The 50278-nt window shown below is 57.0% G+C and carries 40 protein-coding genes, 1 tRNA gene and 1 pseudogene; 22 read left to right on the top strand and 20 right to left on the bottom strand.

Going from position 1 to position 50278, the window contains the following annotated elements:
• Positions 1-116: 116 nt before the first annotated feature.
• Genes ENN68_05035 through ENN68_05020 form a run of 4 tightly spaced genes read right to left on the bottom strand, consistent with a single transcriptional unit; the run spans position 117 to position 3788 of the window.
• Positions 117-395 carry a hypothetical protein gene (locus tag ENN68_05035; protein HDS45442.1) on the bottom strand — a complete coding sequence of 93 codons (279 nt, stop codon included), beginning with the start codon at positions 393-395 and terminating at the stop codon, positions 117-119.
• A 29-nt stretch (positions 396-424) separates the two neighbouring features.
• A complete protein-coding gene (locus ENN68_05030) occupies positions 425-1627 on the bottom strand; it encodes an aminotransferase class I/II-fold pyridoxal phosphate-dependent enzyme (GenBank protein ID HDS45441.1) in 1203 nt (400 codons plus the stop codon).
• The gene (gene guaA, locus ENN68_05025) at positions 1621-3207 is read right to left on the bottom strand and encodes a glutamine-hydrolyzing GMP synthase (GenBank protein ID HDS45440.1); all 1587 of its coding nucleotides are present in this window, start codon (positions 3205-3207) and stop codon (positions 1621-1623) included. The genes ENN68_05030 and guaA overlap by 7 nt, the downstream gene beginning before the upstream one ends.
• Before the next feature lie 23 nt (positions 3208-3230).
• Positions 3231-3788, bottom strand: a complete 558-nt coding sequence (locus ENN68_05020) for a CopG family transcriptional regulator (protein ID HDS45439.1) — start codon at positions 3786-3788, stop codon at positions 3231-3233.
• Between the two features lie 278 nt (positions 3789-4066).
• Between ENN68_05020 and ENN68_05015 the strand changes: the two genes are divergently transcribed.
• From ENN68_05015 to purF, 6 genes are all read left to right on the top strand, one after another.
• Positions 4067-5407 carry a glutamine synthetase gene (locus ENN68_05015; protein HDS45438.1) on the top strand — a complete coding sequence of 447 codons (1341 nt, stop codon included), beginning with the start codon at positions 4067-4069 and terminating at the stop codon, positions 5405-5407.
• Positions 5408-5475: 68 nt separating this feature from the next.
• The gene (locus tag ENN68_05010) at positions 5476-7302 is read left to right on the top strand and encodes an FAD-binding oxidoreductase (protein ID HDS45437.1); all 1827 of its coding nucleotides are present in this window, start codon (positions 5476-5478) and stop codon (positions 7300-7302) included.
• Complete coding sequence (locus tag ENN68_05005; GenBank protein ID HDS45436.1) at positions 7286-8704, top strand: hypothetical protein; 1419 nt, start codon at positions 7286-7288, stop codon at positions 8702-8704. The genes ENN68_05010 and ENN68_05005 overlap by 17 nt, the downstream gene beginning before the upstream one ends.
• A complete protein-coding gene (locus tag ENN68_05000) occupies positions 8691-10196 on the top strand; it encodes an FMN-binding glutamate synthase family protein (GenBank protein ID HDS45435.1) in 1506 nt (501 codons plus the stop codon). The genes ENN68_05005 and ENN68_05000 overlap by 14 nt, the downstream gene beginning before the upstream one ends.
• The gene (locus ENN68_04995) at positions 10180-12723 is read left to right on the top strand and encodes a glutamate synthase (GenBank protein ID HDS45434.1); all 2544 of its coding nucleotides are present in this window, start codon (positions 10180-10182) and stop codon (positions 12721-12723) included. The genes ENN68_05000 and ENN68_04995 overlap by 17 nt, the downstream gene beginning before the upstream one ends.
• 189 nt (positions 12724-12912) lie before the next feature.
• Positions 12913-14439 carry an amidophosphoribosyltransferase gene (purF, locus tag ENN68_04990; protein HDS45433.1) on the top strand — a complete coding sequence of 509 codons (1527 nt, stop codon included), beginning with the start codon at positions 12913-12915 and terminating at the stop codon, positions 14437-14439.
• A gap of 133 nt (positions 14440-14572) precedes the next feature.
• On the opposite strand, the gene ENN68_04985 is transcribed toward purF, so the two are convergent.
• Genes ENN68_04985 through ENN68_04955 form a run of 7 tightly spaced genes read right to left on the bottom strand, consistent with a single transcriptional unit; the run spans position 14573 to position 24168 of the window.
• On the bottom strand, positions 14573-16732 hold the full coding sequence (locus ENN68_04985; protein HDS45432.1) for a CoB--CoM heterodisulfide reductase iron-sulfur subunit A family protein: 2160 nt from the start codon (positions 16730-16732) through the stop codon (positions 14573-14575).
• Between the two features lie 51 nt (positions 16733-16783).
• Positions 16784-18430 (bottom strand): CoB--CoM heterodisulfide reductase iron-sulfur subunit A family protein, encoded by a 1647-nt coding sequence (locus ENN68_04980; GenBank protein HDS45431.1) that lies wholly within the window; start codon positions 18428-18430, stop codon positions 16784-16786.
• A gap of 25 nt (positions 18431-18455) precedes the next feature.
• Positions 18456-21179, bottom strand: a complete 2724-nt coding sequence (locus tag ENN68_04975; protein ID HDS45430.1) for a CoB--CoM heterodisulfide reductase iron-sulfur subunit A family protein — start codon at positions 21177-21179, stop codon at positions 18456-18458.
• 2 nt (positions 21180-21181) lie between these two features.
• Positions 21182-22075 (bottom strand): heterodisulfide reductase subunit B, encoded by an 894-nt coding sequence (locus ENN68_04970; GenBank protein ID HDS45429.1) that lies wholly within the window; start codon positions 22073-22075, stop codon positions 21182-21184.
• Positions 22045-22677, bottom strand: a complete 633-nt coding sequence (locus tag ENN68_04965; GenBank protein ID HDS45428.1) for a hypothetical protein — start codon at positions 22675-22677, stop codon at positions 22045-22047. Before ENN68_04965 ends, ENN68_04970 begins: the two co-directional genes overlap by 31 nt.
• A gap of 1 nt (position 22678) precedes the next feature.
• Positions 22679-23743, bottom strand: coding sequence for a hypothetical protein (locus tag ENN68_04960; protein HDS45427.1), 1065 nt, complete (start codon positions 23741-23743; stop codon positions 22679-22681).
• Positions 23740-24168 (bottom strand): hydrogenase iron-sulfur subunit, encoded by a 429-nt coding sequence (locus ENN68_04955; GenBank protein HDS45426.1) that lies wholly within the window; start codon positions 24166-24168, stop codon positions 23740-23742. The genes ENN68_04960 and ENN68_04955 overlap by 4 nt, the downstream gene beginning before the upstream one ends.
• 444 nt (positions 24169-24612) lie before the next feature.
• On the opposite strand from ENN68_04955, the gene ENN68_04950 reads away from it, so the two are divergent.
• Positions 24613-26373, top strand: a complete 1761-nt coding sequence (locus ENN68_04950) for a TIGR04190 family B12-binding domain/radical SAM domain protein (GenBank protein ID HDS45425.1) — start codon at positions 24613-24615, stop codon at positions 26371-26373.
• Between the two features lie 72 nt (positions 26374-26445).
• Here ENN68_04950 and tatC read toward each other — a convergent pair whose 3' ends face one another.
• Positions 26446-27195 carry a twin-arginine translocase subunit TatC gene (gene tatC, locus ENN68_04945; protein ID HDS45424.1) on the bottom strand — a complete coding sequence of 250 codons (750 nt, stop codon included), beginning with the start codon at positions 27193-27195 and terminating at the stop codon, positions 26446-26448.
• 128 nt (positions 27196-27323) lie between these two features.
• Here tatC and ENN68_04940 point away from each other — a divergent pair, with 128 nt between their 5' ends.
• Positions 27324-28106, top strand: coding sequence for a preprotein translocase subunit TatC (locus ENN68_04940; protein ID HDS45423.1), 783 nt, complete (start codon positions 27324-27326; stop codon positions 28104-28106).
• 136 nt (positions 28107-28242) lie between these two features.
• Entirely contained in the window at positions 28243-28578 is a 336-nt protein-coding gene (locus ENN68_04935) for a twin-arginine translocase TatA/TatE family subunit (protein ID HDS45422.1), read from the top strand.
• A gap of 674 nt (positions 28579-29252) precedes the next feature.
• Here ENN68_04935 and ENN68_04930 read toward each other — a convergent pair.
• The 4 genes from ENN68_04930 to ENN68_04915 all read right to left on the bottom strand — a co-directional run bounded on the left by ENN68_04930 (position 29253) and on the right by ENN68_04915 (position 34688).
• The gene (locus ENN68_04930; protein ID HDS45421.1) at positions 29253-30245 is read right to left on the bottom strand and encodes a hypothetical protein; all 993 of its coding nucleotides are present in this window, start codon (positions 30243-30245) and stop codon (positions 29253-29255) included.
• 17 nt (positions 30246-30262) lie between these two features.
• Positions 30263-30829: a 4Fe-4S dicluster domain-containing protein gene (locus tag ENN68_04925; protein HDS45420.1), complete on the bottom strand. Its 567-nt coding sequence runs from the start codon at positions 30827-30829 to the stop codon at positions 30263-30265.
• A 12-nt stretch (positions 30830-30841) separates the two neighbouring features.
• A complete protein-coding gene (locus ENN68_04920) occupies positions 30842-33742 on the bottom strand; it encodes a molybdopterin oxidoreductase (GenBank protein ID HDS45419.1) in 2901 nt (966 codons plus the stop codon).
• Positions 33743-34025: 283 nt separating this feature from the next.
• The gene (locus ENN68_04915; protein HDS45418.1) at positions 34026-34688 is read right to left on the bottom strand and encodes a hypothetical protein; all 663 of its coding nucleotides are present in this window, start codon (positions 34686-34688) and stop codon (positions 34026-34028) included.
• Positions 34689-34921: 233 nt separating this feature from the next.
• Between ENN68_04915 and ENN68_04910 the strand changes: the two genes are divergently transcribed.
• From ENN68_04910 to ENN68_04895, 4 genes are all read left to right on the top strand, one after another.
• Complete coding sequence (locus ENN68_04910; protein ID HDS45417.1) at positions 34922-35308, top strand: hypothetical protein; 387 nt, start codon at positions 34922-34924, stop codon at positions 35306-35308.
• Between the two features lie 157 nt (positions 35309-35465).
• Complete coding sequence (locus ENN68_04905; protein HDS45416.1) at positions 35466-36728, top strand: redoxin domain-containing protein; 1263 nt, start codon at positions 35466-35468, stop codon at positions 36726-36728.
• Positions 36729-36998: 270 nt separating this feature from the next.
• Positions 36999-37181 (top strand): hypothetical protein, encoded by a 183-nt coding sequence (locus ENN68_04900; GenBank protein HDS45415.1) that lies wholly within the window; start codon positions 36999-37001, stop codon positions 37179-37181.
• A gap of 10 nt (positions 37182-37191) precedes the next feature.
• Entirely contained in the window at positions 37192-38064 is an 873-nt protein-coding gene (locus ENN68_04895; protein ID HDS45414.1) for a redoxin domain-containing protein, read from the top strand.
• Between the two features lie 224 nt (positions 38065-38288).
• Here ENN68_04895 and ENN68_04890 read toward each other — a convergent pair.
• Positions 38289-38469: pseudogene (locus tag ENN68_04890) on the bottom strand (ZIP family metal transporter).
• Between the two features lie 41 nt (positions 38470-38510).
• Here ENN68_04890 and ENN68_04885 point away from each other — a divergent pair.
• The gene (locus ENN68_04885) at positions 38511-39494 is read left to right on the top strand and encodes a redoxin domain-containing protein (protein ID HDS45413.1); all 984 of its coding nucleotides are present in this window, start codon (positions 38511-38513) and stop codon (positions 39492-39494) included.
• 79 nt (positions 39495-39573) lie between these two features.
• Here the strand turns inward: ENN68_04885 and ENN68_04880 are convergent, their stop codons facing one another.
• The 3 genes from ENN68_04880 to ENN68_04870 form a co-directional block, all read right to left on the bottom strand.
• The gene (locus ENN68_04880; protein ID HDS45412.1) at positions 39574-40239 is read right to left on the bottom strand and encodes a hypothetical protein; all 666 of its coding nucleotides are present in this window, start codon (positions 40237-40239) and stop codon (positions 39574-39576) included.
• Entirely contained in the window at positions 40236-42281 is a 2046-nt protein-coding gene (locus ENN68_04875) for a 4Fe-4S dicluster domain-containing protein (GenBank protein ID HDS45411.1), read from the bottom strand. The genes ENN68_04880 and ENN68_04875 overlap by 4 nt, the downstream gene beginning before the upstream one ends.
• 122 nt (positions 42282-42403) lie before the next feature.
• Positions 42404-44509: a minichromosome maintenance protein MCM gene (locus ENN68_04870; protein HDS45410.1), complete on the bottom strand. Its 2106-nt coding sequence runs from the start codon at positions 44507-44509 to the stop codon at positions 42404-42406.
• Positions 44510-44653: 144 nt separating this feature from the next.
• Here ENN68_04870 and ENN68_04865 point away from each other — a divergent pair, with 144 nt between their 5' ends.
• The 8 genes from ENN68_04865 to ENN68_04830 all read left to right on the top strand — a co-directional run bounded on the left by ENN68_04865 (position 44654) and on the right by ENN68_04830 (position 50248).
• Positions 44654-45460 carry an HAD family hydrolase gene (locus ENN68_04865; protein ID HDS45409.1) on the top strand — a complete coding sequence of 269 codons (807 nt, stop codon included), beginning with the start codon at positions 44654-44656 and terminating at the stop codon, positions 45458-45460.
• 24 nt (positions 45461-45484) lie between these two features.
• A complete protein-coding gene (locus tag ENN68_04860; GenBank protein ID HDS45408.1) occupies positions 45485-46483 on the top strand; it encodes a methanogenesis marker 2 protein in 999 nt (332 codons plus the stop codon).
• Positions 46484-46508: 25 nt separating this feature from the next.
• The gene (cofH, locus tag ENN68_04855; protein HDS45407.1) at positions 46509-47570 is read left to right on the top strand and encodes a 7,8-didemethyl-8-hydroxy-5-deazariboflavin synthase subunit CofH; all 1062 of its coding nucleotides are present in this window, start codon (positions 46509-46511) and stop codon (positions 47568-47570) included.
• 15 nt (positions 47571-47585) lie between these two features.
• Positions 47586-48587, top strand: coding sequence for an RNA-guided pseudouridylation complex pseudouridine synthase subunit Cbf5 (locus ENN68_04850; GenBank protein HDS45406.1), 1002 nt, complete (start codon positions 47586-47588; stop codon positions 48585-48587).
• Positions 48567-48665: transfer RNA gene (locus ENN68_04845), tRNA-Ser, on the top strand. Before ENN68_04850 ends, ENN68_04845 begins: the two co-directional genes overlap by 21 nt.
• A gap of 39 nt (positions 48666-48704) precedes the next feature.
• Positions 48705-49277: a 30S ribosomal protein S13 gene (locus tag ENN68_04840; protein ID HDS45405.1), complete on the top strand. Its 573-nt coding sequence runs from the start codon at positions 48705-48707 to the stop codon at positions 49275-49277.
• 19 nt (positions 49278-49296) lie between these two features.
• A complete protein-coding gene (locus ENN68_04835) occupies positions 49297-49857 on the top strand; it encodes a 30S ribosomal protein S4 (GenBank protein ID HDS45404.1) in 561 nt (186 codons plus the stop codon).
• 1 nt (position 49858) lies between these two features.
• On the top strand, positions 49859-50248 hold the full coding sequence (locus tag ENN68_04830; GenBank protein ID HDS45403.1) for a 30S ribosomal protein S11: 390 nt from the start codon (positions 49859-49861) through the stop codon (positions 50246-50248).
• Positions 50249-50278: the final 30 nt, after the last annotated feature.

The following is a 50278-nucleotide window of genomic DNA, read 5'->3' as shown; positions in this document are numbered from 1 at the left end:
GAAAAAGACTGCTTCAATTAGTTATGAATCCAAATCAGGCACAACGCCAGATTTTACTAAACGAAAAAGGTGGATTTTTGTTAACCTGCGAGATCAAATTGAATTAACTGTCAAATTCAGGTTCCAATGCCAATACCACATCTGAATTCGACAGGTATACTGTACTGTAAAAGGACAAAAATGTCATAACTATTCTCGGGACTGTGTAAAACACCCTGGAACTCATCATCGAGTGTTATGGTAAAATTCCTCAATATGTCCGAACTATAGCTTTTGTTAATCTCTGCTAAAGCCGTTTTTATGTTGCGTTGAATTATACGCCACGCTTCAGGGTCAAAAGCTCTGGAACCCTTTATGTCACCGGTGATCACACAGTTAAGCGAAGGGTTATTCATGCTACACACCCGCCATGTTTAGATACTGTTCAAACGATATGAAGGTTCAGCTTCTGTATCCGCGTACACGCCTCTGCCAGGCGTTCGCCGCTGTTACAGAACGTGAATCGAACGAAGCCTTCACCGTGCGCTCCAAACCCCACTCCCGGAGTCACCACGATTCCTGCTTGTTCCAGGAGGATCATCGAGAACGTGATAGATGCCGACGTGGCAGATTCAAACCCTCGGGGAACCTTGACCCAGAGATAGAACGTGGCAAGTGGTTTCTCCGCCTCTAATCCCGCGGCGCGCAGCCCGTCAACCAGAATATCTCGCCGCTTTTCGTAAATCGCAACATTCTGGTAGACGCAATCCTGTGGCCCTGATAACGCTGCAATACCTGCTTCCTGAACTGCCTGAAAAGCGCCGGAATCGATATTCGTCTTGACCGTCCTTATCCCGTTCAGGATCTCCGCATTGCCCACGGCGTAGCCGATCCGCCAGCCGGTCATGTTATAGGTCTTGGAGAGCGAATTGAACTCGACACCAACCTCCTTCGCGTCTGTTACCGCCAGAAAACTCGGTGATTCGTAACCATCAAAGATCAGCTCCGAATAGGGGTTGTCAAAGAGCACAAGAATCTCATTATCCTGTGCGAAATCAATAACGGCTTTGAAGAATGCCCTGTCTGCGATCGCAGCCGTTGGGTTATTGGGATAGTTCAGGAACAGGATCTTCGCTTTCTTCGCTACGTTTTTATCCACGCGATCAAAATCCGGTTTAAAATCGTTATCCGCGGTTAACGGAACCGTGTGCGGCACCGCATTCGCCATGATCGTGGCATTGTGATACACGGGATACGCAGGATCGGGGACGAGGGCGAGATCCCCGGGCTCCAGGAAGGCGAACGCCGCGTGCGCCAGACCCTCCTTCGACCCTATTAGGGTCAATACCTCGTCCTCTGGGCTGACCGTAACCTGTTTCGTACGCTGATACCACGCCGCGACGGCCTCACGGAACGCGAACATGCCTTCATAGGAGGGATAGCGCTGATTCGCAGGGTCCTTCGCGGCATGGTATAAGGCCTCAACGATATGCGAGGGTGTGAACAAATCAGGATCACCGATACTCAGGTCGATGATATCCACGCCTCGTTTGCGTGCCCGCTCCTTCCTCAGATCGATCTCCGCGAAGAGATAGGGCGGAAGCGACCGTATACCCTTTGCGTACTGTACCGCTCGTTTAGCTAACATGGCTCGATCGTTGCGGGCGGTTTCGATGAGATCGCATAGGTCACCCAGGTCACGCCCTTGACCTCGTTTGTGATCCGATTACTCATGCGCTCCAGCAGCTCATAGGGCAGTTTCACGAAATCAGCCGTCATTGCCTCCTTCGACTCCACCACACGGATCGTTACAAGCCGGCCTTCCTTTCGCGCATCGCCGAGCACGCCCGTTGCGAAATCGTCACCCACGGTCGCAAAGGCCTGCCAGACCTTATCGTACCAGCCGCTGCGTTTCAACTCCTCCTCTACGATCCGCGAGGCATCCCGACAGATCCGTAGCTTCTCCTCCGTCACTGCACCCATGATCCGGGCCGCCAGACCTGGGCCGGGGAAGGGGTGCTGATTGCGTATCTGAGCCGGAATGCCGAGATCCTTCGCCACTTCACGCACCTCATCCTTGTACAGCTCCTCGATCGGCTCGATCAGGGTGAACCCCAACCGCTCGGGCAGTGCGCCGACGTTATGATGCGATTTGATGCGCGAGGATCTCGCTGAGCCCGCCTTCGCACTCTCGATCCGGTCGGGATAGATCGTGCCCTGAGCGAGGAACGCGACGTCGCCCAGCTTCTGCGCCGCCTCCTCGAAGATGGTGATGAAGAGCTCCCCGATCACCTTGCGCTTCGCCTCCGCATCCCTCACACCCTTGAGCGCTTCCAGGAAACGGGACTGCGCGTCCACCACGATCAGATTCATCTTGAAGCTCTTCCTGAACGTGTTCTCAACCTCTTCCCGCTCACCTTCCCGCAGCAGACCGTTATCCACGAAGATGCAGGTCAATCGATCGCCGATGGCCTTATATACGAGGACCGCTGTGGTGGAGGAGTCAATGCCCCCGCTGAGCCCACAAAGTACCTTACCGTCGGGGCCCACCTCCGCGCGAATCGTGGTGATCGCCTCTGCAACAAAGGCGGCGATCGTCCAGTTCCGTTCGCAGTCGCAAATGGAATACAGGAAATTCCAGAGGATTCTGTCACCCCTTTCCGTGTGGTGCACCTCGGGATGGAACTGCACCCCGTAGATCCGCTCGCGTATCCGAAAAGCAGCAACGGGCGCGTTTGCCGCCGAGCCCAGTATCTCCGCGCCCTCGAATCGCTCGATCACATCACCGTGCGACATCCAGACAGGGGTCGTGCCGGTCTCACTCACGCCCTCAAAGAGTGCTGAGTCGGTAAACATGAGCTCTGAACGCCCGAATTCGCCCTTACCGCCCGTGGTTACCACGCCGCCCAGCAGTGCTGCGAGCAGTTGCGCACCATAACAGATCCCCAGCAACGGCACGCCCAGATCCACGATCCGGGTACTGCAGCGGGGACTATCAGGCTCGTGAACGCCGAACGGGCTGCCGGAGAGTATGATCCCGCGGATCTTGCCTTCTCCTCTATTCCGCTGCACGCCGCGCTCAAGCTCCGTAATGGAGACGTCATAGGGCATAAGCTCGGTATAAACGCCCAATTCACGGCACCGCCGCACGATCAGGTGGCTGTACTGCCCACCAAAGTCCAGTACTACCACCTTGTCCTTCTCGCGCTCAGATCGCTCTTCCTGCATAGCTCGCGTCTCTGAATCCTCCGTTACTGCTTCTGACCTTCGTCCAGGACTTTCAAGCGCAACTTTGCCAGATCCTCTTTCAGCTCCACACGGAAGCCCATGCCCGTCAAGGTCTCCGCCAGCATCGTCTTCACAAAGTGCTTGAGGATGTCTGAACTCAAGATGAGCGTATACTCGTTCTTCGAGACCGGTGTGAGTGCAAAGAAGTTGCAGGCCTCCAGTCGCCTGAGCACCGCCTCGACCCGGAAGTACTGGTGCTTGAACTGCTCTGCATGCGCTGCACTGATCGTCTTGTTCAATTCCCAGAACTGCTCCTTATCCGGATGCGTGTCCACGAACTTCAAGAAGAGCAGCCAGTGGTCGATATCCATGATGACGTGCTCACCCAGCCGGAGCATCTCCGCGTGCGTGTACACCTTTCGATCCTCAATCGATTCGAAGAGCGTGCGGTGCTTGCCATAGAAGCGTAACGCCTCGCGGACAAGCTCGCTCTGCGAGATCCCCAGCTCAGCCTGCATCTTCTTAAACATCTTGAAGGTATCCTCATCCATGGCTACCGTGATCCGTTCTGGTGGTGGCATAGTCTTATTTCTACTATAGATCACTCATAATATTTAAATACGTATCACTGAGCAGGTTTACTATTTTACAAGTGCAGTAATGAAACATACCCATTCATATAATTTCATAACTGTTATGAATACCGCTCAATTGGCCTTAACTAGTTTCTATTACTACTACTATAGTATGATCCATTGGTGGCAACTAATATTCATATTCGTTCATACTTGTTGTGCTTATTTCTCAAATAGAATAAAAAGAGGATACTCTGAATAATAATTTAGAGGTGTACTATAGAATGGAAAAAGAAGGTAACGTAAAGACAAAGGACGGTGTGTTTGAAGCGCTCTCGAACGGAGGGATAAAGTTCGTACGCCTGTGGTTTACGGACATCCTGGGCCAGTTGAAGAGCTTCGCCATCACACCACGGGAATTGGAAGGCGCATTTGACGAGGGGATGGGGTTCGATGGATCTTCGATACAGGGATTTGCGCGGATTGATGAGAGTGATATGCTGGCGAAGCCTGATCCCGCTACCTTTCAGATCGTCCCTTGGCGGCCAAAGGAGCATGCGGTGGCACGGATGTTCTGCGATATCCTGCAACCGGATGGCAGCCCCTATGCGGGCGATCCAAGGTACGCGTTGAAAAGGAACCTGGACCAGTTGAAGCAGAAGGGTTTAACCTTCTATCTGGGGCCGGAGCTGGAGTATTTCTACTTCAAGCAGAATGGCAACACGGAAGTGCTTGATCACGGCGGATACTTCGATCTGACCACGCTGGATGCGGGCAGCGACCTCCGGCGGGATACGATCTTAACACTGGAAGCGATGGGGATCGAGGTGGAATACAGCCATCATGAGGTCGCGCCCTCGCAGCACGAGATCGACCTCAGGTATAAGGACGCACTGACGATGGCAGACCAGGTGATGACCTATCGGATCGTGGTGAAGGAGATAGCGCAGAAGTACGGGTACTATGCCTCGTTCATGCCGAAACCGATCTTCGGGGTGAACGGATCGGGAATGCACACGCACCAATCACTCTTTGCGGATGATAAGAACGCGTTCTTTGACCCTGAGGACGAGTATGGTCTCTCAGCGCTCTGCCGCGGCTATATCGCCGGGCTGCTCAGACATGCGCCCGAGATAACGGCAGTCACCAACCAATTTGTGAACTCGTATAAGCGCCTGGTGCCGGGCTATGAGGCCCCCGTATATATCTCATGGGCACGGCGCAATCGCTCGACACTCGTGCGGGTGCCGATGTACAAGCCGGGTAAAGAGAAAGCAACCCGGGTAGAATACCGCAGCCCAGATCCGGCGTGTAATCCGTATCTGGCGTTCTCGGTCATGCTCGCGGCCGGGTTAGCGGGGATCAAGAACAGGTATGAGTTGCCCGCACCGATGGAGAAGGATGTGTATGTGATGACCGCTGAGGAGAAGAAGCAGCACGGGATAACCGCGCTACCCGGAAGCTTGATCGAGGCACTTGCACTGACCGAGCAGAGCGCCCTGGTACGGGAAGCGTTAGGCGAGCACATCTTCACCAACTTCATCATTTCGAAGAACGTCGAGTGGGACAGGTATCGTATCACCGTATCGGAATGGGAGCTGCAAGAGTACCTGAGTGTGCTCTAAGCCCGCAAGCATACATAAATGAACCACGCAACGGGGATCGTTAGCTAACGGTAGAGAGGAGGAGCGGCATGAACGTGAAGAAGTTGAAGCTGGAACTGAATGCGCTGCTGGGTGATGAAGCGCGAATACGCACCGACGCCTTTGAGCGCGAGCTCTACTCCACGGACGTCGGCTCGGTCCCCTTTGCACACCGTCTCTTCGAGACCACACCACAGCTGGTAGTGCAGCCGCAAACCGTTGATGCACTCATCAAAGTCGTTCGATTCGCAAGCGCAGAAAAGGTGGCACTCTTTCCACGGGGCGCAGGCTCTTCGGGACTTGGTGGTGTGGTACCCACGAAAAAAGGGATCGCTCTTGACCTCTCTGCTCTGAACAGTATTCTCGAGCTGAACAGGGAGCAGAAGACGATCACGGTACAAACAGGAACTCGATGGTCAGCGATAGAAGCGGCTGCGCAGCAGGAAGGGCTCTCGCTGCGCGTGTACCCTTCGAGCTTCTTCTCCACTGTGGGGGGGTGGATCGCCTCCGGCGGCTACGGGATCGGAAGCTTTCAGTTCGGGCACCTTAAAGAGCAGATCGAATCGATCGAGATGCTCTTTCCCGCGGGTGATGTGCGGCTCTTTACTGCGGCGGATAAGGAGTTCGCCCTGTTTTTCGGTACCGAAGGGCAGTTCGGCATCCTGCTCGCTGCTACGCTTAGATTACGGAAGATGCCTGAGCAGGTGCTCCCACAGCTTCTGTATTTCGGCGGTGTCGATGCAGCACTCACGTTCGTGACCGAGCTGATCCAATCGAAGATCAGACCGTACCACATCAAGTACCTCGATGCCCACCACCTCAAGGAGGTGAATAAGCAGATGGGTGAAGCGCTCTATGCAGAGCGTGATGCGGTCCTGGTGGCACTGGAATCTCACGATGCGGCGTTGCCATTCAGGCAGTTCGCAAAGAATCGCGGTATTGCCGCGGACGAGTATCTGGCACGATACCTCTGGCATGAACGACTCTTCCCGATGAAGCGGCGCAGCACTCAGCCGACCCTCTTAGCCTGCGAGCTTATCATGCCACTGAGGTACGTGGCTGCCTATCTGAACAGGGCGAGATGGATAACAAAGCGGTATGGGCTCGATCTTCAGGCGGAAGCACACATGCTGGGCGAAACAGACGCGCTGGTGCTACTCTCGTTCCTCTCTGACGTACGGGATTCGTGGCGATACCTCGCCCATCTCGCACTCGTTCCGCGACTCACCATGCTCGGGATCAAACAGGGCGGAGCGCCGTATAACCTCGGGATCTGGAACGCGCCCTTTATTACCCATAAGCTTGATCCGCAGATACTGCGGGCCTATCGAGCATACAAGCGGAAGGTCGATCCGTGCACCATCCTGAATCCGAACAAATTCTTCGCGGTGCGAACCAGATGGGGGGTTATTCCGGATCTGCTCTTCACCCCGAGCCTGTTCAGACTGCTCATTCGCGGCGCGTCACTCTTCACACCACTCATGGCACGCTCAGGTGAGGAACACCATCACGAATCAGTATTGGAGAAGACCCTGTACTCCTGTGTGAAATGCGGCAGTTGTGCTGCTCAATGCCCCGCGTACGCGGTTACGCATGATGACGCGCTCATTCCGAAGAACAAACTGTACCTCGCGAAAAAGCTGCATGAGGGGGGTCAGGTCTCGATGCAGGAGGCTGAGAAGGCTTTCCTCTGCCTGCACTGCGGGCTCTGCCGTGAGGTCTGTCAGAATGACCTGGATCTGGTAGCAGCGTGGGAAGAGCTGGAGCAGCGGCTTGAGTTGCAGTTTGGAAGACCTGATCGGGCAATACGGGAATTCGTCTCGACTGCGGAGGATAGTCCCGCGTACTGGAGGTGTGTACATGCCCAGGAAGTATAATATCACCGTCTTACCTGCCCCGCCACGCGTCGTTCCACCCCCGGGGAAGTACGTGATCGTGCGGGGTGAGGAGTGCATCAAGTGTGGCCGGTGCGCAAACGTGTGCATCTACGGCGTGCACCAGCGGCTCGAGGCGGACCCGCGACGCATGGCGGACCCCGCGAGTCAACGCTGTAAGGGCTGCTTTTGCTGCGTGCAGGAATGCCCGCGAGCGGCCTTAACCCTCGTCCACAATGAGACCTATGCACAGCTGGGTGATCCCTACTGGACTCCGGAGATCATCACCACAACCTGGTATCAGGCGGAGACGGGCAAGGTTCCGGTATCCGGTGCAGGCTATGCAGGACCGTTCTCGGGTTCCGGGTTCGACGGTATGTGGACCGATATGTCAGAGATCGTGCGACCAACCAGGGATGGCATTCACGGGCGGGAGTACATCAGCACCTCGGTGGACATCGGCAGTAACGTGCGGGCACTCACCTTTGACGAGCAGGGGAAGATCGCCGTACCACTCCCGCGTACACGCAGTGTTCCGCTTCCGATCATCTTCGAGCGGCCGCCATTTGGCAGGAGCGCGAATGTGTATGAGGCACTAGCGAAAGCTGCCGCTACGCTCGATACGCTCCTGCTCGTGGACGCTGGGGAGTGGTACGAGCGGAGGTATGCGGCACATCTTGTGCCCGTGTACACCGCGGTTTCCAAGCCGGATCTGCAGACCCCGCGCAGGGAGCTGGAGTCGCATCTTAAAACAGCGCCCATGGTCGAATTCACCTATGATCGTGCTGTGCTGAAGGCTGTAGCGGATGCGAGGAGCATAAACCCCGGGAGTATCATCTCGGTACGGGTACCGGCTGCTGAGGCGGTGGATGAGATCGTGGCAGAATTAGTGCTCGGAGGCGTTGACGTCATTCACCTCTGCGCGGACCGTAATGGAAGGACCTTTGAGTCTTCGACTGAGCCGCGATTCGTTACCGATATGATTCGCACGGTCCATCGCCATCTGGTCGACCTCAAGATACGAGATAGGGTGACCCTCGTTGCGAGTGGAGGTATCGCACTGCCCGAGCATGTGGCCAAAGCAGTACTCTGCGGCGCGGATCTCACGGCCATCGACGTCCCGCTGCTCCTCGCGCTCGAATGCCAGTATTGCCGTAATTGTTTGCACGGAAGAGCGTGCCCGGTGGGGTTGACGGACCTTGACCCTGACTATGGCGCGCAGCGGATCGTCAACCTTATGGCTGCATGGCGGAACCAGCTCCTCGAGGTACTCGGAGCTATGGGCTTGCGAGAAGTGCGAAGACTCCGCGGCGAGATCGGCAGGGCGATCATCTGTGAGGAAATACAGAAGGAGACATTTGATCGAATATTCATAAAGGAGGTGATCTCTCATGCAACAGCCTGAAATTAGATTAGCCCCCTCACGATTTTTGCACGAGATCGGCGAGGTGGAAGTAAGGCGAGCGGTAGCGAGCTGCATCAATTGCGGCATGTGCGCGAGCGTATGTCCGTTTGGCGTGCACGAGCGAAAAGCGGGCTTCAACAGGATTGCGAAGCCGGTAAGCTATCGCTGCATCGGCCACGCCTGCGAGGATGAACCCTTTTACTGCGTCGACCAGTGCCCCCGGAAAGCGCTCTCGTTGGCCGAAAACCCACTGTACCGCACCATCGGCGACCGGCGGTGGACCCGCGATCTGATCCTCGGCACCTGGAAGCAAGCAGAGACCGGATTACCGCTCCGGGGACTTCGCTACGAGATTGGCGACTCGGGTGGCGGGTTCGACCGTATTTTCTTCGCGTTCGCGAGCGCGGAGCGCGGCGAGGTGGAAGATAGGGCCGCGGTAAGCACCGCGATTGACCTGAATAAGAGAGCAGGGGAGCAGCTCAGGATCGCGGTGCCGTTCTACGGTGGCGGCATGTCCTTTGGCTCGATCAGCCTCTCGGTCATGCTCGCACGTGCAAAAGCAGCGCAGGCCTGGGGCACCTTTACCTGCACCGGTGAGGGTGGCTATCCCGAGCCGTTACGGGACTACAACGATAACATGATCACCCAGGTCGCAACCGGGCTCTTCGGCGTCTCTGAGGAGACCATCCAGCGGGTCAAGATCGTCGAGCTCAAGTACGCGCAGGGCGCGAAACCAGGCCTTGGCGGGCATCTTCTGGGCGATAAAGTGACTGCAGACGTCGCTCGTATGCGGGAAGCAGTACCCGGATGCAGCTTGTTCTCGCCGTTTCCGTTCCACAGCGTCTATTCGGTGGAGGATCACGAGAAACACATCGATTGGATAAAGACGATCAATCCCAAAGCGCTCGTCTCCGTGAAGGTCTCGACCGCACGAGACGTGGATATGGTAGCCGTGGGTAGCTATTATGCCGGTGCACACATTATCCATCTCGACGGGAGCTACGGCGGCACGGGTGCTGCACCGGACATTGCGAAGAAGAATATCGCCATGCCGATCGAGTATGCAATACCGAAAGTGCATGCGTTCCTCAAAGAGGAAGGGATCAGGGACAGGATGACAGTGATCGCCAGTGGCGGCATACGAACCGCTTATGATGCGGCCAAGGCGATTGCACTGGGCGCGGACGGCGTGGCGCTCGGCACCACTGAACTCGTGGCGCTGGGCTGCGTACGCTGTGGGAGTTGTGAATCGAGCAGAGGCTGCCCGCGTGGCATCGCAACCACTGATCCTGAGCTTACCAGAGCGCTCGACGTGGAATGGGGCGCGCAACGCCTCATCAACCTTTACGCCGCGTGGCAAAGCATATTCGCCGAGATCCTCAGCAAGCTTGGCATGCGGAGTGTCAGGGAGCTCGTGGGGCGATACGACTGTCTGCTGCATCTTGATTATCCAACTGATAAGGAGGTGAGACCTAATGAGCGTGTATTATAGTACCGAGGCTGAAGGTGGCTGTGGCGTTGTGGGCTTTGCCTCCACAGCGCTCGTCAAGGGCAAGCATATCTTCAAACCTGCGTATCAGATGCATAACCGTGGCAACGGAAAAGGTGGCGGCGTCGCTGCGGTTGGCCTCTCGCACGAGGATCTCGGCGTTTCTCGATCTGTACTCGAAGAGGATTATCTGCTCCAGATCGCGCTACTTGATCCAGCGGCACGTAAGGAGCTTGAAACGGAGTTCATTGCACCCTATCTGGACATTGACCATGCCGAACGGCTACCGACCGTAGCTGATTACCGCGCGATAGCCGGGCTCGAGACCGAACCGCCGGAGGTGTGGCGGTATTTTGTCCGGGTCAAAGCGGAGGTGATCGATGCTTACATAAGGACGCACGGCCGGGAGGAGTGGGAGCGCCGGAAGGTCGAGGATCATTTGATCTTTCAGAACAGTTTCCGGATCAACAAGAAATTCTACGCCGCGCTCGGCGATAAACGCGCATTCGTGCTCTCGCACGGCAGGAATATGATGATCCTGAAGATCGTCGGGTACGCGGAGAGCATCATCCAGTATTACCAGCTCGAGGAGTTCCGCGCCCTTATCTGGATCGCGCACCAGCGATATCCCACTCGAGGCAGGGTCTGGCATCCCGGCGGCGCGCACCCCTTCGTGGGTATGCATGAGGCGTTTGTACACAACGGCGACTTCGCGAACTATCACTCCGTGGTCGAGTACCTCGTACAACGCGGGCGAGTGCCCTTATTCCTCACGGACACCGAAGTTGCTGTGCTCCTCTTCGACCTGCTCAACCGGGAGTACAGCTATCCGTTGGAGTATCTCATCGAGGCGATGGCGCCGACCACCGAGCGCGATTTCGATCTGCTCCCGCCGCAGAAGCAGAAGATCTACCGCGCAGTGCAGACCGCGCATATCCACGGCTCGCCTGACGGCCCCTGGTTCTTTATCGTCGCCCGGAACGAGCCGTACGAGAAGATCCTCCAGCTCATCGGAATAACGGACACGTCAATGCTGCGACCACAGGTGTTCGCGCTGGTCGAGCACAGCGACCTGCAAATAGGGCTCATTGCATCGGAAAAGCAAGCGATCGACGCGACCCTGAAGAGTCTCTCAGAGGAGGATGAACGCTTCCCCTCAGTCGCTGACAGATACTGGAACGCTCGAGGCGGGAGTTATACCGACGGTGGCGCCTTTATATTCACACTGCGCGGCACGGAGACGAAAGCGCTCGAGTGTACCAATAAATTCGGCGCACTGATAACTACACCGAAGAATCAGACTCATGGCGATTTCACGATCACGGTTACCGAACCACCGGATAGCAGGAGCCATCGAGCGCTTCTTGAAGCTGCTCTGGAGCGCCCTGATGCGCTGTTCGCATTCCTGAGCAGCGGCGTGAAGGATTGGGATTGGAATCAGGTGCGGTGGACGCTGAACGAGCTGGTAAGGTACGCGCAGCAGGACGAGCAAGCAAAGACCGTGGTGATTGCGGGGCTGACACTGCTCAATGACCGCAGATACGATACGGGAAGCAAGAAGCGGAGTTCGATCATCCAGGCGATCCGCGAAGCGCTCCATATGATCTTCGAAACAACACCTTCGATCGCGCTGCAGACCCACGGGAGGTATCAGCTTATCCGCTGGTTGACCAGGGACTGCTTGCGACCGCCAGGTACCGCAAGCGACGTGTTGATCATGGACGTTGCGGAGTGCCCGCCTGAAGGCGCAGAAAGTGCCGCACGACTGCTCGTTGCCGCTTACCGGCAGGGTTGGCGTCAATTCGTCGTGTACAACGCGCAGGGCCATCGGTTTTGCGGCTCTGGATTGGGAGCTCAGACCACCGGGGTACGGATCGATGTATACGATAGTGCGGGCGATTATCTCGGCTCATCGATCGATGGTGCCGCGGTGTACGTGCACGGCGATGGCCAGGATCAGCTCGGACAGATCGTTAAGAGCGGTAAACTCGTGATCTTCGGTGACGTCGGCCAGACGTTCATGTACGGTGCTAAAGGCGGTGAGGCATACGTGCTGGGCAATACCGCAGGCAGACCACTCATCAACGCCGTGGGCAAGCCACGGGTGGTCATCAACGGAACCTGTCTCGATTACCTCGCGGAGTCCTTTATGGCCGGTGATCCGCTGAACGGCGGTGGCTTCGTGATAGTTAATGGCCTTGAACCAGATGAGCATGGCCGCTTTCACGAGCAGGATACACCATACCCGGGCTCCAATCTCTTCTCGCTCGCCTCCGGCGGTGCGATTTACATCCGGGATCCGCATCACCGAGTGGTAGCGGAGCAGCTCAACGGCGGAGCGTTCTCCACGGTCACACCTGCGGACTGGGAGCTCATCGTGCCGTATTTGCAGGAGAACGAGCAGCTCTTCGGTATTTCCGTGGACGACGATCTCCTCAGAGTCAACGGCGTCCGGAAACAGCCACAAGAGGTCTATCGCAAGGTACAACCGATAACGAGCACCTTCAGCAACGGGATGGGTCCCGTATGACGGGTGACCGTTTGCGACGCTGGAACGCTGCTCGCACGAGAACAGGAGAGCTGAGGAGATATTAACTAACGCCACTATCCGAACGAATAGTACGAGAGGCAACGTGGTGGCTGAGAACGGCAACAATCGGCGGATAACACGGGAAAGACAGAGAGAGTATCGCGAACGGCGAGCGGTGAGAAGACGCAGATGAAGACCAGCAGTGTCGAGTCGACGGTGTTGCGAGAAGCCTGTGGGATCGTGGGCATCGCCCATAGCAGTGATGACGTTGCACTGCCCCTGTATTATGCGCTCTATGCGCTGCAACACCGCGGGCAGGAGTCTGCGGGTATCGCGGTCTCCCGTGGCATGAGCACGGATGAAGATCCTGATAATCGCGGTGCACCGGTGAAGGAGATTCGGTCGGAAAGAGGTATGGGGCTGGTTGCTGAGGTCTTCTCGCCACAGCACTTAGCCGCGCTGCAGGGCTCGATGGGGATCGGTCACGTGCGCTATCCGACGACCGGAGCGCCGCTGCTGGAAAACGCGGAACCTCTGGTCGTCAAGTACCAGAACGGTGAATTTGCGCTTGCTCACAACGGCAATCTCGTGAATACCCGCGAGTTACGCGCAGAACTGGAACGAGAAGGCCGAATTTTTCACTCGGAGACCGACACGGAAGTAATCGCGCAGCTGCTGGCACGGGAACTGGTAGAACACGATCCTATCGCAGCACTGAAGGAGGTCATGCGACGGGTCGTCGGCTCCTATTCACTCGCGATCCTTATGGACAGCATGTTACTGGCAGTAAGGGACCCTTTCGGGATCAAGCCGTTGTGCATCGGTGCGCTCACGGACGAGTGCCGCGGTGTGAATGTCGGCTACGTGATCGCATCAGAGAGTCCGGCGATCGATACGCTGGGGGGAACACTCATCCGCGATGTTAATCCAGGAGAGGTGCTGGTCATCCGCGCTTCGCATACCGCAGGATCGCGCAACCCCGCGGGTCACCGCGACCTGAAACTCGTACGTCATCAGCTCCATCCGGGAGTACCGAGCGCTCACTGCGTCTTTGAGTACATCTATTTCGCACGCCCTGACTCGGTCATCGATGGGAAGCTCGTTTACAACGTCCGCATGAAGATAGGCGAACGGTTAGCCATTGAGCATCCGGTGAGTGCTGATATCGTATCGCCGGTGCCTGATTCGGGCATCACCTGCGCGATCGGGTACGCGAAACGCGCGGGGATCGAGTACCTGGAGGGGTTGATAAAGAATCGCTATGTGGGTCGAACGTTCATCATGCCCGAGCAAAAGACACGCGATATGAGCGTGCACTCGAAGTTCAATATTATACGAGCGAATGTGACGGGTAAGCGAGTCGTGCTGGTCGATGACAGCATCGTACGCGGCACGACCATGCGGAAACTTGTGCGCTATTTGAAAGCGGCCGGGGCGAAGGAGGTGCACCTGCGTATCGGGAGCCCGCCCATCATCGCACCCTGCTATCTCGGCATCGATACACCGACGCGGGACGAGTTGATCGCGGTCACGCGCACGATCGAGGCGATTCGTGATTATTTAGCCGCGGATTCACTCGGCTATCTCAGTCTAAACGGCTTGATCGCGGCCGTTGGGATCGCGCCGAAGAGCCTCTGTCTGGGTTGTCTCACCGAGCACTACCCGGTCAGGATACCGGGCGAACGCTGCAGCACGCTACAAGCGACCCTGAGCTAACCGGAAGAGACCAATACCGTGCTCTATGGAATCAGGCAAGAGTCCTGCATCAGGATTCCGAACTTCGCGAAAGAGCGCTCGCGCTCTCGTAGCAAAAAAAGAGAAAAAAGGGGGAAGCTCGCTGACGTATACGCTACGCGGCCGCTTCCTTGCTCTCGACTTCTTCCGTGAGCGCCGCTTCCGGCGGTTCTGGTGGTGCCTCGAAGGTCGCTGCTTCTACCGCAGCACTGAGGTCAACCACCGTCACGGGAATCTTCCGCTGCAGCAATGCTTCGATCTGTGCATACAGTTGCCGGTCTCTGAAGTGCTTCATGGTTGCCGCTCCGGACGGGCAGACCGCGTTACAACCGCCGCATCCCTTGCACATCGCTTCGTTCACCGTCATGACCTGGCGAACCTCGTCAAGTGTGAGCGCTCCGTACGGGCAGACCTCAGCACAGGTGCCGCAGCCGATGCAGATCTCTTCGTCGATCTGCGAGATGGCCGGCTCGATCGCTGCGATACCCTGTACCAGGTAGACGAGCGATCCTGCTGCTGCTGCTTTGCCTTGGGCTATGCTGTCCGGGATGTCTTTTGGACTCGCCGCACACCCGGCGATGAAAATGCCATCGGTCGCCGTATCTACCGGTCGCAGCTTCGGGTGCGCCTCCAAAAGGAAGTGGTCTGGCGATTGCGACAACTTCAACATCTGGACGATGTCCCATACGCCCGCGTTCGGCTTCAAGCCGAGCCCGAGAACCACCAGATCTGCATCAAGCTCATACGGCTCGCCCAGCAGGGTGTCCTCTGCGCGCACCACGACCGTATCACTGCCCGGCTTCAGGTAGACCTCGCTCGGCAGTCCACGGCGGTAGCTGATCCCGCCCATTTTCACATCACCGTAGAATTCCTCAAAGCCTTTACCGTACGCACGGACATCCTGGAAGCAAACCGTGACAGTGGCATCCGGTATCTTTTGCTTTGCCATGTACGCCTGCTTCGCGAGGTACATGCAGCAGACACGAGAGCAATACTCATACCCGGTCTGCTTGTTCCTCGAGCCCACGCAGGAGATGAAGACGATGTTCTTGGGTTCTTTGCCGTTGACGAGGATTTGTCCGCCTGTTGGGCCGCCGGCAGCGCAGAGCCGCTCAAATTCCAGGCCCGTGATGACACAGGGGGTCTGACCGTACCTGTACTCGGGACACGAGGTCGGTTCGATGAGATCATAGCCGGTGGCCACGATGATCGTGCCGACGTCCAGATCCTCTTTCACCTCTTCCATGGTGAAGTCGATAGCGTCGTACTTGCAGGCCTGCATGCAGGGTGTCTTGGCTTTACCGGCCTTGACATCCTCGAGCGTTGCGCCGCCGCAGGTGCCCTCCTTGAAGAGCAAGCAATTCTGCGGATCAACGGTGTAGATGGGCGGCACGGCGTTCGGGAACGGCAAGTAGATGGCCGTTCTCGTACCCAGGCCCTCGTCGAACTCACTGGCGACGTCCTTCACCGGGCAGGCCTCTTCACAGGCGCCGCAGCCGGTACATTTCTCGTTGACGTAACGCGCTTTTCGCCGCACGGTGGTCTTATAATTGCCCACATAGCCCTCGATGTTCTCCACCTCGGAATAGGTCATCAAATTGATGTTGGGATGCGCGCCCACATCGATCATACGCGGTGTTAAGATGGAAGAGACCTTGTCCAGCACGGGATAGGTGCGATCGAGTTGCGCAGTGTGCCCGCCGATCGAGGGTGCCTTTTCCACGAGATGCACTTTGAAGCCGGAATCCGCAATGTCCAGTGCCGCGTAGATACCCGTAACGCCACCGCCAATGACCATGGTCTCTGGCGTAACATCGACCTTCTTCTCCGCGATGTATTCGAGTAACGCGGTTCGCGCAACGGCGCTTCGTACCAGATCCTTCGCTTTCTCCGTGGCTTCTACCTGGTAATCACCGTGCGGCCAGCTGCAGTGCTCCCGGATATTCGCCATCTCGAAGAAGAACGGGTTGAGCTCGCTACCGATACAGGTACCCCTGAACGTGGGCTCGTGCATGCGCGGCGAGCATGCAGCAACGATGACACGATTGATTTTACCCGCATCCAGATCCTCCTTGATGAGATTCTGTCCCGGATCTGAGCACATGAACATGTAATGTCGTGCAAGCGCGACGTTTGGCAAGGACGCTGCATAATTCATCACCTCTTCGACGTCCACCGTCAACTTGATGTTGATACCGCAATGGCACACATAGACACCGATTCGCGGGTTGTCCTTTGGCGCGTCCTTTGCTATCCCCTCCACCGACGCAGCCATCGGGATTTTTGTGTAATCATATTTTCCTTCTGCCATTTTCACGTCCTCCTCTTATGCTACTCCTACTTTGTCTGCCATCTCCTTCAGTGACTTGTAGCCGAGACACAGCTCCTCCTCCATCTCTGACACGGGCTGTCTCAGCACCACCTTACCACGGGTCAAGAGCGAGAGCGATCCTGCTGCCGCCGCTTTGCCCTGCGCGACACTATCCGGGATATCCTTCGGACTCTGCACGCATCCGGTAACGAAGACGCCCGGAACATCGGTATCCACCGGTCTGAGCTTTGGATGCGCCTCTTTAGCGAAGTGATCAGGTGTCTCTTCGATCCCCAGCATCTGCAATAACTCGGCCGTGCCTGCCGTCGGCTTCAAGCCGACGCCGAGCACCACAATGTCCGCTTCGATTTCAAACGGCTCGCCCAGCATCGTATCTTCGCCCCGGACAATGACACGGTCACTCCCGGGCTTTTGATAGACCTCAGAGGCAAGGCCGCGCTTGTAATTCAGGCCCTCGCCCTTCACACGGTCATAGAACTCCTCGAACCCCTTGCCGAAGGCCCGGACATCCTGGTAGAGCACCGTGATATTACAGTCCGGGACCTTCTCACCGAGCAGGTGCGCCTGCTTCGCGATGTACATGCAGCAGACGCGCGAGCAATACTCATGGCCGGTTTGCTTGTTCCGCGAGCCAACACAGGAGATGAAGACGGCATCCTTCGGCAGTCGATCCACGCCCTTTACGATGACCTTCCCGAACGTAGGACCAGCCGCATTGGAGTAGCGCTCGAATTCCAGGCCCGTAATGACGTTCGGGAGCTTCCCATACCTGTATTCGGGCATCTCTTTCGGATCGAGGATGTCATAACCGGTGGCCACGATGATCGTGCCGACTTTGTATTCCTCGATCCGCTCCTCCATATCGAAGTCAATGGATTTTGCACCGCAAATCGCAACGCAGGGGGGCACCTCGACATCTTCCTTGCCCTCCTTCAGATACGCGCGGACGCTCTCAATCGTGGCCTTACCACACTTACCCTTCTTGACCATCTGGCAGCGTTCGGGATCCACGCAATAGACCGCGGGGATAGCCTGTGGGAACGGGCGATAGATCGAGCCGCGTTTGCCGAGATTCTCGTCGAATTCGTTCGGCCATTTCCCGGCGAACCGGCATGCTTCTTCACAGAGCGCGCAGCCGGTACAGGTCTCCTCAACGACGTAGCGCGGTTTCCGCTTCACCTTGACGGTGAAATTACCGAGCGAGCCCTCGACACCAACGACCTCTGAATAGCTCATCAGATTGATGTTCTTGTGTTTTGAGACATCGACCATGCGGGGCGTCAAGATACAGGCAGAGCAGTCGAGTGTAGGGAAGGTCTTATCGAGCTGAGCCATGTGGCCGCCAATGGTCGGTGTGCGTTCCACGAGATGAACTTTGAAGCCCGCATCAGCCATGTCAATCGCAGCGTACATACCCGCGATTCCGCCACCGATCACCATTGTTTCGGGTATGATCTCCACTTCCTTCTCCTCGACCTTGCCGAGACATGCCGCTTCGACTTTGCCCTTGATGGACTGCATCAAGTTCCGCGTGGCTGCTTCGGATACACCCCGGGGCTCTTTCTTCTCCGTTACAACTTCAGATACACCCAGGGGTTCTTCTGTCTTCACTTCAACTTCAGTCTCAGTTTCTGATGCCATTTTTTTCTCCTCGCCTCCTACCTACCTACACATAATTCAGCTGCGCGAATATCTGCCGATCCCTGAAGTTTCTCAGGGACATCGCATCCGAGGGGCAATAGCACGCACAACTTCCACAGCCGATACAGCCCGCCTCGGTAATACGCGCGATACGCTTGATGCCGCCGGTCACTTCCAGTATCTCATAGGTAACTGCAGCTACGGGTTCTTCAACCAGTTCAATCGCCTCTACCGGACAGATCTCCACACAGAGACCGCAGCCGGAACAGATAGCCTCGTCAACGACGGAGACGATACCGGGTGTCTCCATGAAGCTCTTTGCCAGGAGCACGTTTGCACGCGCCGCCGCGGCGCTACTCATGGCGAGGGTCTCATCGATCATCGCCGGGAAGACCGCGGAGCCGCAGACAAAGACGCCCTCATTCACCGTATCGACCGGCGTCAAAACGAGCTTTGGTCGCTCCTGCGCCTCCATGAAGAAGCCGTTCTTCAGCGGTACCATGAACATACGACCCAGATTCACGTTCTCTTCCGCCGGAAGCATAGGCACGCTGTAGACCAGGAGCTCAGGCTTTATCTGAAGCTCGTCGTTGAAGATGACGTCGAAGACCGAGAGTACGCCGTTCGTTAATGCCGGTGGCCGCGCGGGATCATATCTGAGGAAGATCACGCCAGCCTCTCGCGCTTCTTTATACAGCATCTCCCATTTGCCGTAGGTCTTGGTCTCCTGGTAGAGGATGAACACATTCGCCGCCGGCTTGAGCTGCTTCGCCTTGAGCGCGTTGCTGACCGCTTCGATGCTGCTGTACTTCGAGTAGACGCCTGCGCCAAAATCGGTATCCTGCACGAACGCGGTAGTATTTGCCGCGAGTGAGCCTGCACTCAGCAGCTTCGCGAACGCTGATTGCGTGATCGTTTTGACCGCGCCTGCAAAGATCGGAAGGCCCTCCGTGGGCAGCTCTCGCGCACCCGTTGCAAGCACCGCGGCGCCGAATTCGATCTCTTCATCAACACCGTCGCCGACAACCTGCGCCTTAAATGATCCAGCCCGGCCGCGAACGCGATCGATCGAGGCACCGGAGTAAACCGTGATCCGGTCGTTGCTCTTCACCGTGCTCAGTACCTTTTGCAAGAAATCCGCGGCCTTCGTTCCGTCCTGCAACTCCTCGTACTCGCGTAGTTCGCCGCCCAGTTCCGCTCCCCGCTCGACCAGATAGACGTCATAGCCTGCATTCGCGATCCCCAGAGCCGCGTTCATACCTGCCACACCGCCACCGACGACCAGAGCCTTCGGAATCACCGGATAGCTCTCAATTGGAGTCGGCTCGAGATACCGTGCGCGCTCGACCGCCATAGCCATTTGGGCGCTCGCAGCGGCCGTTGCAGCCTCCTTATCATGCACCCATGCGCACTGCTCACGCAGGTTCACCATCTCCAGTAAGTAAGGATTCAGACCAGCCTTCGCACAGGCATCCCGGAAGAGCTCTTCGTAGGCACGGGGTGAATAACCCGCCACAATGATCCGGTTCAGGCCCTGATCCACGATACCGCTCTCGATCGCGGCCATGGTCTCCTGCATGGTTGCGGTCTCTGCGTTCACCGCAGCCACGTTCCGCAGGCGTTTGACTATAGCGGCAACGGCGGGAATATCGATGGCCTCAGCAACGTCGCCCTGCACACCGCTGATGAAGACGCCGATCTTCGGCTCTTCATCGCCCACCTCGATATATTTCCGCTCCTCCTGACCGGGTATCGGCTCCGTCTTGCCGGACTGCGCTGCTGCTTGTAATGCAGCGCCGCTCGCCTGCATCGCGGTCTCACGCACCTTCATTGGCGCGGTTGCTGTACCTGCGGCGAAGATGCCGGGCACGCTCGTTTCCAGGGGGCTGGTAAGGGAGGTCTCGATGAAACCATACGTATCGGTCTTCACCGCGAAGGTCTCCGCAAGCTTTCCCAGGGTCTTCGACGGGAGCAGGCCAACCGCGAGCACGACCATATCAAGCTCCTGGCGATCGATCGTGCCATTCGCCAGATTCTCGTACTTCACGACGAGCGTGTCTGCTTCCGGAAATACCTCGGGCACGCGTGACCTGATGTAATGGACACCGTACTTATCCTTCAGCTTCGCCACCAGCTCCTCATCCTTGCCAAAGACCCGCACGTCCATGTAGAAGACGAAGACATCCATGTACGGATAGCGCTCCTTCAGCTCCCAGACCTCTTTCGCCGTGTAGCCACAGCAGGCCGTGGAGCAGATCTCGTTCTCCTGTGACCGTGAGCCGATACACTTGATGAACCCGATCTTCCTCACCGGCTTGCCGTCTGAGGGCCGTACCAACGCACCGGTCTCGCTCACGGTGCAGGCCCGCAGCATCGCTTCGAACTCCAGCGAGGTGACCACGTCGGGATCGTTGATCGCATAACCCTTCGCGATGTTGTCAAAGACGTCGTAGCCCGGCGCGAGCACCACGCTCTCCACGCCGATCTCGCGTCCGGAGACGGTCAATTTGAAATCACCCGCTGAGCCTGAGCAGGACTGGACCTCGCTCAAGAGCATCAGCTCGATGTTGGGGTGATTCTCGATCTTAATAATCCGGGGCAGGATGCCGGTCTCGCACTCTGCGAGCTCTGCTACCTTACCACCGAGTTTCTCGTTCTTCTCGATCAGATAGACTTTGTAGCCTGCATCAGCGAGATCAAGCGCTGCCGTGATCCCGGCAACACCGCCACCTATTACTGCTATTCCCATTTTTACACCACCTTCTCAAGGATTCGCTTCGTGCTCACGATGTTCTTATCAAACCCCAATTTCTTCGCGTCTATACCCAGTGCAAGCCCCAGCAACTGTGTGATGTAGACCACGGGCATGTCTATCTTGACCTTCAACTCCTTCTCGATATCCGGCTGCTTCGCGTCCAGCATCATACCGCAGAGCGGGCAGGCAAGTGCGAGACAGTCCGCGCCGGCATCCTTTGCGGTTTGCAGGATCTTTCGTGCCATCTCAAAGGCGAGATCACCCCGGGTCATCATCAACGGCCCACCACAGCACTTCGTCTTCATCGCGCTGAAGGGCACATTCTCGCCGCCGATAAGCTCGATCAACTGGTCCATCAGAACCGGATCATCGGGATCATCAAAGGCCGTCTCGGGCGGCCGCCCCAAATAGCAGCCATAATAGGGAGCAACCTTAAGCTCGACCTTCTTCGCCAGCTTGCTCCGTATCGCGTCCATGCCGATATCATTGACGAGGACGTCGAGTAAATGCTTCGGCGTGACCGTTCCGTTGTACTCAAGAGAAGGATCGATCCCTTTGATCTCCGCGCGTAATTTCTCATCACGCTTCAAGGCATTGTTCGCTCGCGCTAAATTGTAAAAGCAGATACTGCAGGGAGTAACGATATCCAAACCTTCTCGCTCAGCTATTGCCAGGTTACGCGCGTTCAACGCATAGACCAACCGCGGATCCTCGGCCTCAGCCGCACCACAGCAGTTCCAGTCCTCCACTTCCACGAGCTCGACCCCGAGTTTCGCAAATACCGCCTTGGCGGACATGTCCTGCTCCAGTGCGGTCGCCTCCGAGGGACAGCCGGGATAAAACGCAAGTTTCTCGACACTCATTGCTCCTTCTCCTTCTCCTCGACCCATGCGAAGATCTTCTTCATCACTTCTCGTTGCTTGATCTTTGAGGGCAGCATGCCTTTGGTCACCCCGTGCCCGCCGAGCGGGCCCATTTTACCGTGCATGAACATCCGCATCCCGAAGTCCTTGTAGTCCTTCATCATGGCCTTCATACCGGAGACGGTGCCGCCTTCTCGCTTCGGATAATATTCCAGCGCCAGACCCATATCATAGAGTCGCCCGTACTTCTCCACCGTATGCAAGAACGCCTCTTCGAAGATCGGTCGTGAGCTCTCAATCTTGATCTTGCCCGCTTTCGCCTCTTTCTCCGCTATACGCCGTATCACCGCCAGTACATCCCCGACCACCACATTCTGCGGGCAGCGGGCCGTACAGGTCTGACAGATCGCGCAGATCCAGAGATCAGGGTCGGTCAAGACTTCGTTCCGCATGCCCAGGAGGCTCATCTGAATGGTCTTGCGCGGATTATAGCTGGGAATAATTTCACTGATCGGGCACCCCAGGGTACACGTGCTGCACTGGTAACATGCGGTCAGATGCTCGCCACCAGGCTCATTCAGGATCTCGTTTTTAAAGTTCGGGTCCAGCTCCCACGTCTTTATTGGCATTTTACCTCAGGCACTCTTCGAGCTCCTCTTCCTCATAGGTCGTGAACGGGAGTGGCTCCTCGACATCCTTACCCGGTACGTACTTGAACAGTTCCTGGACCTTCCGGGTCAGGACGGGGTAGAAGCGCGTCAGGGGGATATCCTTCGGACAGGCATCCTCGCAGGCACCGCAGGCTACGCAGGTCGTGCTAACGTGGTATACCCGTGTGAGGTGATAGAGCAGTTGATTTACCGGTACCGCGATCGCACCACGCGCCTCGGCCAGGTTCAGGAGATCACCACCGATCGGGTTCCCGATCGGCTGGTCAAAGAAGCACTCCTTGCAATAGCAGACCGGGCAGACGTCACGACAGTTCTTGCAGACAATGCAATCACGCAGGAATGTTTCCAGGGCTTCCTGGGTGTCGGGTATCGGTAGCTTCGCCAAATTCGCCGCGGCCTCCGCTGCGATCCGCTCTTTATCAGCCTTGCGTTCCAGATCCTTGTCCTTGAGCTCGAGTCCGACGGCACTCAACGCCGCCTCACCCATCTTCGAACGCCCGGCAACACTCACCTTATCACCGCCCGTGCGCGCAATAACGAGGTCACCGACATCCGCGAGCCGGTTGTCACAGATCGCGCAGGCGTCCCGAATGGGTATGCCCTTGCCCGCCAGCTCCTTGATCTTTGCCGCGTCCACCTGGTCACCGATCTCAGCATAATGCGCTGCGTACAGTTCATTGGGGTACGCGCCGAAACAATCCACGGCGATGAGCAGTACGCTGTCCTCATCGAGCTGTTTGAGCTTGATCATCTCGATTGCCGCCCGAATCTCACACGGTTTCGCCACGATACCGACCTTCTCGTCGATCAGCCAGCCTTTCACGATATTTGCTGCGTTGACACCGAACGATGGTGCGAAAATAACCGATTCCGGCGCTACAATACGGTCCTTGTCCCGCACCAGCATATAAGAAACGCTGCCACCGACGCGATAGGGTAGTATCAATGCATCCACAACGTTCTTCTCCAGCAAGCCCTTGAAGAAGTCACCTAATTCCCCATAAGCGAGTTCTGCTCCTTTCATAGTACCTCGTCCTTCATGGGATTTGGTCCCAATTGCTTGATATCCGCCGCCATCTGCTTCATGGTAGTGGCGAATTTATCGCCCTCAGACGCGCTGATCCAGTGCAACTGCACGCGATCATCCATGCCAAACTGTTTCAGAATAGTCCGCATCGCCGCAACTCGGCGTCGGGAATAGAAGTTTCCCTTGATGTAGTGGCACTCACCTGGATGACATCCTCCGATGAACACCCCGTCAGCGCCATTGAGCAGCGCTTTAACGAGGAATACCGGATCCAAGCGAGCCGTGCACATCATTCTGACGATCCGAATGTTTGGTGGATATTTCTTCCGCGACGTCCCTGCCAGGTCTGCGCCTGCATACGTACACCAATTACAGGTGAAACCAACGATCTTTGGCTCAAAGCCCTCTTTCTCTTCCCCCATTTTTCTCACCTAAGTTTATGCTTTACGTTCCTCGCGAACTTTGTGCTACTTCTCTATCTAGAGATACTCTATATAAGTCTTTCGAAATTTTGCGATGCTTTTACATACCAGTACGGAAAACGGGGCGCTCTAACACCCAGTTTCGCGATTCATACCACGTGTGACGGCACGTCCTATGCTTTTCATGTTCTGTTCCTCTAGTCTAGTAATACGTGAGTGTGTGCGTGGAAGCATGCAAGGCAACAGGTGCGCAGTACAGACCCGGGTGTGCGGGATAAGGGAACTATGTTTCAGTGATGACTGCGCTGGCGTTCGGCCCCACGAGATGCGAAGCTGTGCCGGGGAGCTCGAAGAGAGTGAGCGCTATACCGGGAAGCTGATGGTGACGGTACTGGTGGCACGGCCACTGATGGCCGATCTCGTATTAGGAGTGCAGGATCAGCGATGAGCATCTTTTCACTGCAGCCTGATCTGGTCTTGCTCCATGCACCAACGGTGTATGATTTCCGGCAGTATCCCCTGCTGTTTGGACCCATCGCTGACGGCGTTCCTTCAACGCCACTCTTCGAGATGTATCCGATCGGGTTCTTCTCACTGCTGGAGCATCTCCAGAAGCACGGCGTGGGCGTCCGGATCGTCAATCTGGCGGTACGCATGCTCAGCAGCGAGGAGTTCGACGCCGATACGATGATACGGAGCTTGAAGCCAGCGGCCTTCGGCATTGATCTCCACTGGCTACCCCATGCGCAGGGCAGTCTCGAGGTCGCGAAGCTCTGTAAGCGCTACCATCCTGATACGGCGGTCATCTTCGGCGGGTACTCCGCAACATACTTCCACGAGGAGCTGATCCGGTATCCTGAAGTTGATTTTATTATCCGCGGAGACTCAACGGAAGAGCCACTGCTCCGGCTCATGCGCGTGCTCATGCAGGGCTCGGACAAGGAGTTCACGAGTATCCCGAATCTGGTCTGGAAAGATCCGAACGGTGCGGTGCAGATCAATCCGTTTACCTACGTGCCGGGTGATCTGAACGGCCCTGCGAACAATTACGTTGCGGCCTTCAAATCGGCGCTCAAATACCGTGATGTGAAGAGCATGAGCCCGTGGAAGGGCTGGAAATCGCATGAATGGCTCGATTATCCGATCACGCCCGTGATCACCTGCCGCGGGTGCGTGCACAACTGCACCTTCTGCGGTGGCTCGCGGAACGCTTTGGCGCTCTACTGCAACCGCAAACAGCCTGCATTTCGGGATCCGCAGCTGATCGCGCAGGACATCATCAAGATCGCAAGATTCACCCGCGCGCCAATCTTTGTCATCGGGGACCTCCTCCAGCCGGGCACCGATTACGCATGCACCATTCTTGATGAGCTCAAGCGGACGAAGCTCACGAACCATCTCGTCTTCGAGCTCTTCACGCCGGCGCCCCGGGAGTTCTTTGACCGTGTGGCTGCATCGGTAGAGCATTTCAACTTCGAGATCTCGCCTGACAGCCACGACGCGCGGATCCGCGCGGCTGAGGGCAAGCACTACACGAACGAGCAGATCGAGCAGAATCTGAGCTGGGCGCTGGAAGCGGGCTGTAACAAATTCGACCTCTTCTTCATGATCGGGCTCCCGCAGCAGACCTGCGCGTCCGCTATGGAGACGGTCGAGTGGTGCGGCCATCTCATGGAGACGTTTGGCACGCGCGTGGTCCCGTTTATACTGCCCTATTCACCCTTTATTGACCCGGGCTGTATCGCCTACGAGCAGGCCGATCGGCTGGGGTATAGGATCCTGCTCAAGACCTTCGAGGAATATCGAACCGCGCTGCTCGCACCGAGCTGGAAGTATGCGCTCAACTACGAGACGAACTGGATGACGCGTGACGAGATCGTGGCCTGTGCGTATCGAGCCGGGCTGCGATTGAACGAGCTGAAGCGCACGTGTGGCCTGATCGCCGATGAGACGTTCAAAGCGACGGAAGAGCGTATATACCGTGCCATCGAGCTCACCGCAACGGTGGACGAGCTGATGGCGCTCGATGACCACTCGCTGCGTCAAGAGCGGTTACGAGCATTGAAGCCCGAGTTCGATGCGCTCTTCGAGTCGGTCACGCACGAGAAGGTGCAACTGGACTGGCCGGCGTCGAAGCGCAGTTTGCGGCTTTTACCGCTTCTGGCCGCGACGATCCGCGATTCTCTGCCTACACGCAAGAGCTGAACTAACGGATTGGTTACACCGTTACGCGAACTTTCTAGTTTCTAAGGGCGAGATCCGCATGTAACTTAATACTTAAGCAGCTTGCGGTGATGCTGTCACGGCACGGTCCCGCGTGAGGAAGCTCGCGACCTGGATCCCGACCTCGTAAAAGATGACCAGTGGGAACCCGACGATGAGCTGACTCAAGACATCCGGCGGCGTAAAGATCGCCGCGAGCACGAACATACCCACGATAACGTACCGCCGGTACTCCTTCAGGGTTTCGATCTGGACGAGCCCGACCTTCACGGCAAAGATGATGACGATGGGAACCTCGAAGGAAATACCGAGGATGAAGGTGAGCAGGATGACGAAGGATACGAACTCGTAGATGGAATAGGTAGCGATAACGCCCGAGGCTGTGGACATGAGGTAGAGATATTTGAGTAAGAGCGGTAACATGAGGAAGTAAGAATAGCAAACGCCGAGCAGGAAGAGCGAAACGGCCGAAATCAGCAAGATAACCACCTGAGACTTCTTCACCGGACTCCTGAGCCCAAACCGCACCTTCAAGGTCTGATACACGTAGTGCCAGATGAGCGGAATCGCAAGCACGAGCCCCACGATGAACGCGATCTTCAACTTCAGCATGATCACCTCCACAGGCGAGATATAAATGAGTTTCGCACCCTCGGGGAGCAGATCTTCCTTCATCCTGACGAGTACGGGATCGAGGAGGTAAAACGTAACGAAGAACCCGGCGAAGATGACCGCGAAGATGGGTATGAGCTTCTTCTTGAGCGATTCCGTGATATAGCCCAATTCCTCGTAGATGCTCGCCATCTTCTTTCTAGTACTCCTATATATCTAAGGAATAATACCGTACCGGCGATAAAAGCTTACGGTGGCGCTGCGGTATGAGTCTAGGCAGTGTGCGCTATACATGAGCTGATGCGAGAGCGTATGCGGAAATGAAAGAGCGGATACGGCGACCTGTTCCGAGAACGACCGAGGGTGTCCCGAACCTCGATGGGCCGATAGGAGACGAAGAGCTGCCGATACTCGAGCACCTCATCGAGCTGCGGAGACGATTCATCCATATCATCATCCCGTTCGGTATCGCGACGGTGCTCATGTTCCCCTTCTCGAACCTCGTCCTCAAGCTACTTCTGTTCCACAACCTCTTCCCGGAAGAGATGGCGCTCTTCGTCTACAGTCCGATCGAGTGGATGAGCGTGCGGCTCTTGCTCTCGTTCCTCTTCGCGCTCTCCGTAACGATACCGCTCATCATCTTTGAGACGTTCGCGTTCATCCGGCCTGGCCTGTACCCGTCAGAGCGCAAATTCTTCCTGCTCGTTGTCATTCCCTCGGTCTGCTGCTATGCGCTCGGCGCGGCGTTCGCCTACCTCTTCGTGCTCCCCTGGATCATCAGCTACCTCATCTCATACTCCGGCGACGTCGCTGCGGTTGCGCTCTCGACCAAGCGGATCTTCTCGCTCATCCTGTACACTGGCGTGGGCTTTGGTATGATCTTCCAGATCCCCTTCGTTATGATCCTTGCCGTTACATTACGGCTAGTGACCCATGAATGGTTGCGAGATAAGCGGTTCATCTTTTACGCGCTCATGATCGGCATTTTGTTCTTTGTGGTGGCAGACCCGACAGGCGTCTCGATGATCATGGCGGTCGTCGCACTCGCGCTCTTTGAACTCGGCTTGCTCTTCACCCGCTATATCGGCCGGCGAGATCACTAATACCAGATACCGCAGAGAGATTCGTTAAGGAACGAGCGCACGCGGTTCACTCGCTCGATACTATTTATATATGCCTGCGTCATCAATTATAGATAGGGAGAGGTAAGAGATGACGGTAGGAATGATGTTCTTCGCGATGCCTGGTGGTGGCGAACTACTGGTAATTGGCATTTTAGTGATTGTCCTGCTCTTCGGCGCCGCGAAGGTGCCGCAGCTTGCTCGATCCTTTGGCCAGGCAATGGGTGAGTTCAAGAAGGCGAAACGCGAATCTGAGCTGAACCTGAAGCAGTTTGAGGATTCCCTGACTGGAGAGGAGACTGAGCAGTTAAAGATCGCGGCAAAACAAGGGACGAAGAGCGGCGAGGTCAATATACGAGAAGTCGCCAAAGTCATGGGTATCAGTACCGAGGGGAAGAGCGACGAGCAGTTGAAAGCGGAAGTTCAGGCAAAGATGAACGCGTCCGCCCAGTAAGGTAGTAGCTGGCTGAGCGGTTATTTTCCGTGACTGACGACGTGACCGGAAAAACGAGGACACACCAAGACTGCTGCTCGATCGGTACACCGTTTCGTATTGTTCCGTAGTATTCAGCCTGAACCACCATAATGTGCTATCACACACAGCTCAATATGGCGATTATCTCGCGCGGGCTAACATCACGAACGCCGTTTTACGCAATTGCTTGAGATGGCTGTGTATACTCGTATTACTGCACTGATCATCGACCTCTTTTTTGAAGAGCACGAAAAAGGCACTTCGTCTCTGTTTGGAGCTACGATTGCTGGATTGAGGAAGGTGCGTTTGAAGCCTTCGTGTTGGGAAATCCCGGATCAGCGAGAGCTTCTTAACTTAACTTAACGTATGATCGCTGTTTTATTGTGTGAGTAGCCCGCAGCCCTGCCGGGAGATGGGATCAGCACGGTGCTTCCCTGGTCACGTTATCTCATGCTAAATAAACCCGGAGAGACCATACCGCTCGCTCAACGTGCCGAACATCAACCGTTATTCGCAGAGTGGCACGTGCTCTGTTCGAGCCTCCGCGAAGCTGGGTAAAAGCGAATAAGTATACTCCGGCAAAAAGAGTGAAAAAATAAAGAGAGGGGTTGTGGTTAGCCCACAACCCGTTTTTCGGTTGGTTCGTTACGTACTTACAGCCCGAGCGAGGTATAAAATGCTCCGATATTCGGGAGGACCTGCCCCATCGGCACGTTGGTACCAAACATTACCGCTCGTCCCATCAGCTCGCCAACGAGCACGACGATGAAGAGCACCACGACGATCATTGCTGCCATTGCCATATTCTTCTTCTTCAGTGGTAATGCCAGCACGATGGTCAGGATGAGTGCGAGCCCCACCCCGAGTGCCCAGCGTGCCATGTTGAACGTGGCGTATTCGCCCGTTTGCATAAGATCGAGCGTCTTCTGCTGTGCGACCCTCGCGTACTCTGTCTCGGCAGCTCCCAACAACCCGGGATGCATCAGGAGCGCGGCGATGAGCACGATGAGCATCACGAGCGCGACCACCATCGTAATCCAGAGCATGCGCGCCAGGGGCTCGTCATTCGTTTTCTTCACCAGGTACTTCAGCGAGAGCACTGCTGCGACCGCGGTAAATCCGCCAAGGAGCGCGGTAACGTAGAAGAACATCGGTGTTGTTATCTGGTTCAACGAGGGTAGCTGGTACATCATGTACGCTGCTGCGCTGACATAGATGAAGCCCAAACCGACGATCGCTGCGAGAACTCCGAGCGGCTTTCTGAGCATGCTGAGTTTGCCGACGATCGCTGGAAATATTGGGAACCACTTGAGACTACCGTAGTCGGGATGCAAGACCCACATGATCGTATAGATCACCGCCAGGATGACGAAGACGGTCAACGCCAGCACCTCGTTACTCAACATCGAGGTGCCCACGTTCTTGGTCATGGTCATCATCGCTTGTAGCGGTCGTGCTTCGTGCGAGAGGATGCCGATCAGACCAATAACCGCGACCGGGACACAGACCCATGCACCGGTCTCGAAGAACTTCGCCTCTTCGTTGTTCTTGGCGAGAAAGTCCGCGACAACCATTGCGATCAACGCGCCGACTGATAGCTGACTGAAGACCGTGAAGATCATATACGAGGTAACTGCACTACTCATTGTTCGCTTCCCTCCCCCTAGAGCACACGCTCTTGATAAGCGATCGTGTTCCGTGATTTGGCTTCTGTGTACTGAGGCATGATCTCCGTGATATCGCCACCCAGCCGTGCTCTAGTCGAGCAGAAGAGCCCGCAGCGCGCTTTCGCTTGCAGATCGCCCGCTTTTGGCACGAAAGGCTCAACGCACATGGTGCACTTGTCCATGATTCCGTTCCATTCCTTGAGGTCGCCCTCGAGGCCGTGCGGATACTGAGGCGCGCCGAACGGGCATGCCCAGCCGCAGTAGCCACAGCCGATGCACCGGTCCTTGTTAACCGTAACGACGACGGCGTCTTTGCCAACCCAATCCTTCACGGTGCGCTGCTCGATCGCCTTCACCGGACACGCAGCCACACAGGGTGGGTTCGTGCAGTGCATGCAGGAAACAGGAACGTTCTTCTCGCCAGGCCTCCCCTCATTGATGGTCACGATCTGGACGCGCGCGGTCCCATGGGGCACTTTGTTCTGATCTTTGCAGATGGCGAAACAGGCGCCGCAGTTGATGCACTTCTCGATTACGTTCAGGAACTTATAGTAGGTTGCCATTTTTCACTCCTCCTATGCCTTATACACCTTGCACAAGCACGCTTTCGTCTCCTGCATGACTGTTGACCGATCATAGCCATCGACACAGATGATGTTCACCGAATCGCCGTAGGCGAGTTCTTCCGTTCCCGCGGGCCAGCGGTTCGCATAAGACTGCCCTTCAAACCAGCCCGCCCAGTGGTAGGGGATGAAGATCGTTGCTTCGACCCGCTTGCCGCCCCGTATCACACCCTCGTTCACGCGCTCCGTCACGTACGCGCGCACCTTGCACCGGCCTCTGAGCGTCTCCACCCAGACGAAATCCCAGTGGTGGATGCCCAGCTCCAGCGCGACGGTGGGATGAATCTCTGCGTAACACTCCGGCTGGAGCTCAACCAGGTAGTGGCATGACCGCGTCTCCGCGCCGCCACCCATGTGCTCCACCTGCCGTCCCGTAGTGAGGATGAAGGGATAGCCCTCATTCACGAGGTTCCTCCGCTGCTGCTGGATTGTCTTGTACAAAATGGGGAGACGGTAGTGGTTTGCCACATCATCGTAGGTCGGATACTTGTCGATCAGATCAGGCCGCGGGCTCTCGAGCGGCTCACGGTGCACCGGCACCGGATCAGGCAGATCCCAGGCTCTGAATCGTGCTCTCCCTGCTCCCGACGGGCAGATGTTCTGGTTTAGCAAGTTCTTGAACGCTTCATCAGCATCTATCTCATAGATCCATCCATCACCATCGGTCCCATCAGAATTCTTCTGGTCATAGCCCGGCCCGATGTATGACGCACCTAACTGGCTCACGCCATCGTCTGAGATCGGATTCCCTGCGGTCGAACCTGCCGCTCTGAACCGGGGCCTAAATTCGTTACCGCCTTCCCAGATCGGGATATCGTTCCGGTACAGAATCGGCGTTCCGGGGTGCTGGTGGTTCCAGCAGGGCCAGGGTAATCCCCAGTATTCGCCCGTCAAGGGGCCGCTCTTCGCCTGCAGATCCTCAGGTGAGAAGACGCTGCATTCTGTCACGCACTGGAGCTGCTGTGCCTTGAGCCGCTCGGCGGTTCTCCGCATCATGATGACGTTCGCACCACGGCTAATTTCATTGAGTACCTGCTCAGGACTGACCATGCGTTGCCAATCGCTTGCGGCTCGAGACGCATCCTCATAGGTGAAGTGCGCGCCAAACCCGAGCCGGTTTGCAAGCTCGCGTATGATCCATCCGTCCGGCCTGCTCTCGTAGAGCGGCTCGACGATCTTGTTCCGCCACTGCGTCTCTCGTGAACTATTGTTGCAGCTTCCGTCCTGCTCAAATTGCGTTGACGCCGGTAAGATGATGACCCCGTCAGGTCGGTCCGCGAGTGATGCTGCGATCGTCGCATGTGGATCCACACCCACGAGCAGCTCGACCTTCTCCATCGCCTCCTTCATCCGCTTCATCTCGGTGATCGAGTTGAGCGAATGTCCCCAGACGAAGACCATCTTGATCGGGTTCGGCTGTGCGATCGGGAATTCGCGGTTGAGCACCCCTTCATACCAGCGCGAGACGGTAATGCCGCTCACATGCATCAGTGAGTTCCCGCTGCCAGCAGGATGGTCCGCGAACTTCGCTTTCATCTCCTCATACGTGATCGGCGCATGCATGTTCCAGACGGTAACCCAGTGCCTCCATGCCTTCTCCGTAAGCCCGTAATACGACGGCAGCCAGTGCGAAAGGATGCACATATCGGTCGAGCCCTGCACGTTATCGTGCCCGCGGAAGGCATTGGTGCCGCCGCCGGGTTTGCCCACATGGCCACAGAGCAACTCGAGGCACGCCATTGCCCGGATGTTCTGTGTGCCCACGGTGTGCTGTGTCGCGCCCATCGCCCAGCAGATACAGGCCGCAGTGCCTGGACCGCGCGGTGGATGTGCCCAGTCATACGCGAGCTGCCGGATGGTAGCTGCGGGTACCCAGCTAATGTCCTCCACCACTTCCGGTGTGTAGTTCTTGACCACGTCCCACCACTGGTCAAATCCGTACGTGCGCTTCTCGATGAAGTCCGGGTTGTGCCAGTTATTGTTCACGATCACATTCGCAATGCCCCATAGTACCGCAATGTCCGTGCCCGATCTGAACCGCACCCACTGATCTGCTACTGCCGCCGACTTAGTAAAGCGCGGGTCACAGACGATGAACTTCGCGCCGCGCCGCTTCGCCTCCAGGATGTGCAGCATCGCCACCGGATGTGACTCCGCGGCATTCTCACCGAAGAACATGATCAGCCCCGAGTGGCGCATATCGTTCCACGGGTTGGTCATTGCACCGTAGCTCCACGTGTTCGCTAACCCCGCGACCGTCGTGGAATGGCAGATACGTGCCTGATGATCGACGTTGTTCGTGCCGTTGAAAGCCGCGAATTTCCGGAACAGGTAGCAGGATTCGTTGCTCATCTTGGCCGAGCCGATGTACATGATCGAGTCGGGTCCGTCCCGTGCCTGGATCTCCTTCATCTTGTTCGCGATCTCGTCCAGCGCCGCTGCCCATGTGATCTGCACCCACTGGCCCCCGGTCTTCTTCATTGGATGCTTCAGCCGCAATTCCGAGTTCAGGATCTCGGCAATTGAAGTGCCTTTGGAGCACATCGAACCGGTGTTGATCGGATTCTCCAACCAGGGCTCGATACCGGTGCAGACACCGTTCTCACACCGGCCGTGGAACCCGCAGCCCACCGCACAGTGTGTACAGTTGGATTTGATGAGCCTAACACCGGCTTCTTCGGGGGAGGCACTCGCAGGGTCTGGCATTATTAGGTCACCAAGCTTTGCAGATACACTGGCGCTGCTGATGCCGCTGAGAGCTGCTGCAGTCCCTAGGGCGCTCAGTTTAGTGAACGTCCGCCTTGACAGTCTGATACCGTTACTTTTTCCTATAGAACTCATTCTAGTCGCCATTATTTCACCTCTTTCTCCTCTTTATTTACCTCCTTTAACTACTTTTCGATTCCTCAGCGTACTATAAAAGCTTTTCGGTTTTGACGACCCCGCCAAACATAGGAAAGTACGCAACTCTGAGTCCTTTCTGCCATGCACGGACGGCAACGGTCGCATCATACCGCACGAGCGTGAAGTGAAGAGGTGTAACCAACCGCAAAGACCTCACGGTGGGTGACACTCCGCATGGCCCCCTAAAAGAAAAGAAACGAGGGGTCGAACAAGCGAGCGAGCAATCGTGAAGTTAGTGGCTAACTCGTCGGTGCACGAGATATACCGTGACCAGCAGCAGGCCGCTCAGCACGGCGAGCACGCCGTAGCCGGGTGCCCCGGGAGTTGGCGTTGCGCTCGCACCGGGCTGCTGCGCACCGCGCAGCACCTGCGTGGCGTACTCCAGATTACCCTGCAGACGATTCAGGGCAGATAACGGTGCTGGTGGCAGGAGCCCTGACGCATCAACCGCCTCAAAATGGGTGATCGCGCTCTTCACGTGACCCGCAGCTTGCTCTAAATAATCGGCATCGTACTGCATCGCTCCGAGTTCGGTATAGTAGCACGCGGATTTGTACTGCTCCAGAGCCAGCTTCAGGTGCTGCTGAACGGGCTGCAGCTCTGCAGAGACCGAGTAGCCGTCGAGCTCGCCCAGTGCTCTGGTCGCGTCGTTGTAGCCGGTGCTCGCCCAGACCTCGACCGTCATGCAGTCGAAGTTCTCGATCGCGGTAGCCATCTGGTTGGTCGCAACCTCCACCTTCTCCATGGTGGTGGTATACCACGCACTGAACTCCTGGTCTGCCGCGTCTTCGGCGACGACCGTGTCCGAAGCAGTGACAAGCGCGAGCGTGAGAAGCGCCCCCATGAGGATGAGCAGACCGGCGGCGTGAACGCTCCATCTTCTTACACTTCGCATGGTTCTTCACCTCCTTGTTCCTGTTACAATTCCCGCTCAATAGCGGAATAGCACGTAACATCTAATGTGCTCTATCTTTAGAAAGACGATGGTTCATGGTACGTTCATGTGAACAGCGCGTTACGTTACGCATGCCTGTACCACCCTGCCAGAACTGCGCAGAGCGACCATGGAAAGTTTATATTGCCGTACTGCATCCTCATTCATAGAGAGGCGAGCTTATAGCCACTAACATGACCAAGTCAGAAGAGCGGAAGGAACTCAAAGCACTCCTGGATCGCGAGTTTTCATTCCTTGAGATGTTGCGGCAACTGCGCATATGCGCCGCCGCCGTGCCCGACCGGTCTGAATCTCTTGAGCAGATAGCGGGGGGGATACAGGCGTGCCACCTGCAGATCTTCAAGCGGTATTTCTTCCCCATTGATCAGACCCTCAACGCGATGGTCAAGGACCCGGAGAAATCGCGGGAGGAGCTGAGCACGGCCGTTGCAGAAGATCAGGGCAAGGTGCTCCGGTTCATCGAGGCACTTGAGCACGAGCTGGCGCACAGAGCAGAAGATGAGGTCAGGGACCTGAAGGAGCAGCTAGAGCAGGTGCGCCAGATGCTGGGGCCTGTGTGAACACCACACCGATCCAGAAGAACTCATGTATCCTATCACACGCACCCGCAAGCGGCCGTTCATTACTGGAACACTGGCAGAATAGTCAGAAAAGCATTGGTAGTATCTGTATGTACGTACATTCACCGAAGGTCTCTTAGAGGCGTGATAAGGGAACATGCAGGATCGTTTTTGCAGGGGTGCCGTACCGGAGCGGGAATCGTCGCACCGAGCCGCGCTCGTTCTTTTCGTGCTCATGCTTAGCGCGCTCGCGATCACGGCCTGCTCCCCGGTCGCCGGTGCAGCTCGCCCAGAAGCGCCACCGTTCTCGCTGACGAGCCTCGAGGGCACGAGCTTCAACCTCAGCGACTTCCGCGGCTCGGTCGTGGTGCTGGATCTCATGGCGACCTGGTGTCCGGTCTGTAAGGATGAGATGCCGGAGCTCGTCCAGCTCAGGCAGGCGCGGCCCGAGGTGGTCATCATCACCATCTCCGTCGATCCCACCGAGGATGACACGGAGCTGCGAGCGTTCAAGGAGCACTATGCTGCAGACTGGCGCTTTACACGCGATACCGATCGTGTCTGGGAGAAGTATCGTGAGTTCTACATCCCTGCTATCGTGGTGATCGAGCCGCAGGGGTACATCAGCTTCAGGAAGGCGGGCCTGGTGCCCATCGCAGAGCTGATCGCTGAGGTCGACCGGGCCTCCGCAGGCGTACCAGGAGAGCCAGAAGAGCCGGCGGTGCCGGCAGAAACCAGTACCACACCCTTCGGCCTCTATGCCCTGGCATTTCTCACCGGGCTCCTCAGCTTCTTCGCGCCCTGCGCCTTTCCGCTTCTCCCCGGCTACATCAGCTACTACCTGGGGAGAGCTGAGGGTGGCACTACCCTGCGCAGCTCGTTGAAAGCGGGCAGCGCGGCAGCCAGTGGCATTAACGGGATCTTCGCGCTCATCGGGATCGCGGTTGCGCTGGGTGGGGCAGTGGTGAAATCATACCTGTCGTATCTCACGCCCGTTGTAGGTGTGGCGATCATCGTACTCGGGCTCCTGATGCTCCTCGGGCCGTCGGGTATGGCCGTCTTCGCCCAATTCGAGGGACTGCTCTCCGCATATGCCACGAAGCTGGGCGGGCGATCGAGCGACTCAGGCCTCGTGATGTACGGTGCGGGCTACGGACTCGCAGTCATGGGCTGTCAGGCACCGGTCTTCATTGCACTCATCTTCGCCGGCCTGGCCGCGGGCGGCGCGGTGCAGGCGATCCTGGTTTTCCTCGTCTTCTCGCTGGGCATGGGCTGTATGATGATCGCCGTCAGTCTCCTCGCAGGCACCGCGAAGCGGACTATGCTGGATCGCCTGAAGGCGCTGATGCCGTACATCAACCGTGCCTGTGGACTCGTCCTCATTCTCGTCGGCCTGTACTTCCTCCGGGAGTTCTTCTAACACCGATCTTACGGGAGAACGTACCGCTCAGATCCACTGGGGGGCGTCATCCAGAATGGCGACTCGCTGTTGGAGTGCATACCAACCAGCACCTTTGCCGCCCATAAAGCAGGTATTGTCACGGCTGAGAGCATACAGGGCCGAACGGGAGAGTATTGGGGGTTTTCCTCGCGGCAAGCCTGTAAGTACTGTTAGTTCGGGATGAAGCCCCACTGCGACCTCTATCATTTATAAGGTGCCGTGATAGATTCTATCGCGAGGTAAACCATCATGAAAAGCAGTAGCGTATGTTTAAGATTGGTGGTCATAGCGCTTCTGTTCCTCTCCCTGCTCTTCCCCATGCTCGCGCTCGGAGCGCGTATCGAGGTCACGGTCGATGAGGTGCACAGTATGTTGCAGCAAAACACGAGCGCGGAAGTGAGTGAATTCCTGTTTGGCGGTCACGGTCGATGAGGTGCACAGTATGTTGCAGCAAAAGCCGGATGAGATCATTCTCGTGGATACTCGAACCGAGCAGATGTACGCTTCGGAGCATATCCCGGGCGCGATCAACATCCCCCTGGGCGTGAATACCGCCTCGTTCGAGGAGGCGATCGAAAAGCTGGACAAATCGAAGATCATCATCGCGTACTGCCAGGCGGGTAGTTCAAGCAGGCTAGCTGGCGATCTCCTCGTCCATCATGGCTTCGAGCGCGTGTATACGATGGCGGGCGGCATGAACGCCTGGAAACAGAAATATCCCACCTCGCTCAGCTCACCGGCAACTTCGGGAGTACCGGCGGGCGCGATCGTGGCACCGGCATTTACGCTCACGAGCGTCGAGGGCACGTCCTTCAGCCTCAGCGATTTCCGCGGCAAGGTCGTGGTCCTGAGCTTGATCCTCACCACCTGCCATCTCTGTCAGGAGGAGATGTCGGAGCTGAAAGCGCTGAAAGCAGCGTACCCGGACATCCAGATCATCACGGTATCCATCGACACCGGTGAAACGGACGATAATCTGCGGCGTTTCAAGGAGCGGTATAACGCAGACTGGCTCTTTGCGCGCGATACCGCCCGAATCGCCACCCAGTACCAGGGGTATGTCCTGGCCACCCCGACGGTCGTGGTGATCACCCCCAGGGGGTATATCAGCTTCCGGAAGGTCGAACTCGTGCACTTAGACGACCTCAAGACCGCTGTGGGTCTGGCTTACGAGGAGAAGGGCGAGCTGATGCCCTCAGCCGCACCCTCGGATGGCGGGCAGATGCCGGGCTTCGAAGCGGACACCGCGTTCGCGAGCCTGGCCGTGCTCGGGCTGGTGATCTGGTGGCGGGGCATGCGGAAAGAGCAGCGATAAGGCTACCGCACGCACGTCAGCACTCTGTCTGATATCTACGGGTTACCGTACCAGTGGATGAAGCGATCTCCGAGCGGCGGTCAGCCGACGCTGTCCACCAGCGCGGTGAGCACCACCGTATCGAGCATGATCAAGCCCGAAACTGGGTTTCATCACTCTTTTTGGGATGATGCCGATGAGGCATATTCTGCCCGCTCGAGATCGCGATCACGGGGGCAATGAATGAGCGACCAGAAACTGGATGCGATCATTACCCCACCCGCGAACCTCAGCATGCCGTCCAGCACGTTTCCTCTTTACCTCTTTGGTCATGAAGACCGCCACGACCCCCAGCGCCGTCTTGAACCAGGTAAACAAGGTCGCGAGAAGTGCCTGGAGAACTGGATGGGTTAGTAACGTTTTTATATAATGAGCACCAATGACGGTGTGGAGGTGTTAGGAGAAGAATGCACAACACTATGAAACTCGTTTCAGGAACCGTGTTGGTTTCGCTGCTCATGCTCTCAGTACTTGCTGCCGGGTTGGCATCCGCAGAGCGCGGGGAAATCTCGGTGGACGAGGCGTATAAACGGCTGCAGGAGCGGCCCAACGAGATTACGCTGCTTGATTGCCGCGTTGCTTCGACCTACAATTCCGAGCATATACCGGGCGCGGTCAACATCCCGGTTAGTGAGTTAGAAAGCCGCCTTGGTGAATTAGATCCCTCGAAGGAGATCTTAGTGTACTGCCAGGCGGGGCGTACCAGCACGCTCGCTGCCGATACCCTTGTTCAGAACGGTTTTGAGGACGTGTACATCATCACCGGCGGTATAAATGCATGGAAGGAGAAATATCCCACCTCGCTCAGCTCACCGGCGATCTCGGGAGTACCGGCGGGCGCGATCGTGGCACCGGCATTTACACTCACGAGCGTCGAGGGCACGACCTTCAGCCTCAGCGATTTCCGCGGCAAGGTCGTGGTCCTGAGCTTGATCCTCACCACCTGCCATCTCTGTCAGGAGGAGATGGCGGAGCTGAAAGCGCTGAAAGCAGCGTACCCGGACATCCAGATCATCACGGTATCCATCGACACCGGTGAAACGGACGAGAATCTGCGGAGTTTCAAGGAGCAGTATAACGCAGACTGGCTCTTTGCGCGCGATACCGCCAGAATCGCCACCCAGTACCAGGGATATGTCCTGGCCACCCCGACGGTCGTGGTGATCACCCCCAGGGGGTACATCAGCTTCCGGAAGGTCGAGCTCGTGCACTTAGACGACCTCAAGACCGCTGTGGCTCTGGCTTACGAGGAGAAAGGCGAGCTGATGCCCTCAGCCGCACCCCCGGAGGGGGGGCAGATGCCGGGCTTCGAAGCGGTCACGGCGTTCGCGAGCCTGGCCGTGCTCGGGCTGGTGAGCTGGTGGCGGGGCATGCGGAAAGAGCAGCGATAAGGCTACCGCACGCACGTCAGCACTCTGTCTGAGATGTACGGGTTGCGTACCGGTGGATGAAGCGATCTCCCAGCGGCGGTCAGCTGATGCTGTCCACCAGCTCGGTGAGCACCACCGTATCGAGCATGATGAAGCCTTTCGTGAGCTTCGCGACTCCTTTGTAGAAGTTCGAGAGCTGATACTCGTAGAGCGCATCGCAGTAACGCGGCGCCCATTTCGCGAGGTGCTCATCCAAAAACTCGCGCTGCAGGTTCAGCCATTCCTTCAGGCGAGGCCCGACCTCCGCCGCCGCGGCCTGCTCGCCGAGATAGTGCATGAACTTGAGCTCGAAGCCGATATGATCCTCAGGCTCCGAGAACTCGTTCGATTTCGCGATGCCCGCTTTCTGATATGCCCGCTTTACCTTTACCAGCGGCTCGCCCAGCAGCTTACCGCTCACCCACCAGGCCTCAAAGGGCTGCACGGGAAGCCGGTGCGGACCGATGAACAGGAGCGTATATTCCTTGACGAGCTCTTCATGGAGTTCCTCGACCGTTCTACCCTTGCTCTTCTCCGCGAACTCGGTTAATAACCGTGATCCCGCGGATAGGTCATCATTGACATCGAGCGCAGCCAGTTGCTGGAACTGCAACCGCCCGGTCACAAGATCCTCGACGAGTTCACGTGGTGGCGCCTCTATGTAGAGCCGCGTCAGGAAGGCGTAAAAGTCACGCCTCATCTCTAATATCTCGTTCAGTTCATTCATTGTTCAGCCTCCGTTTTCTCCACGGCGAGTTCAACTGCTTTTACCCGCCTGCATTTCGTGCAATAGGGAAGCAACTTCAACCGCTCCTCGAGATTGAACTCACCCTCAGGTCCCGCCTGCTCCAGGGCGGTTCTGATGCGTTCAAATGCCGTTTTTGGCATAAAGAGCTCGCCGCAGCCAGCACATGGCACGAACTCGAGCTCGATCAATTGCTGCGGTGTCTGCTCCATCAACTGTGAGAAATCAAGCACCCGGTGTAACGTGATCGCCTCTTCCGGGCAGGCCTGCTCGCAGATGCCGCAAGCGATACAGTGCCCGTAATCAAACTCGAGCTTGTTATCCGTCTTGCTCAGCGCAGTGAGGGGGCACATGGTCACGCACGCGTTGCAGAGCGTGCATGTTGCAGCGTCGATGGCAACCTCGGCAAACGGGTAGGGCGTATCTTTCTCGACCAGGTGCGGCTGCACCCCGGTCTGCACCGAGAGCGCGCGCAGGAGCTCGAGCAGAACGTCACGCTTCGGCCGTGAAAGGTCGACCGATACGCGCTTCCGGATCGGTGACGGCTTGAGCTGCTCAACGAACGCAGAAACCGTCTTGGTAAATTCCTCCGGTGCGCGGAGCGTGCCATCGAGCAGGAGCACACGCTTCCCAAGCCCGAAGGCGTCCAATGCTTTCTGAGCAAAGGCGACCACGGATTCAAGCTCTTCACGCTGGCTCGCCTCGCAGGCCCAGAGGATGACGCCGTCGGCACCCTGCACGAATGCACTGATGAGATGCGTCTCGGAAATCACATCGGTGCAGGGCACGAAGAGCGGTAACAGGGGTGGATACCGGAGTTTTCGCCTGCCGATCTCATTCAGCAATTCGAAGTGCTCATCACCGGCGAAGAGGAGCACCTTTGGATGCACATCGCCGGACAGTAAGCCTTCTATCTGTGCGTACAGGAGGCGATTGGGAGCGTCACGTACCTGGGGAACGGATAGGGGGCACAGAGAAGCGCAGAGCCCGCAGCCCTGACAGCGGGCCGCATCGAAGACCACTTCGATTCCCTCACGCTCGATCGCGTCGTACGGGCAGCGTACACAGAGCTCACAGCCCACTAATTCGCTCCTACCACTGGCACAACGCTTCAGATCCACCGACAGATACCGCGGCTTCGTCACCCCGTCCAGATTCGTAACGAGCTCACAGGCCTGCAAGCACGCATCCGGGTACGTATCCGCGGCATAAATGCCGAAGTAGCTCGGAGCTTGCCCGTGCTCATCGAGCAGGAGAATGTGGCCGACGTGCAGCAGCTCAGTATCGTGGAGCGTAATAGCACGGGTCGGGCACCGGTCCACACACGTGCCACAGTCATCGCAGCGCTCGTCGATCCAGTAGACCGCGTCGTAGTGTATCGCATCCTTCGGGCATACTGGTACGCAGAGCCCGCAGGATATACACTTCTCGGGGTCTATTCTGCGGTCGATCTCGACCTCGAAATCGCCGATATCGCCCTGGATGCCCTTAAGCGTGCCGAGATGCAGCTCCACGTCTTCGCGCCATTCAGGCACGGTATCCGTCAGCAGATGGACGTGCGCCATGTTCGAGAGCCGTTTCGCGAGCTCAAATGCGCCGTCTGCGTTCTTGCCGACGACCAGAACCTCGCGGCCCGTGTCCAGATCGATCTTCTCAGGCCGCGGGAGCGAGCCCGCCAGCTCGATCGCGCGAATGAGCGCTGAGATCATGCTCTTCGCCTTCTCTGTTGCTTCCTTCTTACCGTGTACCCAGCCGCAGTGCTCGCGGAGGTTCAGGAAATACGTCGTAACGTCAAAACTATCCGTTACCCGATCAAAGACGCGGTTCTTCTCGGTGCATGCCGCGATGATCACACCGTCGAGCTCGAATCGGCGCAGGTCATCAATGATATAATCCAGATCGCGCTGGCAGAGCTGATCGAGCGTTTCAACGACCTCAACCTCGTTTTTGAGACTCTTCTTGATGCTCTTCAGATCGAGATCCATGGTTTTATTACAGGTGCAGAGGAAAACGCCCAGTTTCATGATCTAATCTTCTCCTTTCCCTACAAACCATCGGTTCAGTATCTTATAACCAACCTGCTGGTTTATAACTCTTCAAATTCACAGCATGCGCGCTCCGTTGATTCGTCACGCAGCCAGCGCGGTCAGCGCACGAACTTGATCACGCCGCTCTCCGGTGAATAGAGGATACCGTCACGCTTCATCGCTTCAATGATCTCTTCAACCTTATCGCGCTCCATACCCTCCTCCTCTGCGAGGTTGAGGAGCTCGTCAAGCGGCACATCCTCACCATAGTCCTTCTCCAATTCCTTGATCAGCTCCTTGATCGAGCGCGCACGATCCCGCCGGGTCTTCGTAGTGCCCGCCGCGACCCAATCGACATCGAGTTTGCCCGTCTCTGGATCCACAAAGACCTGCCTCAGGCAGGTGGTGACCACCTTAATGACCTGCTCGGCATCCTCGCTGGTGACCGTATCGCCGAGCCGAGCGCGTGCACGCGCCTCACCCAGCCGTATCAACGCTTCTAACTGCCGCGCCGTGATCGGCACGGGCGCTTCCGCGTCCTCGTAGCCCTGCCGTCGAAGCCCGATATAGAATTCCATGAACTTCTGCTTCGCCGTTTCACTCATCACCGGAAAGATGTTGCGCTTGCTCCAGGCGACGTATTTCCGCAAGAGGTCTTCGGGGATCGATGGCTTCATTGCCTCTACCTGCTCCCGAAACCGCTCCCTGCTCTCCTCTTCGAATTTCCCGCGATGCTCGTAGCGCGCGAGCAACTCGCCCGCGTAGTGCGTCTCAATGATGTGTTCTGCAGTTCTGGTATCCCGCTCCTCGTTCGGCCGATCGATCATGGTATAAATGAGGTCGAAGCGAGAGAGGAGCGTCGGCGGCATGTTGATCTGTTTGGAGATCGGCTCGTAGGTATTGAACCGCCCGCCGACGGGATTTGCCGCGGCCAGGAGCGCGCATCGTGAGTTCAATCGTGCCATGATGCCCGCTTTCGCGATCGAGACCGTTTGCTGCTCCATCGCTTCGTGGAGCGCGTCCCGATCCTCCTTCTTCATCTTGTCGATCTCATCAACCGCCGCAATCCCCTTGTCCGCGAGCACGAGCGCTCCGGCCTCGAGCGTCCACCGCCCCTCGCCAAATTCGTCGCGCACGGCCGCAGCGGTGAGCCCCGCCGAGGAGCTGCTCTTGCCGCCGGTGTAGAGCCCGCGCGGCGCTAAATTCACGAGATACGTAAGCAACTGGCTCTTCGCTACGCCCGGATCGCCGACGAGCAGCACATGGATGTCGCCTCTCACCCGTGTCTCATCCGGAAGTTGCTTGGCGATACCGGAGAACAACTGCAGCACCATCGCCTCTTTTATCTCCTCGTAGCTGTAGATCGAGGGTGCGATGCTGCGGATGAGCCGCTCATAGACATCCGGCTGCTCTTTCAGCTCCATGATGCGCTGCTCATCCTCATCGGTGATCACAATCTCCTCAAATTCCTCCTCTTTCAGCTCTAACGCAGTGCCTTGCAGGTAAATATCGAAGAAGAGCTTCTTACCGAACTGTGTTACCCGCTGATAGGATCGCAGAATGCCCGTGACAATGACACGGTCACCGGGGGCGACCTCGCCTGCGATGTCATCCTCCAGATCGACGTCCAGGGCTTGCGGTAATTCACCGCCCCGCAGCTCTTCCGGTGACTCCTGCAGCCGAACCTTCTGCGCATTGACAAATCGCGACTTGTCAGCCCGCAGGCTGAATCGCTGCCCCTTACGACCGCACCCGCCGTCCTCTTGCGGGCACTCGTAGGGCTCCTTGAACTGTGTCCCGGCCTGCATCAAAGAGAAGATGTGGTGGCAGAAGGGGCACTCAAAAGCAGCTTCCACAATCCGCGGCCTCACCTCTGTCGCCTTGCTCACCAGCCCTTCGATACTCACCAGTTTACCGATATCATTACTGCGGATGTCCCTGATCGCGACTTTCATCGGCAGGTTGATGATCCGCAAATTCGCTTCGTCCAGCGTTACACCGGTCGGAATATCGATCTCTCGCAACGCACGGGTCGCCGATTCGATGATGACATCAGGATCCTCGAGGAGCATTTCTGCCATGGCTGGATCGTAGATGTCCAGGTCCGCGAACTTCACGAGCAAGCTGCGCCGCTCAGGGTAGGAATTGGAGAGATCAATGGTCTCATGCCAGTAATACCGCTTCAAAAAGTCCTCCCACTTCTCCGTTACCAGGTCCTGCATCATCGCACCCGCCGCATCCGACCACCTCGTGATCACGTCGCGGCTCACACCAGTGGTAATTATATGGTGCCAGAGCATTTGTATCCTATCGCATGCGGCGTGGTCAAGACGGGATGCCTGCAAAGGAGGGGTGGAGCGTGGAGGTGAATGTTGGACTTAGCGGTCGTCTTTGACGGCGCAGGCGTTATCTACGCGCCCTTCCGGATCATCAAGGACATGCAGCGTGGGCTGACAAAGCGGAGTCGTGTCTCCGGCATCACCTGCACGGATCGGCTGACAACGGGCGCGATGGTCATCCTGAAGACGCGGTATGAGGAGACACTGGAGCAGGAGGACCCCACGAACCGCTTTGCTGAGGTGGTGAGGGCGCGCGAAATCGAAACGAAGGTTATTTATAAGCGCGAAGGAGTGAGCGATGAGGACGTGCGGGAGATCATATTGCAGGACAGGGCGGTCACGCTGCGTGATGTGCATGAGGTGGTGAGGAAGTTGCGGCGCTGCGACATCCTGCCGGTCCTTGGTGTAGGTTTGATCCTGGAGATGGCCCCGGCACGGATACGCTATGTCATTGCCGGCGGGATCAATCTGTTTCCAGGAACGCTGAAGCTATTTAAGGAATTACGGGTGTTAGGCATTCAGACATATATAGCATCGGGAGATAGGATCGAACGGGAAGAGATGGCGATCTATTTGCCTGATATCCCACCTGAGCACATGTATGGCACCATGAAGCCGGAAGACAAGCGAGATCTAGTACGGAGCTTGAAGGAGAAGTACCGGGTGATGATGGTCGGGGATGACCGTAACGATTATCTCGCGATGCGAGAGGCAGATATTGCGGTATTGTCCTTACAGGAAGCTGCGAGCAGACCACAAGAAGTGTTTGACGTGGCGGATTTCAGAGTGAACGATATAGGAGAGATAAGAGAGATAGTAGAGGAGTTGCGGGGGTAAAAAATGGCGGGTGCGAAAGAGGAGATCGATCTGAAATCGCTGGCTGAAGAGTTACGGAACTTCGAGGGGATCACGCGCAAACGGGCGATCAGCAATCTGGTGCAACGGCTGGGGAACTCGGACAAGGTGGGGAGCCGAACGATAACGGCCTTTGGCGAAGATGCCGCCGTGCTCGCAGTCAACAATGACATGTATATTTTACTTGCCGTCGATGGCATTTGGGGTAAATTATTGAGTGCGGACCCCTGGTGGGCGGGGTATTGCTCGGTGCTCGTGAATGTCATGGATATCGCGGCGATGGGGGGCGTCCCCCTGGCGATGGTGAATTTGACCTCAACGCAGCGGCGGGATATCTGCCTCGAGCTGGGACGGGGCATGCAGGACGGCGTGCAGAAATTTGGTGTTCCCATGGTCGGCGGGCACATGCACCCGGACACGATCTACGACGCGATTGATGTGGGCATTGTGGGCATGGTGAATCGGGATAGCGTTATTTATTCCAGTAGCGCGCGGCCCGGTGACAAGATCGTGGCTGCGATCGATTTGGATGGGCAGCTTTATCCGAGCTATAATCTCGCCTGGGACACGACCACAAAGAAATCACCCGCAGTGATAAAGCAGCAACTGGAGACGATGGTGACCATCGGGCAGCAGCAGTTAGCAACTGCAGGCAAGGACATCAGTAATCCCGGCACGATCGGCACGCTGGGGATGTTACTGGAGTGCTCCCGGGTAGGGGCACTGGTGGATCTGACCAAGATTCCTCGGGTGGACTCGAACACGATACCGCTTGCCCACTGGTTAAAGCTGTACCCGGGGACCGGGTTCGTGCTCACGGTGAAAGACGAGCAGCGTGGCCGAGAATGCATACGGATCTTCGAAGCAGCAGGTATCACGGCCTCGATCATCGGCGAAGTGGATGCAAGCAGACACTTGAAGCTCACCGATGGGAACGATACGGTCACTCTTTTTGACTTCACGCGGGAGATAATAACCGGAATCGTGAGCGAAGAGAGCGATTGATTGCATTATCTTCCTTAACACAGCTATGGACGCGTCTTGGGACGAGCTGAGGGAGAAGATACGAGCGGGTACGATTGAGCGAGCTGATGCGCTTTTTCTGGCTGCGCACCCGTCTTATCTGTTCAGGATAGCTGATACGCTACGCAGAGAGCAGAACGGCGATGTGGTCACGTATCTGGTGAACCGGAACATCAATTTCACGAATATCTGCGTGGGCACGTGCAAATTCTGCGCATTCCGTGAGGCGAACGAGTCGGGCTATGTGCTGAGCCTGGACGAGATCCTGGGCAAGGTCGCGGAAGCGGTAGAGCAGGGCGCTACGGAGATCTGCATTCAAGGTGGTCTGCATCCCGACCTCACGGTGGAGGACTACTGTGCGATCCTCGAAGGCGTGAAATCGCGGTTTGAGGTGCATTTGCATGCGTATTCGCCCATGGAAGTCTACCACGCGGCACAGCAGTCGGGGATGCGTGAGGAGGAGGTGCTCAGAGCGTTCAAACGCGCGGGACTTGGCTCAATGCCCGGAACGGCTGCGGAGATCCTCACGGATTCCGTGCGTGCGATCATCTGCCCGACGAAGCTGAGTCCCGCGAAATGGTGCGAGATCATAGCGACCGCGCACCGACTGGGGATCCCGTCAACGGCGACGATGCTGTACGGGCACATCGAGACCCTGGAGGATCGAATAGATCATCTCTTCACGATTCGCTCGATTCAGAAGGAGACGGGCGGATTTACCGAGTTCGTGCCCCTGAAGTTCATGGCTAAGAACAACGAGCTGGGGCGGATGGTGAAGCGGTCGCTCTCGTTCTTCGAGGACACCGTGGTTCATGCGCTCGCCCGGGTCATTCTGCATCCGTACTGCAGGAATCTCCAGGTATCCTGGGTGAAGCTTGGCCCGCGGGATGCACAGCGGATGCTGGCTTTTGGCGCGAACGACCTGGGTGGAACGTTAATGGAGGAGAACATCTCGCGATTGTCAGGCTCGCCCTCGGGCGAGTATATGAGTCCTGATGAGTTCGAGCGATTGATCAGAGAGGCCGGTCGCATACCAAAGCGGCGGACGACCTTGTATAAGATAAATTGAGTGATGCAGGACCGGATGAGCGAATTTCGGAAGCCTTTTGAACGCTGCAGCCTGGAGAAAGCACCTGCGATCACCGATCCGCGCTACGGCATACCACCGGAGCAGCGCCCCATACGCGAGCACCTCGAGCACGGCGTGGTAACGATTGATAAGCCCGCAGGCCCCACATCGCATGAGGTCGTAGCCTGGATCAGAGTGATGCTGGAGCTGAACAAGGCGGCGCATACCGGCACGCTCGACCCGAAGGTAACCGGCGTGCTCCCGGTTCTGCTCGGCACGGCAACCAAGCTCGCGGAGATCTTTGTGGGCGATAAGGAATATGTCTGCGTGATGCGAGTCCACCGTCCGGTGGATGAGAGCAGGCTGCGGGCGGTGAGCGCGGAATTCGTGGGCGAGATCTACCAGCGTCCGCCATTAAAGTCCGCGGTCAGACGCAGGATACGGAAACGAACGGTGCATTACCTTGAAGTTATGGAGATTGCAGGTAAGGAGGTGCTCGTGACGGTCGGCTGTGAAGCGGGCACGTACATCCGCATGCTCTGCCATCACCTCGGGCTCGCACTCGGCGTTGGTGCGCACATGGCCGAACTGCGACGAACGAAGTCGTTCCCGTTTAGCGAGGAGAGGTTAACAACGCTCCACGACTTGAAGGACGCGTACGTCTTTTACCAGGCGGGCGATGAGCGACTGCTGCGGCAGTTGATCATGCCGCTGGAAGACGCCGTCAGGCACCTGCGCTGCATCATGGTAAAGGATAGCGCGGTGGATGCGCTCGCTCACGGTGCTGATCTGAGTGCCCCGGGGATCGCGCGGCTCGAAGAAGGAATAAATAGAGGAGACTCCGTGATAGTATATACCTTAAAAGGGGAAGCTGTGAGTCTGGGCGAAGCGGTGCTGAACTCACGGGAGATGCTCAAGGCCGAGAAAGGTATATGTGTAGAAACACGGAAAGTACTTATGAAGCCCGGGACATATCCTAAAGGTTGGAGAAGTAAAGCCGAGGTGGCTGAGCGGTAAGGCGCAGGCCTGGAGCTCTCCGGACTAGATAGCCTGTGTTCCGAAAGGAACTCAAGGGTTCAAATCCCTTCCTCGGCGCATACATACGTATGCTTGGAGAAGCGAGAACGGATAAAGATGACTGAAGAAGTGGTGAAGGGCGCACAAGCAAAACAAACAAAAGCAAAGGCGACGGGAAGAGCAAAGGAAAGAGGCAAGGAGAAGGTTAAAGAGAGCGAAGCTGAGAACGCGGATTTCAAGCACATCGTCCGGATCCTAGATACTGACCTGGATGGTAATAGAAAAGTTGTCCATGCGCTCTGCGGCGTAAAAGGAATCGGGCAGCGCGTGGCACGGGTTCTCGTCGCGCATACCAGTGTCGACCCAAATCAGAAGATGGGTAACCTTTCAGATGATGATATAGAGCAGCTCAAGAGCGCGATCACCGGTGTTGAGAAGCGCTTACCGCAGTGGATGCTGAATCGGCGGAAGGACATCCTCACGGGTGATGATAAACACATTATGGGCGCGGATCAGGTGCTGCAGTTACGTGAGGACGTTAATTTGCTCCGGAAGATCCGGTCGTATCGTGGTATACGGCACGAGCGTGGTCTGAAGGCGCGCGGACAACGCACGCGATCCACGGGCCGACGAGGGCTGGTCGTTGGTGTTATACGCAGGAAGCAGCTGGCAGCGAAGGGAGGCAAATAACCGGGGGCGAGAGGAGAAGATGGGACAACCAAAGCAGAGAAAAAAGCGATACGAGAAGCCGCGACGGCCGTGGGAGATGACACGGATGAAAGAGGAGCGCGAGATCGTAGAGACCTATGGCTTGAAGAGCAAGCGCGAGATCTGGAAGGCTGATAGTGTGGTCAAGCGTTACCGACGCGAGATCCGCGCGATTCTGGCTGAGATCGCGGGTATGAAGCCCACAGAACATACCTTACGGAAGCGCGACGCGATCGTAACGGCCTTGCGCCGACGCGGGATACTGCGCGAGCGTGAGGACTCAACCGGCCGTGTCGAGGACGTCCTGGCATTAACCGTCGAGGATCTTCTGGAGCGGCGACTGCAGACCCGGGTCTACAAGAAAGGGCTGGCCAACTCGCTCAAGCAGGCGCGCCAACTTATCGTCCACGGGCATATCGCGGTTGACGGTCGACGGGTGACCGTTCCGTCGTACGTTGTGGATGTGGACGCGGAGAAGCGAATCGATTATTATGGCGCGCCACCGATCGGGGTAAAACCAAGACCGATGGCAGAAGGAGTGGCTGAGGAGGCGAAGCGGTAATATGGTCGAGGATCGTTGGGCGATCGCGCACATCTTCTCGTCATTCAATAATACCATCATTACGATTACCGATATGACGGGCGCAGAGACGATTGCACGCGCATCCGGGGGGATGGTGGCGAAAGCAGACCGCGATGAGAGCTCACCGTATACCGCGATGCTCATGGCACAGCAGCTGGCAGACAAGCTGAGAGAGCGGGAGATACGGGGGTTGCGGGTAAAGGTGAAGGCGGCCTCGGGCCGGAAATCGCGGACGACCGCACCGGGTGCACAGGCGGCGATTCGCGCGTTTGCGCGTGCTGGATTGCGGATCGGGAAGATCGAGGACGTGACACCAATCCCGCACGACGGCACGAAGCGGCCGGGTGGCAAGCGTGGTAGGCGCGTTTAAGTTGCGGTGACCTCTGGTGGGATGGAGACG

The organism is Methanomicrobia archaeon (genome assembly GCA_011049045.1).
In the GTDB taxonomy this organism is placed as follows: Archaea; Halobacteriota; Syntropharchaeia; order Alkanophagales; family Methanospirareceae; genus JACGMN01.
Note: the sequence above shows the minus strand (reverse complement) of the source record. Positions and strands in the feature narration are given on the sequence as shown.

What these genes read in the sequence shown, in the direction of transcription:
- tatC (HDS45424.1), bottom strand. Translation starts at nt 27,195, where the DNA reads ATGGCGAGCATCTACGAGGAATTGGGCTATATCACGGAATCGCTCAAG.
- ENN68_04980 (HDS45431.1), bottom strand. Translation starts at nt 18,430, where the DNA reads ATGGCATCAGAAACTGAGACTGAAGTTGAAGTGAAGACAGAAGAACCC.
- ENN68_04915 (HDS45418.1), bottom strand. Translation starts at nt 34,688, where the DNA reads ATGCGAAGTGTAAGAAGATGGAGCGTTCACGCCGCCGGTCTGCTCATC.
- ENN68_04900 (HDS45415.1), top strand. Translation starts at nt 36,999, where the DNA reads ATGAAAAGCAGTAGCGTATGTTTAAGATTGGTGGTCATAGCGCTTCTG.
- ENN68_04970 (HDS45429.1), bottom strand. Translation starts at nt 22,075, where the DNA reads ATGGGTCGAGGAGAAGGAGAAGGAGCAATGAGTGTCGAGAAACTTGCG.
- ENN68_04850 (HDS45406.1), top strand. Translation starts at nt 47,586, where the DNA reads ATGAGCGAATTTCGGAAGCCTTTTGAACGCTGCAGCCTGGAGAAAGCA.
- ENN68_04935 (HDS45422.1), top strand. Translation starts at nt 28,243, where the DNA reads ATGCCTGGTGGTGGCGAACTACTGGTAATTGGCATTTTAGTGATTGTC.
- ENN68_05010 (HDS45437.1), top strand. Translation starts at nt 5,476, where the DNA reads ATGAACGTGAAGAAGTTGAAGCTGGAACTGAATGCGCTGCTGGGTGAT.
- ENN68_04950 (HDS45425.1), top strand. Translation starts at nt 24,613, where the DNA reads ATGAGCATCTTTTCACTGCAGCCTGATCTGGTCTTGCTCCATGCACCA.
- ENN68_04910 (HDS45417.1), top strand. Translation starts at nt 34,922, where the DNA reads ATGACCAAGTCAGAAGAGCGGAAGGAACTCAAAGCACTCCTGGATCGC.
- ENN68_05020 (HDS45439.1), bottom strand. Translation starts at nt 3,788, where the DNA reads ATGCCACCACCAGAACGGATCACGGTAGCCATGGATGAGGATACCTTC.
- ENN68_05030 (HDS45441.1), bottom strand. Translation starts at nt 1,627, where the DNA reads ATGTTAGCTAAACGAGCGGTACAGTACGCAAAGGGTATACGGTCGCTT.
- ENN68_04870 (HDS45410.1), bottom strand. Translation starts at nt 44,509, where the DNA reads ATGATGCAGGACCTGGTAACGGAGAAGTGGGAGGACTTTTTGAAGCGG.
- ENN68_05005 (HDS45436.1), top strand. Translation starts at nt 7,286, where the DNA reads ATGCCCAGGAAGTATAATATCACCGTCTTACCTGCCCCGCCACGCGTC.
- purF (HDS45433.1), top strand. Translation starts at nt 12,913, where the DNA reads ATGAAGACCAGCAGTGTCGAGTCGACGGTGTTGCGAGAAGCCTGTGGG.
- ENN68_04920 (HDS45419.1), bottom strand. Translation starts at nt 33,742, where the DNA reads ATGGCGACTAGAATGAGTTCTATAGGAAAAAGTAACGGTATCAGACTG.
- ENN68_04835 (HDS45404.1), top strand. Translation starts at nt 49,297, where the DNA reads ATGGGACAACCAAAGCAGAGAAAAAAGCGATACGAGAAGCCGCGACGG.
- guaA (HDS45440.1), bottom strand. Translation starts at nt 3,207, where the DNA reads ATGCAGGAAGAGCGATCTGAGCGCGAGAAGGACAAGGTGGTAGTACTG.
- cofH (HDS45407.1), top strand. Translation starts at nt 46,509, where the DNA reads ATGGACGCGTCTTGGGACGAGCTGAGGGAGAAGATACGAGCGGGTACG.
- ENN68_04875 (HDS45411.1), bottom strand. Translation starts at nt 42,281, where the DNA reads ATGAAACTGGGCGTTTTCCTCTGCACCTGTAATAAAACCATGGATCTC.
- ENN68_04995 (HDS45434.1), top strand. Translation starts at nt 10,180, where the DNA reads ATGAGCGTGTATTATAGTACCGAGGCTGAAGGTGGCTGTGGCGTTGTG.
- ENN68_04960 (HDS45427.1), bottom strand. Translation starts at nt 23,743, where the DNA reads ATGAAAGGAGCAGAACTCGCTTATGGGGAATTAGGTGACTTCTTCAAG.
- ENN68_04925 (HDS45420.1), bottom strand. Translation starts at nt 30,829, where the DNA reads ATGGCAACCTACTATAAGTTCCTGAACGTAATCGAGAAGTGCATCAAC.
- ENN68_04975 (HDS45430.1), bottom strand. Translation starts at nt 21,179, where the DNA reads ATGGGAATAGCAGTAATAGGTGGCGGTGTTGCCGGGATCACGGCAGCG.
- ENN68_05035 (HDS45442.1), bottom strand. Translation starts at nt 395, where the DNA reads ATGAATAACCCTTCGCTTAACTGTGTGATCACCGGTGACATAAAGGGT.
- ENN68_04840 (HDS45405.1), top strand. Translation starts at nt 48,705, where the DNA reads ATGACTGAAGAAGTGGTGAAGGGCGCACAAGCAAAACAAACAAAAGCA.
- ENN68_04885 (HDS45413.1), top strand. Translation starts at nt 38,511, where the DNA reads ATGCACAACACTATGAAACTCGTTTCAGGAACCGTGTTGGTTTCGCTG.
- ENN68_05015 (HDS45438.1), top strand. Translation starts at nt 4,067, where the DNA reads ATGGAAAAAGAAGGTAACGTAAAGACAAAGGACGGTGTGTTTGAAGCG.
- ENN68_04965 (HDS45428.1), bottom strand. Translation starts at nt 22,677, where the DNA reads ATGCCAATAAAGACGTGGGAGCTGGACCCGAACTTTAAAAACGAGATC.
- ENN68_04940 (HDS45423.1), top strand. Translation starts at nt 27,324, where the DNA reads ATGAAAGAGCGGATACGGCGACCTGTTCCGAGAACGACCGAGGGTGTC.
- ENN68_04985 (HDS45432.1), bottom strand. Translation starts at nt 16,732, where the DNA reads ATGGCTGCGTCGGTGGAGGGGATAGCAAAGGACGCGCCAAAGGACAAC.
- ENN68_04880 (HDS45412.1), bottom strand. Translation starts at nt 40,239, where the DNA reads ATGAATGAACTGAACGAGATATTAGAGATGAGGCGTGACTTTTACGCC.
- ENN68_04830 (HDS45403.1), top strand. Translation starts at nt 49,859, where the DNA reads ATGGTCGAGGATCGTTGGGCGATCGCGCACATCTTCTCGTCATTCAAT.
- ENN68_05000 (HDS45435.1), top strand. Translation starts at nt 8,691, where the DNA reads ATGCAACAGCCTGAAATTAGATTAGCCCCCTCACGATTTTTGCACGAG.
- ENN68_04905 (HDS45416.1), top strand. Translation starts at nt 35,466, where the DNA reads ATGCAGGATCGTTTTTGCAGGGGTGCCGTACCGGAGCGGGAATCGTCG.
- ENN68_04865 (HDS45409.1), top strand. Translation starts at nt 44,654, where the DNA reads ATGTTGGACTTAGCGGTCGTCTTTGACGGCGCAGGCGTTATCTACGCG.
- ENN68_04955 (HDS45426.1), bottom strand. Translation starts at nt 24,168, where the DNA reads ATGGGGGAAGAGAAAGAGGGCTTTGAGCCAAAGATCGTTGGTTTCACC.
- ENN68_04895 (HDS45414.1), top strand. Translation starts at nt 37,192, where the DNA reads ATGTTGCAGCAAAAGCCGGATGAGATCATTCTCGTGGATACTCGAACC.
- ENN68_04930 (HDS45421.1), bottom strand. Translation starts at nt 30,245, where the DNA reads ATGAGTAGTGCAGTTACCTCGTATATGATCTTCACGGTCTTCAGTCAG.